Origin of the sequence: Anoxybacillus sp. MB8, from assembly GCF_011006755.1 — a bacterium.
GTDB classification, from domain to species: domain Bacteria; phylum Bacillota; class Bacilli; order Bacillales; family Anoxybacillaceae; genus Anoxybacillus; species Anoxybacillus gonensis.
This window is the reverse complement of sequence record NZ_RXXX01000022.1, coordinates 1-42,935: the sequence shown is the minus strand read 5'-3', so window position 1 is coordinate 42,935 and position 42,935 is coordinate 1. Positions and strand designations below refer to the sequence as shown.

Below are 42,935 nucleotides of genomic sequence, written 5' to 3'. Positions count from 1 at the left end.
TTCATCTATTTTACTTACATATCGGAAAGGTTCCTGATTATACCAAATCAGGAACCTGTCTTTTTTTCTCCCACAAACATTTTACTCATACTTTTATGAAAAAGGAAAAGCACATATCACACGTTGTGACTGTGCTTTGACTGCTTATTTTTCCCTTTTACGCATAATATTCATAATGACGTTCGCTGTTTCTTCGACTGCTTTATTTGTCACATCAATGACTTCGCAGCCCATTTTTTTTACGATCCCCTCAAAATATTGCAGCTCTTCTTTAATGCGATCAATGTTTGCATAAATGGCACGGTCATCTAATCCGAGCGATTTTAACCGCTCACGACGAATTTCATTTAGCTTCTCTGGACTAATTTTTAAGCCAAAACATTTTTCAGGCGGTACTTGAAACAATTCTTCAGGTGGATCTACTTCTGGAACGATCGGTACGTTCGCCACTTTAAATCGTTTATGGGCTAAATATTGTGATAACGGTGTTTTTGACGTGCGCGATACACCAACTAAAACGATATCCGCTCTTAAAATACCGCGTGGATCTCGCCCGTCATCGTACTTGACCGCAAACTCGATCGCTTCGATTTTTCGGAAATAGTCTTCATCTAATACGCGAATAGGTCCAGGTTCGCAACGTGGCTCCATTTGTAATAACTTTCCCATTTGCTCAATAAGCGGTCCGATAATGTCGTATACAGGCACTCCTTCACGTGCCGCTTCAGCTAATAAAAATTGACGCATTTCTGGTACAACTAACGTAAATACAATGATGCCGCGATTCATTTTTGCTAAAGCGACGACTTCCGATAACGTCTCCACATCTTCGACATAAGGAACACGTCGAAATTGAACGAGCGCCCCTTGAAACTGGCTCGCTGCTGCTTTTACAACGAGTTCGGCCGTCTCCCCTGCTGAGTCGGATACGACGTATACGATTTGACTCATGATTTTCCCCCTTTAAAGCACGTCTTCATTCGCTAACGCGACAAGCACCTTCGTCATATTCGTTTTCGTGATGCGCCCGACGACTTCGTACCCTTTGTCCACCTTTTTAACGACGGGCATCGCATCAATTTGTTTTTCAATTAATTTTTGGGCGACATCAATAAGTAAATCATCTTTTTCGCAAAATGTAATATTCGGCATGCGTGTCATAATAATATTGACAGGAATAGATGTCAACTCTTGTTTTCCGATGCTCGCGCGCAACAAATCTTTGCGTGACAATGCCCCAACAAGCAACGATTCATCATCTACAACAAACAACGTGCCAACATCTTCTAAAAACATCGTGACAATCGCATCATAGACGCTTACGTTTTCGTTAATGACAACAGGAATGGACTGATAATCGCTCACTTTCATTTTTTTAATTTTATCAGCAAGCAACTGTGTCCCCGTTTTTCCTGTATAAAAATAACCAACACGAGGTCTTGCCTCTAAGTATCCAGCCATCGTTAAGATAGCTAAATCAGGCCGTAACGTCGCCCGTGTTAAATTGAGCTTTTCAGCAATATGCTCACCTGTAATCGGCCCGTGGTCTTTGACGATTTGCAAAATTTGTTCTTGACGTTTATTGAGTTCGATTGTCGCTCACCACCTTACAATAGGCTACACTATACAATAGGCTACACTATAAGACCATATTATAATTCATCTTTATATTTTTGCAAACAAAAGTGGGAAGCGGACAACATTATATTTGTCCGCTTTCACCTTTTAGCGTATGGAGCTGCTGTAAAAAACGTTTCGTCTTCAGCGAAAGGCCCGAATATTCATCGTAATAAGCTGAAATAATCGTTTGTAATTGTTTTTTCGTTTCCTGCTTGACAGCGATTTGACCGATGCGAGACAAATCAACGTAGTAAAATAGGCGAAGTAATTTTAACACCGATGGAGTCATCGGGATGCGGTGTGGATCGTGCTCAAAACAACGGTGGCAAAGAAATCCTCCGTGTGCAATTGAAAAGGCAAACGTTCCTTCTTTTTCTCCACAAATAGCACAGCCATCTAACTTCGGATATAATCCGAATGCCGGAAGCAATTTCATTTCATATATGTACGTTAATACTTCGGCATCGAGCCCTTCATTCATATACGTCAATGTTTGTAAAAGAAGTTCAAATAAATACGGATTTGGTCGTCTTTCTTCGGTTGCTTTATCTGTCAATTCAACAATGTACGAGGCATATGCTGTTAAAAAAATGTCTTCGCGTATATGACGCATCGTCGAAAGCAATTCCCCTTGATGCAAACTACCAACACCGCGACTTTTTTGAACGAGGTATATGCCGTATGTAAATATTTGCGTAACAGAAGAAAGGCGGCTGCTTGGCTTTTTCGCTCCCCTTGCCATTGCAGCAACCTTCCCCCATTCGCGTGTAAATATCGTCACAATTTTATTCGTCTCTCCATAGTCAATCGTTCGAATAACAATGCCTTCACATTTTTCAAACATATAACATAACCTTCCAAAGTTAAAGGACGTGATAATCTCTTTCCGTTATATGATACGTGGAATCGCCGGCTTGCTCTTGCGTTTCGCGTTCTAGCTCCTTAAACAAAAGATACGTGTCAATATTCCCTGTTTGGCTGAACAATTTCCAGGTAAAATCGAGCATCGAACCACACCTTTCTCTCGTTAGTTGACGGTGATTGAGCAGCTCACTTGTAGTTTGCCCTTTTTGCGCTGTCGCAATGTCTTTTAAAATTTTACAGCATTAATACTCATCTTCACGATAGCCAAGGTCTCGCAACTGTGCCATTTTATTGCGCCAATCTTTTTGTACTTTTACCCATAATTCTAAAAACACTTTTGAACCGAGTAGCGCCTCAATATCCGCGCGCGCACGTTGACCAATTTCCTTCAACATTTGACCGCGCTTGCCGATAATAATTCCCTTTTGCGAATCACGCTCAACGATAATGGTCGCTGCAACATATACCGTATCGCCATTTTCGCGACGTTCAATCGAATCAATCACAACAGCAATGGAATGTGGCACTTCTTCTCGCGTCAAATGGAGCGCTTTTTCACGAATAAACTCAGCAATGATAAATCGTTCAGGATGATCGGTTATTTGATGCGCTGGATAATATTGCGGTCCTTCAGGCAAGTAATGTTTAATTTGTTGCAACAACGTTTCTACATTGTTGCCTTGCAACGCTGAAATAGGGATGACTTCGGCAAACGAATGGAGTGAGCGATATTGCTCAATGAGCGGCAATAAATCGTCCGGGTGCACTTCGTCAATTTTATTAATGACTAAAAACACCGGTGTTTGTACTTGTTTTAAACGTTCAATAATAAACTCATCACCGCGACCGAGCCCTTCTACAGCATTTACCATAAATAAAATTAAATCAACTTCTTGCAACGCGCTTTGCGCTACTTTTACCATAAAATCGCCAAGCTTATGTTTCGGTTTATGAATGCCCGGCGTATCAATAAAAACGATTTGCGCGTCATCTGTTGTGTACACACCTTGAATTTTATTGCGCGTCGTTTGCGGCTTATCGCTCATAATTGCAATTTTTTGCCCGATGACGCGATTTAAAAATGTAGATTTTCCTACATTCGGTCTTCCGATAATTGCTACGAATCCTGATTTATATCCTTCTCGAATCATACAAACCTCCATCGCATAAAGTATGCTTGCTTTTTATTTTACCAAAATATGAACGCGATTTCACTACTATTTATGAAAATGTAAAGAATTTTTAAAAAATACATACATATAAGGAAAGAAAATGGAAATCCCTATGATCACGGATATAAAAGCAAACACAAGTACAGCGCCAGCTGCTAAATCTTTTGCTTCTTTCGCTAAGGGTCGATACTCATCCGTCACTAAATCAACCGTCCGCTCTATTGCGCTATTGACGATTTCTAAACTCATCACTGCTCCAATCGTCAAAAGCAACACAAGCCATTCCATTTTCGAGATACGAAATATCGCTGCAGCAACGATGACTGCTATCGTTGCTGCGAAATGAATGCGCATATTTCGCTCATGACAAATAGCAATGCGAATGCCATTTAAAGCATATAATACGCTAGCGACAAATCGCTTCCAACGCATCATCGATCATCTCGTTAAGCCAAATTGTTGTAATATGAGCTCTTGTTTCGTAAACATCTCTTTTTCTTCTTCTTCTGTTTCATGATCATAGCCAAGCAAATGTAAAAAGCCGTGCACCGCTAAAAAACCGAGTTCACGCATAAAAGAATGACCGTATTGCTCCGCCTGCTCGCGCGCTTTCGGCACAGAAATGATAATATCCCCAAGCACAGGTGGTACATCTACACCGACAATTTCAATCTCTTCTTCGCCCATTTCTTCAAGGGCGAACGAAATGACATCTGTCGGCTGGTCTTTTCCACGATAATCGCGATTTATTTCGCGAATTTTTTCATTGTCAACAAACGTAACGCTCACCTCTGCACCATCTGGCACACGTTCTTCCTTTGCCGCATGTTGCAATAGTCTTTCAATCAGTTCCACTTGCTCTTCTGTTATCTCATTTGTTTCATCCATAAAGTCAATCACTAACATAAATTCTCCCTCTTTCTTTTGTTAAAGTGCAAAAAGGACCCACATCAACATGGGTCGCATTTACATTCCAGCATCTTCGTATGCAGCGATAATTTTACCGACGAGAGGATGGCGTACAACATCAGCTTGCTCCAAAAAGACGAATGAAATTCCGCTTACATTCGTCAAAATGTCTTTTGCAATCGCAAGCCCAGAACGAACTCCTTTCGGTAAATCGACTTGTGAAATATCGCCGGTAATCACCATTTTCGAGCCGAAACCGAGACGTGTTAAAAACATTTTCATTTGCGAAGGCGTCGTATTTTGCGCCTCATCTAAAATGACAAACGCATCATCTAACGTTCGCCCGCGCATATATGCAAGCGGAGCAATTTCAATCGCACCGCGCTCAATTAATCGTTGGGTATGTTCATGACCAAGTACGTCATGAAGCGCATCATAAAGTGGGCGTAAATACGGATCGACTTTTTCCTTTAAATCCCCCGGCAAAAAGCCTAAATTTTCCCCTGCTTCCACAGCTGGACGCGTCAAAATAATTCGCTTGACTTGTCCGTTTTTTAACGCTTGTACAGCCATCACAACCGCTAAATATGTTTTTCCCGTTCCTGCTGGACCAATGCCGAAAATTAAATCATGGCGCTGGATGGCAGAAACGTATTGACGCTGACCGAGCGTTTTGACGCGAATCGCTTTCCCTTTTGCATTTTTTCCGATTTCTTCATTGTACAATTCAATAAAATAAGAAATCGTTCCATTTTTAGCCATTTTTAGCGCATAAAGCACATCACGCTCGCTAATGACAATGCCTTTGCGAATAACAAGCAACAAATGACGCAACAACTCATCAACAAGCTCAATATGTTGTTTGTTTCCTGACACGCTTAACGATTCTCCACGCGTCACAATCGACACACCAAGTTCTTGCTCAATGCGCTTTAAATGAACATCATGCGTACCGAACAAAGCGAGCGCTTCATCTGCATTTTGTACGTTAAGGTGAATCGTGACAAACTGTTCCGACATTCCTCAGTCTCCTTGAATAATTGGTTGTGGTATCGCAATGTTTTCAATGACTTGGTAATGCATTTCTACTTTTACTTTACCATTCTCCTTCGCCTCATGCAAAACTTTTTCACCTTGAATGTTCGCATCCGCAGGTAGTTGTCGCTTTAACTGCTCACGCGCAATTCGTTTCGCTACCGCTTTTGCTTGTTCGTACGAATATTCACGAACAGCGATTTCTTTTTCACGCCACACGACTTTTTCATAAACAATCGGTAACGTCCATGTGAAAAAGCGGAACGTTTTTTCATCTACTTGTTTTTCAAATTGTGAAAACTGCTCTTCATGATCCCAGAAAATCGGGATTTTCCACGACCAAAAACGAACGTAATGTGTTTCACGCTTTTTTCCCGTCAACATATAAAACGTCGTTTTGATCGGAACAGCAACAGTAGACTTGTACCACGTTTCGCCTAAAATTTGACCGCGCGCTGGCACGATCTCTGTTTGCCCTTCTTTCCCAATAAAGCCGGAAACGAGTAATTGTCCCGGAACGACATGATCATTCACTTCTACCACCGCTTGACCTTGTTCAACAAACATGTACGTAATGACGGCTTTTTTCTTCGCAACAAGATGCTGGGGTGTATTCGATTTCGTTTCTGTCGGCTGCTTTTTTTCAACGACTTGACAATATAACGTCGTCCCGCGCCACTCCACACCAATCCACGTAATCGCATCTATCTTGTTGGTTAGCGTTCGTTGAATCGCTTCAGGAGGTGGAGTAACAAATTGCAACGCACCGCGCTCAACCCCTATTTTTTTCAATTCCTGCCTAACGGTATGTTCGACTTCTGGATTCGCCCCTGTGACTTCAATGCGCCAAATCATGTTAGATAATATAAACACGATACATATAAATGTAACGACTCCGATAACGATGCCGCTATTTTTCCACGATGCTTTTAGCCAAAACGGCGCCCCCCGACGATCGAGAACATATAATTTACAACCGCTTTTTCGCATCGCCGCTCGCACATGATGAATGTCGCGAAGGAGCATATGGCATGTTAGCGAATCGTCCCGCTCTCGCCTGACGTTCCATACATATATCCCACGGCGTGTAAATTCATTTAATAACCGCTCTAATCCTTTTCCAACAATACGTACTCGCAAATTCCCAGTCAGCTGATGCACCCATTCGTTTTTCACACCCGCCCCCCCTATTCTTCCAAATATAAAACTTGACTAATTTTCCCCTCGAGCAAAATTTCTTCCGGCAAAATCGTTTTAATGCTAAACGATTCCCCTTTGACAAGCAGCTGCCCGTTTTTTAATAACAAACGTAGTTCGCGATCTGTAAACAGAAGCAAACCGCGATGATTTTCTATGTAGATATGAATATGTCCAATCATCGTAATACGGGGGAGGTCAGCGACAACATCCGCAGGTAGTTCCATTTGATTCGTTAACCATTGTCGCATTTTGCTTTTCCACTTTCCGATCATAAACAAAACCCCCTTTCATCTCATATGTATGAGTGAAACGGGGGTTGTAGCACTTATTTTCTACCAAACGGACGCTTTGCCCGCGGTGGACCGAGCACTTCTGAAAAAATCACGCCTTGCACAAGCGGGTGTTTAGGTAATTTTCTCCTCTCCACTCGTTGCTCTTCCGTTCGTTGTGACACAATCATTTGCTCTTGTTCTTTCTTTATCGATCGTCTCGTTCGTGGTTCCACTTCGGCCATCACAACTGGTGATTTCTGTTCTTGTTGTTGTTCTTGTTGTTGTTTTCGTTCAATCGTTTCTTCTCCCACTTTCATTCGTTTTCCAATCCATGAAATAAATGATACTAAAATGAAAACGACAAATATGTTGTTTAGGAGCCATTCAATTAGCGCCATCATGTATTCCTCACTTTTTCTCGTCATCCGGATGTTGTGTCAATTTTCCGATGGAATCGCGCATGTTTGTATCTGCCATAATGTTTTTTAAGTTCATGTAATCCATCACGCCAAGTTTGCCGGAACGGAGTGCTTCCGCCATTGCAAGCGGCACTTGCGCTTCGGCTTCCACGACTTTCGCCTGCATTTCTTGCACGCGCGCTTTCATTTCTTGTTCAAGCGCAACGGCCATCGCCCGACGTTCTTCCGCTTTGGCTTGTGCAATCTTTTTATCCGCTTCCGCTTGGTCTGTTTGCAATTCAGCACCAATGTTTTTCCCGATATCAATATCAGCAATGTCAATGGATAAAATCTCAAACGCTGTCCCTGAGTCTAACCCTTTTGCTAATACGGTTTGTGAAATCATATCTGGATTTTCAAGCACTTTTTTATGATCGTCCTGGGACCCGATCGTAGAAACAATCCCTTCCCCTACACGTGCAATAATCGTTTCTTCTCCCGCACCACCAACTAATCGATCAATATTCGCACGTACAGTGATGCGTGCTTTCGCTTTCACTTCAATACCGTCCATCGCTACACCAGCAATAAACGGGGTTTCAATGACTTTTGGATTGACGCTCATTTGCACCGCTTCTAATACGTTTCGACCGGCTAAATCAATTGCCGCACAACGTTCAAACGTTAAATTAATATTCGCTCGCTGCGCAGCAATTAATGCGTTAACGACGCGGTCGACATTTCCTCCCGCTAAATAGTGGCTTTCTAACTGGTTCGTCGTCACATCAAGCCCTGCTTTTTTTGCCTTAATTAATGGATTAATGACACGCGACGGAATGACGCGGCGCAAACGCATCCCAATAAGTGTAAAAATGCTAATTGGCACACCAGAAGCAAGTGCGGAAATCCAAAGCATAACAGGAACGAACGAAAAGAATACAGCTAACAACACAAACCCTAACGCAACCGCAATAATAAGTAAAAGTTGATCCGGTGTCATACGATTTCCTCCTCTTTTTTGCATTCCCGAACGACGACTTTTAACCCATCGACGTGAATAACTTCAATCGGTCGATGTCGTTCAATATATTCTCCTTCTGTGACAACATCTACACGTTCGCCGTCAATGAGCGCCGTTCCTGCTGGCCGCAATACAGTGATGGCCACTCCGCGTTTCCCGATGAAATCCATGCGCGCTTCATGAGACACATATCCTTCTTCATTCCGCTGTTCGTCGGTAAGCACGATTTTTTCAAAAAGCGCCATCTTCTTTTTGCTCACCCGGCTAAGCCATAAGCCCATCATTAGCGCACTCACGATCGCTACTGCTAACGACATCGTAACAAACGGGGAATGTTTTGCGGCTAAAAATAAGCTCCAGACGAGCGTACCGAGCCCAAGAAAGCCAATGACGCCACCTGGCACAAACAACTCAATGACTAACAAAATAAGACCAATCGCAAACAACATCATCGCCCCAACGGTTGTTAAACCAGCTGCTAAATGCGATGAGAAAAAAAGCAAAAAACAAATGATGCTTACAGTTCCTTTCCATCCCCAACGCGCATCGTACAGTTGCCAAACAAACGTGACGCTTCCGGCAATTAACAAAAGCGCGGCGAGAAATGGATGGGTGAAAACAACAATTGGACCGGCCATGCTTTTTCCTCCCTTCACACTTATTATGTACGTATGAAAGAAGAAAAAGTTTCAAAAATTGAAAAACACCTTACGATATCGTAAGGTGTTTAACTTAAATGTTGTTGAACAAGTTTGTTTACGAGCGAGCCGTCCGCTTTTCCTTTCACTTTCGGCATGATCGCTCCCATCACTTTACCCATATCCGCTTTTGAGGAAGCGCCGACTTCGGCAATCGTTTCTTTCACGATTTGCACTAGCTCTTCTTCGCTCAACTGCTTCGGCATGTAAAGTTCAAGAACCGTAATCTCTTCCTTGACTTTATCAACAAGGTCTGTGCGACCAGCTTTTTCAAATTCTTGGAGGGAGTCTTTACGCTGTTTTAATTCGCGAGAAAGTACGGTTAATTCTTCATCTTCGGTCAACGTTTTGCCAAGTTTAATCGCTTCGTTTTGCAAAGCGGATTTCACCATGCGAATGACCGACAATTTGTCCTTCTCTTTGTTTTTCATCGCTTGCTTCATATCATTGTTCAAACGTTCGAGAAGACTCATAAATACACCCTCTTTTAATATTTGCGCTTTCTAGCCGCTTCAGACTTTTTCTTACGTCTTACGCTTGGCTTTTCATAGAATTCGCGCTTTCTTGCTTCTTGCAACGTACCTGTTTTTGAAACCGCACGTTTGAAGCGACGAAGAGCATCTTCAAGCGACTCGTTTTTACGAACGATCGTTTTCGACATCCTACTTCCCTCCCTCCGAACAAAACCGCTAATCCTTGGTACATGTGGAACATGTACTTTCAAAGTATAATATAACCAAGTTCATAAGTCAACTTCTTTTTATGAGCTTAATCGAACAGCTTCGTGATGATCATTCATGACACGTACAAATTCCCCTTCGTTATACGGATATCCAGCTTTTGTGATTTTCACTTTAACAAGTTGACCGACCATCTCTTCTGTTGCCGGGAATTTTACTTTTAAATAATTGTCCGTATAGCCAACATATAAGCCGCTCGCTGGATCTTCTTTGTACGGCTCTTCTGGAATGACTTCAAGCACTTGCCCTTCAAACTTCGATGCATATTCTTTTGCCAGTTGATCAGAAAGTGTAATTAAGCGATGAACGCGCTCATTTTTCACTTCCTCATCTACTTGATCTGGCATTCTTGCTGCTGGGGTGCCTGTCCGCTTCGAATATGGGAAAACATGCAGTTCAGAAAAACGCTGTTCACGAATAAACGCATATGTTTCCATAAACTCTTCTTCCGTTTCACCTGGGAAACCGACAATGACGTCGGACGTAACAGCTAAATCTGGGAATACTTCACGCAAACGCGCTAACCGTTCCGCAAAAAATTCCGTTGTATATTTGCGACGCATCCGCTTCAACACCGTATTTGAGCCCGATTGCAACGGAATGTGTAAATGGCGGACGATTTTATCCGACTGTTTTAATACATCAATGACTTCATCTGTAATTTGACTCGCTTCAATCGACGAAATACGCAATCGTTTTAATCCTTTCACTTGCTCATCGATGTCGCGCAACAACATGGCAAAATTGTAGTCTTTCATATCTTCTCCGTATCCACCAGTATGGATGCCTGTTAATACAATTTCCTTATAGCCTGCATCAACAAGCTGTTGCGCTTGACGAATGACTTCTTTCGGATCGCGTGAACGCATTAAGCCGCGCGCCCATGGAATAATACAAAACGTACAAAAGTTGTTGCATCCTTCTTGAATTTTCAGCGATGCGCGCGTCCGATCTGTAAACGCCGGTACATCCAATTCTTCATATACACGCGTTTTCATAATGTTGCGCACACCGTTAATCGGTTCACGCTGTTGTTTAAACTGCTCGATGTACTCTAAAATTTTTCCGCGATCTTGTGTACCGATGACGATATCGACACCTGGAATAGCCATCACTTCCGCTGGGGACGTTTGCGCATAACAGCCCGTTACACAAACGACCGCATCCGGATTGCGACGCACCGCACGTCGAATGACTTGACGGCTTTTTTTATCCCCTGTATTCGTGACTGTACATGTATTAATAACATATACATCGGCATGGCTTTCAAAATCTTTTCGCTCATATCCTGCTTGTTTAAACAATTGCCAAATGGCCTCTGTTTCGTAATGATTCACTTTGCATCCTAACGTATGAAATGCAACCGTTGGCACGTATATCACCTCACTTAAGTTCCCATTCATAAGACACCGCTGATAACGCATATAACGGTGCCGTTTCTGCTCGTAAAATGCGCGGTCCAAGACTACATGCGATGAAACCATGCTGTTTCAATAACGTCACTTCTTGCTCGGATAAACCGCCTTCTGGTCCAAAAACAATTAAGAGGGAGTTTCCTTCATCCATCTTTTGAAGAAGATCGGCAAAGGCACGATGTTTTCCTTCTTTCGCTTCTTCTTCATAAGCAATACATGTATAATCCATGTCACTCGCCCATGCAATGAGTTCACGAATCGTCATCGGAGCATAAACAGACGGCATATATGCCCGGTGGGATTGTTCAGCCGCTTCTTTCACAATTTTTTGCCAACGTTCCACTTTTTTATCACCTTTTTTCTCGTCCCATTTGACGATCGAACGGGATGTGATGAGCGGAAGAAAACCTCTTGCTCCAAGCTCTGTTCCTTTTTGTAAAACGAGTTCGTATTTATCTCCTTTTAACAGTCCGCTTGCGACATAAATGTGCACAGGCAGTTCAACATTTGCCTCTATCCATTGTATAATACGGCATCGGACAAAATCATTGGAAATTTGTTCGATCTCACAAAGCATCGTTTCACTACGCTCATTACAACAAAGAAGGCGATCACCTTCATTCATGCGCATGACCCGCCCAATATGATGGACGTCATCGCCAGAAATCATGACGTGATCGCCAACGATTTGCTCGTTACGTACGAAATATCGTTGCAACGCGAACACCCTTTTTATTGTTTTTTCGCAATAAATGCGATCCAATCTTCCATCGTTAACGTTTCTTCAATTGTGAAACCAGCGCGAAGAAGACCTTCTTTCACTTCTTGCTTTTTTGTTTGAATGATGCCTGACGTAATAAATACGCCTCCCGGACGCAACAAACGATACGCATCATCGACAAAACGAAGAATAATTTCAGCTAAAATGTTTGCAACGATGACATCTGCTTGTTCATCGATCCGATCAAGTAAATTGTTTTGCGAAACGGTGACGACATCGTGCACTTTATTTAATTTCACGTTCAATTTTGCACTTTCTACTGCGACAGGATCTAAATCGAGCGCATGAACACGTTTCGCTCCTAACATCGCAGCAGCAATACTTAAAATGCCTGACCCCGTACCGACATCGACGACCATATCACCTTGTTTGACCGTCTTCTCAAGCGCTTGAATACACATCACTGTCGTCGGATGCGTCCCCGTGCCGAACGCCATGCCCGGATCTAATTCAATAATTAATTCGTCGCTTGAAACACGTTCATACGTTTCCCATGTCGGAACGATCGTAAACCGCTCAGAAATTTTGACCGGATTGTAATACTTTTTCCACGCTGTCGCCCATTCCTCCTCGTTCACTTCGCTAATCGTAATTTTGTTTCGTCCAATATCGATGTTATATAACATTAAATTGTTAATCGCCTGTTTAATTTCTTCGACCGTTTCACCTAAAAAGCTATTTACCGGCAAATATGCCTTAATAATAACTCCTTCCTCGGGGTAATCGTCAGGATTGAGTTGGTAGATTTCCCCGTAAGTCGTTTCTCGTTCTTTCGTTAATTCAAACGGATCTTCAATGACGACACCACCCGCACCTGCTTCGTGTAAAATATTTGAAATCGCCTCGACCGCTTCGTGTGTTGTATGAATGCTTATTTCAGACCATTTCATGATCTACCAACTCCTCCTTCACGTTACTCCCCTTTAAATGCTCGCTTCACTTTCGCAAAAAAGCTATCTTCTTGTCCATTCCCTTGACTGAGTTGTTCAAACTCACGCAACAATTGTTTTTGACGTTCGGTTAACTTCGTTGGTGTGACAACGCGAACGCGAATATGTTGATCTCCTTTTCCATAGCCATGCACATTCGGTACTCCTTTTCCTTTTAAGCGGAATTTCGTACCTGTTTGCGTACCTGCTGGAATTTTCAATTTCACTTTTCCATACAACGTCGGCACTTCAATATCCGCACCAAGCGCGGCTTGCGTAAACGTAATTGGCATTTCACAATAAATATCATCGCCATCACGTTCAAAAAACTCGTGCGGTTCGACATAGAAAACGATGTACAAATCTCCAGGCGGTCCCCCGTTTATTCCAGGCTCACCTTGACCTGCTAAGCGCAATTGTTGACCGTCATCGACACCGGCAGGAATTTTGACATGAATTTTTTTCCGTTTTTTCACACGACCTGTTCCATGACATGTCGAACATTTTTCTTTAATAAAGTGTCCTGTGCCGCCGCAATGATGACACGGGCGACGATTTACGATGCGGCCAAACGGCGTCGCTTGTTCAATCGTTAATTGCCCTGTACCGTGGCAATGTGCGCACGTTTCTTTTTTCGTTCCTGGCTTCGCTCCAGAGCCATGGCACGTATCGCACGTTTCTTCACGTGGAATTTCAATATTTGTTTCCTTTCCAAAAACCGCTTCTTCAAATGTTAAACGCATCGTATATTGCAAATCTGCCCCTGCACGCGGTGCGTTCGGATCACGTCGACGCCCACCGCCAAAAAAACTACTAAAAATATCTTCAAAGCCACCAAACCCACCGAAGTCAAAATCAGCCCCGCCAAATCCACCAAACTGTTGGTTCGGATCCGTATGGCCGAATTGATCGTAATGGGCACGCTTTTGGTCATCGCTTAACACTTCGTATGCTTCTTTAATTTCTTTAAACTTTTCAGCTGCATCGGGCGCTTTATTAATATCTGGATGATACTGCTTTGATAATTTTCGATACGCTTTTTTAATTTCTTCTTTTGTTGCGTTTTTACTCACGCCGAGCACTTCATAATAGTCTCGTTTACTCATGATCACCCACTCCCGACTCGTTCACATGAACGTAATTTTATCATTGTCTCAACTTGTTGCGCAATACATTTGATGTTTCCATAGCAAAAAAGTCAAAGCCAAGGCAGGCCTGACTTTGACTTTTTGTTTGTTTACTTATCTTCTTTCACTTCTTCAAATTCCGCATCGACGACGTTGTCGTCTTTTTTTCCTTCGCTTTGTTGTGCTTGCGCTTGTTTAGCCGCTTGTTCATATAGCTTAACAGAAAGCTGTTGCACAACTTCTTGCAACGCGTTTTTCTTCGCGCGAATGTCTTCGATATCTTTGCCATCAAGCGCTGCTTTTAATGCATCTTTTGCTTCTTGCGCTTTTTTCACATCCGCTTCGTCTACTTTTCCTTCTAATTCTTTTAACGTTTTTTCTGTTGTGAAAATGAGATGGTCTGCTTCGTTGCGAAGTTCCACTTCTTCTTTTCGCTTCCGGTCTGCTTCTGCATTTTCTTCTGCTTCTTTAATCATGCGTTGAATTTCTTCTTCAGACAAACCAGAAGAAGATTTAATTGTAATCGACTGCTCTTTATTTGTACCTAAGTCTTTCGCGCGCACGTGCACAATACCGTTTGCGTCAATGTCAAATGTGACTTCAATTTGTGGTACACCGCGCGGAGCTGGCGGAATGTCTGTTAATTGGAAGCGACCGAGCGTTTTGTTATCGGCAGCCATCGGACGTTCACCTTGTAAAACGTGAATGTCTACAGCCGTTTGGTTATCTGCTGCCGTTGTGAAAATTTGCGACTTGCTTGTCGGAATAGTTGTGTTGCGTTCAATTAATTTTGTAAAGACGCCACCCATCGTTTCAATACCGAGCGAAAGCGGTGTTACGTCTAATAATACGACGTCTTTTACGTCCCCTGCGATTACTCCACCTTGAATCGCTGCACCGATCGCAACAACTTCGTCTGGGTTTACTCCTTTATGTGGCTCTTTGCCAATTTCTTTTTTAATCGCTTCTTGAACAGCTGGAATGCGCGTTGAACCACCAACAAGAATGACTTTGTCGATATCTGCAGGCGTCAATCCAGCATCTTTTAACGCTTGACGAACAGGTCCCATCGTACGCTCAACTAAGTGCGCTGATAATTCTTCAAATTTTGCGCGCGTTAACGTCATTTCTAAGTGAAGCGGACCGTTTTCGTTTGCGCTAATAAACGGCAATGAAATTTGCGTTTGCATCACGCCAGAAAGCTCTTTTTTCGCTTTTTCTGCCGCGTCTTTTAAACGTTGCAACGCCATTTTATCTTTTGATAAATCGATGCCGTGTTCTTTTTTGAACTCTTCAACTAAATAATCGATGATGACTTGGTCAAAGTCGTCACCACCAAGATGGTTGTCACCAGCTGTCGCTTTTACTTCGAATACACCATCACCTAATTCAAGAATCGATACGTCAAACGTACCTCCGCCAAGGTCATATACGAGAATTGTTTGATCTTCATCCATTTTATCTAATCCGTATGCTAACGCAGCTGCTGTTGGCTCGTTAATAATGCGCTCGACTTCTAAACCAGCAATGCGGCCAGCATCTTTTGTCGCTTGACGTTGTGCATCGTTAAAGTAAGCCGGAACAGTAATCACAGCACGTGTAACAGGTTCACCTAAATACGCTTCCGCATATGATTTTAAGTATTGCAAAATCATTGCAGAAATTTGTTGCGGTGTGTATTCTTTTCCTTCTACTTGTACTTTATAGTCTGTGCCCATATGGCGCTTAATCGAAATAATTGTATTTGGGTTTGTAATCGCTTGGCGTTTTGCCACTTCACCGACTAAACGCTCACCGTTTTTAAACGCAACGACAGACGGTGTCGTGCGACCTCCTTCTGGGTTTGGAATAACTTTTGGCTCCCCGCCTTCTAACACAGCGACGCAAGAGTTTGTTGTACCTAAGTCAATACCGATAATTTTGCTCATACATAATCCCTCCTCATTGATTTACTTTGACCATTGCTGGACGAATGACACGATCTTTTAATTTGTAGCCTTTTTGGAATTCTTCTATAACTGTATTTGGCTCGTAGTTTTGATCATCTACTTGCATCACCGCTTGATGCACATGCGGGTCGAACGGTTTTCCAACCGATTCAATGACTTCGACCCCTTCTTTTTTGAGCGCTTCAATGAATGCGCGATAAACCATTTCCATTCCTTGCAATAACGACTTTGCTTTTTCATCTTCTACTTGCACTTGTAACGCGCGTTCAAAGTTATCTAAAATCGGCAATAAATCAGAAACTAAACTTTGCGCGCGGTATTTTTCTGCAGCTTCCATATCTAAACGCACACGGCGACGATAATTGTCAAAGTCGGCATGGAGGCGAAGAAAACGATTTTCTGTTTCTGCTAACTTCGCTTCCAATTGAGCAATTTTTTCGTATGCAAGCGCTAATTCGTCTTGCTCTTCTTGTTGTGTTTCTTCACTTTGCGCTTGCTCCTCTTGCACTTGCTCGTCTTGTACGTCTTCAGATTGTTCAACAGTTGCATCATATGTACGCTGTTCTTTCTCCATCTTCTCACCTCCCTAAAAAACTTGAAAAGCGGATGGGGAAATTCCCCATCCATAATATTGACATCGCTAATCTTTTTGATACCACATCGATAACACCTTCGACAAATCCGTCGCAACAAGGTTTAATAGTGAAATGACGCGCGAATATTCCATGCGAGTTGGTCCAAGAACAGCGATCGTACCGAGCTTTTCACCATCGACAGAATACGTCGCTGTAATTAAACTGCAGTTTTCCATTCCTTCTACATCGTTTTCTGTGCCAATTTTCACTTGAATGCCTTGTTGCTTATGCTTCCTTAACAAACGATAAAACTCTTTTTCTTGTTCAATGACATTCAGCAATGCGCGAAGCTTATCGATGTCGCTAAACTCCGGTTGACGAAGCATGTTCATTTTTCCGCTTAAAAACATTTGCGCAGGCGCGTTTAAATCTAAAGAAGACGAAATCATTCGCAACATGTGGTCGTAGCTTTGGATGTGTTCGCGAAGCACGTGCGCAACTTCTGTTTGAATTTTATCTGTTAAATCTTCTAAAGGAACACCTGTCAACCGCTCATTTAAAATGTTGACCATCTTTTCGACGTCTGATGGTGGAATAGACGGTGGGAGCGTCACGACGTGCTTTTCTACATACCCCGTATCCGTCACAATAATGGCAACGGCTGTTTCTGCATTTAGCGGAACGATTTGAATCGTTTTTAGCTTATGTTCCTTTACTGAAGGACCGAGCACAACGGTTGTATAGTTCGTTAAGTCCGATAAAATTTGCGCCGATTTTTGAATAAGCTTTTCTAATTCGTATATTTGCTCATGAAAAATCGATTGAATCGTTTGTACATCTTTTTGTGTTAACCGAACAGGCGGCAATAAATGGTCAACGTAATAACGATATCCTTTTTGAGACGGAACGCGACCAGAAGAAATATGTGTTTTTTCGATAAAACCAAGCTCTTCTAAATCGGCCATTTCGTTACGAATTGTCGCTGAACTAAACGTGATTTGCTCTTTTTTCGATAACGTTCGTGAACCAACAGGTTGCCCAGAACGAATAAAATCATCGACAATAATTTTTAAAATTAACAATTGGCGATCTGTTAGCAACGCTCATCACCTCTGTTAGCACTCTAACAAAGTGAGTGCTAAATCTACTATTAAGGTATCAAATTGCACTTGTCGTGTCAAGATGAAACGCCAAGAAACGATTGAAATACTTCGTTTCCGAGCAATTTGCCGCGATGGGTAAGAAAAATCGCTTCCTCTGTCTCTTCAAGCAATCCGTTTCGTTTTTGCAAGGCAATGGCTTCACCGAACACGTCATGCACCGTTTTTCCATATCGCATGAAAAATTCATTTTTATTTACCCCTTCGATTTTTCGTAAACCAAGAAACATATGCTCTTCCATTTGCTCTTCTTTTGACACAACATGCTCGTCTACATGTGGCCACTGCCCTTGCTCAATGAGCTGTATATATTTTTTAATCGGACCAGCATTTACATGTCTTATGCCGTTCATATAGCCATGAGCTCCTGCACCAAATCCGTAGTAATCATCGTTATTCCAATATGTCATATTATGACGGCTATCAAACCCTTTTTGAGCATAGTTGCTTAATTCATATTGTCTATATCCATGTTGTTCCATTTGTTCCATAATCATTTCATACATATATGCTTCTTCTTCTTGACTCGGCAACGGCAACGTCTGTTTTTTCATCAAGTTGTAAAATACGGTTTTAGGCTCAATAATGAGCGAGTAGGCAGACACATGTTGAATCGGAAGCGAAAACGTTATACGTAACGTTTCTTTTAGATGGTCGATCGTCTGTGTCGGCAATCCGTACATTAAATCGATATTTATATTATGAAAGCCGAGCTTGTGCGCGCGCTCAATCGTCTCGATTGCTGTTTCTTTCGTATGGGTACGTCCGATGCGTTGGAGCAATTCACGATCGAACGTTTGCACGCCAAAACTGAGGCGGTTCACTCCCCATTCCTTGAGCACGTATAACTGCTCATCGCTCACTTCATCCGGATTCGCTTCAACGGTGAACTCGACATCGGAAGCGAGCGAAACGATGCGGTGAATGGCACGCAATAATCGATCAAGCTGTTTGGCAGTCAACGACGTCGGTGTTCCTCCTCCGATAAATACCGTTTGCAATTGCGATGTCGGAACACGTTCAAACGTCCGTTCCATTTCGATGATTAACGCATCGATATAAGCGTCAACCGGTTGCTGATGTAAAAATACTTTATTGAAATCACAATAATGACAAATGTGCGTACAAAACGGAATATGAATATATGCTGCTTGAATCATTTACTTCACCCTTTTCTATGCAAAAAACCGCAGAAACATTCTGCGGTTTATTTTTGATCGTCCATCTTTAACACAGCCATGAACGCTTCTTGCGGCACTTCAACGGAGCCGACTTGTTTCATGCGCTTTTTCCCTTCTTTTTGCTTCTCAAGCAACTTCCGCTTACGCGAAATGTCCCCACCGTAACATTTCGCTAATACGTTTTTGCGCAACGCTTTAATTGTTGAGCGCGCAATAATTTTATTGCCGATGGCAGCTTGCACAGGTACTTCGAATTGTTGGCGCGGAATTAAATCTTTTAACTTTTCAACGATGACTTTTCCGCGATCGTATGCTGAATCGCGATGAACAATAAACGATAAAGCGTCGACTTTTTCACCGTTTAATAAAATGTCCATTTTTACAAGTTTAGACGGCTTATAGCCAATCAACTCGTAGTCAAACGATGCGTATCCTTTCGTGCTCGATTTTAAAATGTCAAAGAAATCGTACACAATTTCAGCAAGCGGCAATTCATATGTGAGCGTTACACGTCGCTCGTCTAAATATTGCATATCGCCAAAAATGCCTCGTTTCTTTTGGCATAGTTCCATGACAGGACCGACGTAGTCGTTCGGTACCATAATCGTTGCTCTCACGTACGGCTCTTCGACGCGATCAATTTTTTGTGGATCTGGCATGTTTGACGGGTTATCGACCGCTAACTCCGTTCCGTCCGTTAAATATACTTTGTATATAACGCTTGGCGCTGTCGCAATAATATCAATGTTAAACTCGCGCTCTAATCGCTCTTGAATAATTTCCATATGCAAAAGCCCTAAAAAGCCGCATCGGAAACCGAAACCGAGCGCTTGGGACGTCTCTGGTTCAAACTGCAATGCCGCATCGTTTAACTGGAGCTTTTCTAACGCCTCGCGCAAATCGTTGTAGCGCGCTGTATCGATTGGATACAAACCGCAAAACACCATCGGATTTAAACGACGATACCCTGGAAGCGGTTCGCTTGCTGGGTTGTCCGCATGCGTAATCGTATCCCCGACACGCGTATCGCTCACGTTTTTAATCGATGCCGTTAAGTAGCCGACATCGCCAACGGTCAATTCATCAACGATTTTCGCTTTCGGCGTGAATACCCCGACTTCAACGACTTCAAATTCTTTTCCTGTCGCCATCATTTTAATTTTTTGACCTGCTTTCACCGTTCCTTCTACGACGCGAATGTATGCGACAACGCCGCGATACGGGTCATAAAGCGAGTCAAAAATAAGCGCTTTAAGCGGTGCATCTGGATCTCCAGATGGGGCAGGAATTTTTTGAACAATTTGCTCTAAAATTTCATCAATTCCAATGCCAACTTTCGCTGATGCTAAGACAGCTTCTGATGCGTTAAGACCGATTACATCTTCAATTTCTTGACGAACACGCTCAGGGTCCGCACTTGGTAAATCAATTTTATTAATGACCGGCAAAATTTCTAAATTGTTATCAATCGCTAAATATACGTTAGCAAGCGTTTGAGCCTCAATGCCTTGCGCTGCGTCAACGACTAAAATCGCCCCTTCACACGCCGCTAAACTACGCGACACTTCGTACGTAAAGTCGACGTGACCAGGCGTATCAATTAAATGTAAAATGTAATCTTCTCCATCTTTCGCTTTGTAATGAAGCTGGACTGCATTTAATTTAATCGTAATGCCACGCTCGCGCTCTAACTCCATTGAATCGAGCGCTTGTTCTTTCATCTCGCGCTCAGACAGCGCACCCGTCTTTTCAAGAATGCGGTCAGCAAGCGTAGATTTGCCGTGGTCGATATGTGCAATAATGGAAAAGTTGCGAATGCGATCCCTTCTTTTTAGTCTCTCTTCACGATTCATCTATGTTCCACTCCTATAATTTCCGAAATACGCTAGCTTTGATTATAGCAACAACGTTCGCAATATTCAACGCAAAATAAAGAAAAGGCGGATCGTTATCCTGCCTTTTGCATAAATGAGAGCATATGTTCAACGAGCGAATGAACGAACGTCGCAAGTTTTTGTCCCGCTTTCGAAAACATGTTAAACGTCTCCATTTGTTGCAATTTTTCTTTTTTTTCTTCAATCGATTGCCCAAGCACGATCGTTTCATCTTTTGATACGTGTATCACTCGCTCAAGCGATGGATCGTTATACCCTTTCATTTTGCGCATCCCTTCGTTCGCTTGCTGCATGCCGAGCAATACACCTACTAAAAAAATGACGGCGATGAGTAAACTTTGAATCGTAAATCTTACCATCTTACTCCCCTACTTTTTTTCTGCCGGTTGTGTCGCATTTACTTTTTCTGCTTGCCAATAATATTCGCTAAATACATCTGCTACAGCTGATGCTGTTCGATACAATTCTTGAAACGTATTATCCACACCGCCAAACTCGATTAAAATCGCATTTTCCGATAAATCTTGATTAAATTTCCCGTTTGTTCCGACCCCTTTTTTCTCGAATGTTCCGCGGCTTAGCCCAGGATATTTTTTTTCAAGCAGTTCGTGCAATTTCGTCACAAGCTGTAAGTTTTTTTCATACTTTGCATTTTCGCCGCCGATAATAAACGACACTCTCGCATAGTCAACGCCGTTAATCGTCACCGTCGTATCATTGCGGCGTCGAGAATCACGATGAATGTCAATTAAATATTGAACGTCACGATTGTTTGCCATCGCTTCCACAACCGTTTTACGCGACATATCATACGCTTGATAATATTCCATATTGTTTTTTAACAATTTCCCGATAAAATCGGTCGTATCAACAACAACACCGATGCCGCGCTTCTCTAGTTCTTCGCCTAATTTTTTTCCGACTTTCGTTACATTCACCGTCGGATGATGGGCAAAGTTAGGGTTCGTCACCCCTTTTAATGCAGGCAAATACGATTCTTGCGTATGTGTATGATAAATATAAACAACTTTCTTTCCTCCTGTCGTTTGGGAAGGGGCGGGAGCAGGAGGCGTTTCTTCCTCCTGAAGCTGCTCTTGTGCTGCTTCTCGCTCAGCTAACAACACTTCTAACGGAGGGGGTGACTCGTACGGAATGTTTGTAAAGTTCGTTCCTTCACCAGCTAAAATAATTTCGCTATCATACAGTGAAAAACCGGGTAACTCCCGTCCTAACAAACTGCGCGGATCATGAAAATTCACGCTCGTTGTCATTTGAAAAAAATATGTAGAATACGGCAGTTGCTGTTTTTCTTTCGGGAGCATCTCACGAAAATACACATTTTCAAATGAAAGTACATATACAAGCGATTCTGCAGCAAAGCGATTCGTCATTTCATGAACAGAAGAAGAAGAAAGGCGATATGTCGACGTCGCTGTCATTGTCGCGACAACTGTTATCGTACTAATAAACGTAAACAAAATGAATATAATCCACTTTTTTATACTTGTTCCGTGAACGGTCACCATCATTTTCTTCACTTCACCCTTTCAAAGCTTGTCTACTCTATCAATATGACAGCGCTTTGAAAGATAGAACGAAAAACTAATGCGTATATGCCCCAACGTTTTCCTGATCAATGCGATGATGTAACGCAGCGTTCAAACCGCTCGCTAATATGTTTGCCATTTCCTCAATAAATACATCGACCTCTTTTGGTGTAACCATTAAATTATGGCCGATCGGGGCAAGCACTTCGTAAATCAACTTCCTTTTTTCTTCTTCATTAAGCATGCCGACCATCCCTAAAAAAGCAGAACGATCCGATTCGCTCGGTAAATCTTCTTCCGTCAACTTTTTTTTCTTCCCGAATACGAGACTCGCTGGCGCAAGAGCACGAGCTGCTCGATTGCCTTCTTTCATCTCACGGCCGAGATGTTTTAACAATAAATCAATCGTGTCGCTTGCAATCGACACAGCATCAACGACCGTTGGGACGCCAATTGCAATAACAGGAATGCCTAACGTTTGTTTACTGAGCTCTTTTCGCTTATTCCCTACCCCCGATCCCGGATGAATGCCTGTATCAGAAATTTGAATGGTAGCATTTACTCGTTCAATCGAACGCGCAGCTAACGCATCAATGGCAATAATAAAATCCGGTTGAATTTTTTCAACAATGCCTGCAATGACGTCGCTCGTTTCAATTCCAGTCATTCCCATTACCCCTGGAGCGAGCGCACTGACCGAGCGAAATCCGTCTTGAACACTTTCAGGTTGCAGTTGAAATAAATGGCGCGTCACGACTAAATTCGATACAGCTAACGGACCGAGCGCATCAGGGGTGACTTCCGCATTCCCTAACCCGACGACAAGACAACTTGCTTCTTTCGAAATGCCAAGCTGCTGTAAAAACGTATAAAAATGTTTGGCGAATAGCTTCTCCACTTTTTGTTGCAAATCCGTGTCTTGTGTTCGAATCCCTTGCGCCTCAATCGTTAAATATTTTCCAGCTTTTTTTCCTAACGTTTTTGCACCTTCCTCTGTCACTTCGACAAACGAAAAATGAACGCCATCTTCTTCCCAATCGCGAATAAATACCCCTTCAAGTGACGTTTGTTGTTCATTTTGCAATCGTTCTTCAATCGCTATTTCGTGCGCTTCAATGGCTAAATCCGTTCGGACATTATATGGACGTAAATCGATCATACAGTCTCCTCCATCATTTTTTATCATTTGTTTTATCCATTTTCCTCCTTTTTCATACAATCGCACTTTTCCGCCTTTGCCCTATTGCATAATTAAGAGCAGTTTGGTAGAATATCACTTGTTCTTATTGTTCATCGAACTGTCGCGTATTGAACGTATATATTTGCGATCGGTTAACGGAGGTGAAAAAAAATGGCAAACATTAAATCTGCAATTAAACGTGCAAAAACAAGCGAAAAGCGTCGCGCTCATAACGCATCTATGAAATCAGCAATGCGCACAGCAATTAAAAAGTTTGAAGCGCTTGTTGAGTTAAAAGACGTGGAAAAAGCAAAAGAAGCTTTCGCATTTGCAACGAAAAAAATTGACAAAGCAGCTAGCAAAGGCTTAATCCACAAAAATGCTGCAAATCGCTATAAATCACGTTTAGCGAAAAAATTAAACAGCATTACAGCATAATGAAAAAACAGCTTGTCATACGCGGCAAGCTGTTTTTCCATTTTGGGAGGGGATGCATATGTTTCATTGGGTCAAGCAACAATTAAAAATGATTTCGTTATTTTCCCAACTGTCCGATGAAGAATTGGAGGCGCTTGTACATATCGCAACCGTCCGGACGTATAAGCCGAAAATGCTTGCGTTTATGCAAGGAGAGCCGCTTGATCGCGTCTTTTTTATCGCTCGTGGGACGGTGAAAATTTACAAAACAGATGTAAGTGGAAAAGAACAAATTGTATCTATTTTACAAGAGGGAGATATGTTTCCACACACCGGCTTTTTTCGACGCGGCTCGTATCCGGCACATGCAGAAATGATGGATGAAACGACACTGATTGTCATTCCGATTGAACAATTCGAACAAACGCTCATTTGCTATCCACAACTATGCATCAAACTGTTTCGCATCATGGGCGAAAAAATTATCGAATTGCAAACACGATTAGAAGAACTAGCCTTTCACAATACAGCTGAACAATTGGCGCGGCTTTTCATTCGATTAGCAACAACAAACGGCGTGTATATGAACGGTCGTTATCGTCTGAAAACATTGCTCACAACGCGAGAATTAGCCAATATGATTGGCGCTGCGCGCGAAACGGTCAGCCGCGTACTAAGCCAACTCAAACAGCAAGGAATCATTACGACAGACGATGATGGCTACTATATGATCGATGTCGATGCGTTACAACAAAAGCGGTAGATAAAATCTCTACCGCTGCAACTTTAAGAAAAACAACTGCAATAACAACTGCTTATCCATTGCGCTACTTTTTAACGCATAATCTGTTTCTGCTAAATCGTATAAAATGCTCATAAGCTGTTGCTCGGAAAATCCGTTCGCATAACTTGCCGCCACTTTCACGCGAAACGGATGAACACCTAACATCGAGGCGATTTGTTGTTGACCGTATCCTGTTTTCATCAGTTCCTTCACTTCATAAATAAGCCGAAATTGGCTTGCTAATAGAGCAACAAGCTTAATTGGTTCTTCATTTTGGCGCAACAAATCTTGAAGCGTTTGCAACGCAGCTGGGACGTTTCGCTTAGCAATTTGTTCGACAAGAGTAAATACGTTCTGTTCAAGCGTGCGCGACACAAGCAATCGAACATCGTCTACTGTGATGGAACGATGTTCAGCGAAAAGCATGAGCTTTTCGATTTCGCTAGCCAACGTAGCTAAATCCGTACCAGCTAATGTCAACAACATATCTAGCGCATCATCGTCGATTTGGCATTGTCCTTTTACCCATTGTTTTAATTCTTTTTCGTTGAGCGGTTTAGCAACGATCACATGCGCTTTTTTTAATAACGCTTTCGTCACTTTTTTCCGCTCATCTAACTTTTCATACGTTCCAACGAAGATGACGCTAGAAAACGGCGCGGGCTTTTCTATGTAAGCTTCCAATCGTTTCATATCGTGCTCGACTTTTTCTTTTCCTTTTTCCGCCGTTAAAAAATACGGTTGCTTCACAATGACGATTTTTCGCTCACCGAAAAACGGAAGCGTCTCCGCATCTTCAAGCGCCACTTCAATCGGCGTTTCTTCACAATCGTATGTACTAACATTCCATTCACGTTCTTCATCTGACAACGCTCGGCGAACAATTTGTTCATATGCTTGCTTCATTAAAAAATGCTCCGTGCCGTATATGACATATAGTTGTTCCATGTTCTCTTCCCCATTCTTCATCCATTTTCTTTAAAGAACATACAACGTTTCGGAGCATTTTACAAGGGAGTTAGCAGATGAAAATCGCCAACTCCCATTTATTTAAACGTTGGAAAACAAGCCCTAGGAACTTATTTATCCAACGGGTATCTTTATCTTTTCCGATCTTGCACGAACTATTTGTGACAACTGTTGTCAACGATGTAGATTTTCTTTCTCTTTTCCCTTATACTAATGGTGAGAAAATAGGAGGGATGGTCATGAACGAATTTGAAAAAAACGTTCAATGTACGCGCAACGATGCCGTTGACTCGGCTGTTGGCTTCATCGTATCATTCGGCTTTTTCGCCACTATGTTCATTATTGCTACACTTGTAAAATTTTTTGGTGCATAATGAACACCCGAAAGAGATTGCATGTTGCAGTCTCTTTTTTCTTGCATTTTATGGCGAAAAGGTTTGAATGGTGCTTATCCGTTTCGAAAAACGAATGACGATAGCCCCATGTTCATCGGTACGAAATGTACGAACGTGATAGTCGCGCAAACGATCAATCACTTCACGATGCGGATGACCATATCGATTGCGACGTCCGACGGAAATAAGCGCCACTTTCGGACGAATATGTCGTAAAAACGGCTCAGATGTCGATGTGTTACTTCCGTGATGCCCGACTTTTAATATGTCAACAGGCAATGAGCGATACATCGTGATGAGTTGTTGTTCCCCTTTTTCTTCTAAATCACCTGTAAATAGCCAGTATGCTCCTCCCATAAACGCATACAGCACAATCGAACCGTCATTTGTCGTCTCCTCATTCCCAAATGGAGAAAGAATGTGAAATCGCGCTTGACCAACCGTCCAACGATCGCCGCTTTTCACCATTTGTACATGCGCCCCTTTATTAATCGCCTGTGCCATGACCGTTTGCAGCAAATCATTTTTGTGCATACCGACAAACAGTTTTCGCACACGGACAGCATTCAATACATCGCTCGCATCCCCGATATGATCAAAATCACCATGTGTCACAATGAGCGCATCAAGAGTACGAACCCCTTTTGCTTTCAAAAACGGAACGATGACATCTTCACCGACGCGAAACGATTGCTTCCTTTTTCTCCACGGCTCATCGCCAAATGACATCGTTCCGCCCGTATCAATCATATAAATCGCCTTTCGATACGGCAGTTCGATATATATACTATCTCCTTGCCCAACGTCTAACATAACGACTTCACCGCTCGGACGAAAAAACGGCCAAAGGAAATGAACGATGATGACAAAAAGAAACGAAAAGCGAAAGAAGATCTGTTTATACTCAAACGAAAGAAAAAAGAGAGCAATCGAGATCATATAAGCGATCAATAGCCATGTTGGCGGGCGACCGAGGGTGAGCAAAAACGGATCTGCTAATGAAGTGACAAGCTTGTTTGTATGTTCAATCACAAACGTCAATGCATATGTGATGATCGGGCTAACAAACGGCACAAAAACGTGGATGAACCATGCGAGAAATGAGAGCGGCAAAATGACAAAAGAATAAAGCGGAACAAACATGACGTTTAATGGAATCGATAAAATGGAAACTTCGTAAAAATGATAAAGCAAAAGCGGCAGCGCGCCCATTTGTGCAATCAGCGACGTCATAAACAACTGACGAATGACGGAACGTTCCTTTTGAATAAACGAAGAACAAATGATTAACGCAAAACAAACGAGAAAAGATAATTGAAAACCGAGATGAAATATGATATACGGGTCTTTTAGTAGTAAAAGAAGACAAGCGACGCTTAATGCATCAAGCGTACGAAGGCGAGAGGAAAAGAGAAGGAAACAACTTGTCATCACTGCTGCGCGCATCACTGACGGAGCGGCCCCTGATAAAATGACGTATAAAGGAATACAACATAATAAAATCACGGTTGCTCGTTCCCGTGTGATTCCGAAGCGAATGAATAAATAAAAACAACCACCAGCAAGCAATGTCATATGCAAACCTGAAATCGCTAGCAAATGAATAAGCCCTAACTTTTGATAGCTCGAAAGAACGGTTGGCTCTATATCGCTTCGCTCACCGTAAATTAGCGCCTGCATAAATGCGCTAACGTCGCGCGGGAAATGATCTTGAATGTAGCGAATGCCTTTTTGACGAATAATTTGCAATCGTTCCACCCATGTCACATGTGTGCGCATGCACCGTTCGAGCGAAGTAGGACGAACGATCCAATGGATGCGATGATAAAACAAATACTGGCGATAATTGAACGCATACGGATTCGTCGGTAAAGATGGCCGTTCAAGCGCTCCTTTCACCAAACAGGCCGTACCAATTTGAAGGGCATCCCATTCATGTTTTTCTTCTTCTGTACGAAGGCGATAAATAAGCTGTAGCCGTTCATCCTTCCATTGTACGACCGTTTTTATTTGATCCCCATCGATATGAATCGGAGCAACAAATCGCACAACCAGCGCCGTTTCATGTCCTGAAAGTGTCGTCACGTTATGTCGATCGATCCAATTGCTCCATAACAGAAAAAACAAATATGCGCTAGCACAACCGATCAACAACGCCCGCTTCCGCCAAAGTAAAAACAAATGGTACACGACCGAAAGCAAAAAGCAAACAACCGATTTTGTCAATATAGACAGGACGGCCAAAACGGCCGCCATTGCTACATAAACGATACATCATCTCCCCTTCGCGTGTAAAAATGTCGGAATAGATTCCACATCAAAAGGAACGTGCTTGACCGTTACCCCTGCTTGTTCAAACAATTGCAAAGCAAACGGATGGTTTTTATAGTCGTTCGCATAATAAACAGCTTTTATCCCGCTTTGAATAATTGCTTTACAACATTGTAAACAAGGAAAATGAGTGACGTATATTTCCGCCCCTTCTGTTGGCACACCAAACTTCGCGCATTGTAAAATGGCGTTCATTTCGGCATGAATGGTGCGCACACAATGGTTGTCAATGACATAACATCCTTCGTCTATACAATGCGCTCCACCTGCGATTGAGCCGTTATATCCCCCTGCAATGATACGTTTATCGCGCACGATCGTCGCGCCGACCGCTAGCCTTGTGCATGTGCTGCGCAACGCTAATAAATGGCTTTGTGCCATGAAATATTGATCCCATGTAATTCGTTTCATGTTGTTTCTCCCCCTTGTCCATTATGCCTTTAGTTTATCGTCAATTTTAACGGACGACAATTTGTTCTTTTATTTTCTCAAACGATTTTTCCCCGATTCCGCTCACATTCAACAAATCTTCCGCTTTTTGAAACGGTCCGTGCTCTTCGCGATATGCAATAATGGCAGATGCTTTTGCCGGACCGATGCCTTGCAACGTTTGTAATTGCTCTGCTGTGGCTGTATTAATGTTTACTTTTCCGTTTGATTGATCTATCGTATGCGTATCCGCTAGTTCGCTTATTTCTTCGCCTTTTTTTGGCACGTAAATGACCATTTCATCATGCACTTTCATCGCCAAATTGATTTTCGTTTCATCCGCTTCTTCTGTTAATCCTCCTGCCATTTCAATCACATCTCGAATGCGGCTTGTCGCTGCGACTTCATATACTCCGGCTCGTTTAACCGCTCCTTTCACATCGACAAAAACAGACGTTTGTTCTTCTTGTTTTTCTGCTTGTTGTTCTACTTGTTGTTCATTTTGTTCGAAAGGCAACGGTTGTATCGTCGCTTCTTCCCGTTGCGTCACCCAAATGATCACTCCAATGACAAGTGCCCCAATATATATCCAACGCTCATACGTTTTTATCCACTTCATACGTTCACCCTTTCATAAAACGTGTCATCGTCGCATACATATGACATATAGTGGTGACGGATAAGGGGGGAGTACCGTTGAATATAGGGTTTATCGGAACAGGAAACATGGGAACGATTTTAATTGAATCGTTTATTAACGGCAATGCTGTGAAGCAAGAACAACTATTTATTACGAATCGAACGCTTGAAAAAGCGTACAGTATACAACAACGTTATCCAAACGTCCATGTCATACAAACGAACGAAGAAATAGCAAAACATGCAACGATTATTTTCATTTGCACAAAGCCGCTACATATGCCAGCCGTTTTAAAACAGTTACGGCCACATTTGACCGACCATCATTGCATCGTGTCGATTACGAGCCCCATTTCCGTTCAACAGCTCGAATCGCTCGTACCGTGTAGCGTTGCTCGCGTCATTCCAAGCATTACGAATCGGGCACTTGCGGGAAGCTCTCTCATTACCGTAAGCGAACGTTGTACAAAAGAAGAGAGAGCGACAATTGAACGGCTATTCCGTTGCATTTCTCGTCCAATATACATAGACGAGCCTATTACGCGCATCGCTTCTGATTTAACGAGCTGCGGACCAGCCTTTTTCAGCTACTTAATTCAAAAATTTATTGATGCAGCCGTTCAACAAACAGCCATTACAAACGAACAAGCAACGATGTTAGCAACAGAAATGATGATCGGACTAGGTGCTTTGCTTGAGAAACAATTGTATACGTTACCGACATTACAGGAGAAAGTATGTGTCAAAGGTGGCATTACAGGAGCTGGCATTGACGTGTTAGAAAAAGAAGTCGGGGACTTGTTCGTGCATATTTTTCAAAAAACGCATGAAAAATTTGACGAAGAAAAAGAAAAGGTGCGCCAACAAATTGATCATATTCGCGATGAATAAAAAAAATCCTTCTAAAATAAAACGTCCCAAAAGAAAACACTTTTGGGACGTTTATTTTTGCGCAATGAAAAAAATGCGCTCGCTTTCATTTGTCGGCTGTTGTTCTGTAAAATCCGCCCATACGTGCAACAAGCGAAAACCAGCTTGTTTTAACCACGCAACATATCGTTCAACATCGTACGTTCGCTGCACATGCATTTCGTCAACTCGCTCATATACCCCTTCTTCTAATCGAACAAAAAACGTCAATTCATGTTCGACGCTATGCGGCCAAGAGCCCGGATAACAGTTCCATATATAGCTTACTTGGTCATCATTGCTCGCAAACGTCCCATGGTGTAAAAAGACGTTTTCCATTTTAAATAAAGAATGAACGTCAAATAAAAACAACCCATCTGGCTTCAATTGATCGTATACGCGCGAAAACGTAGCGATCACATCTTCTTCTTGCAACAAATAATTGAGTGAATCGCAAAAAATGACGATCGTATCAAACGGCTCAAACGGACCAAAGTCGCGCATATCTTGCTGAAAAAATGAAAGATTAACTCCACGTTCTTGCGCTTTCATTTGCGCAATCGCCAACATTTGTTCCGATACATCAACACCTGTCACATCAAATCCTCTTTCAGCTAAGCGAAGGGCAAGTTCCCCTGTCCCGCATCCGAGATCAAGAATTCGCTTTCCTGTTCGGTAAGATGACACCGCCCGTTCGACGAGCGCACACCATGCATCGTATGGGGCATCGCTCATTAATTGATCATACCAACTCGCAAACCGTTCGTACGTCATACCCCAAGATCACTCTCAATTTGTTCAAGCGGCGCATCGCCCCATAACCGTTCGAGATTATAATATTCGCGGTCTTCTTTATGAAACACATGGACGACGACATCTCCTAAATCCACTAAAATCCAACGCGCTTCGTCAAATCCTTCAACACGTTTGACGACAACATCGTGTTCTTCCGCTTTTTCTTTAATTTCACGCGCAATCGCCTGTACTTGTTTATCCGAATTGCCGTGACAAATCATAAAATAATCCGCAACGAGCGAAATGCCTTTCATATTTAGTGCTACGATATTTTCTGCCTTTTTTTCATCTGCTGCTTTGACTGCGATGCGTAAAATGTCTCGTTCTGTCACGATGAAACCCCCTTTAATTTTTTTGCTATATCATTATACGTATGAAACGTATCTGGGTAAATGGGCTCGCGTTTGTCCATTAAAAATTGAATCGTATTTTGAAGCGCACGGAAAAGCGCTTGATCTAAATGTTCCCGCGCTAGCGCCCGCACTTCATCAACGCCTGGAAATGAACGATTCGGTTCAATATAATCGGCGATATACACAATTTTTTCAAGCAATGTCATATTTGGTCGCCCTGATGTATGATAACGAATCGCCTGCAAAATCTCTTCATCTTGAATGCCAACTTCCGTTCGTACTAAATATGCCCCAACAGGCGCATGCCATAATTCCGGACTATATGCCAACAAGTCTTGCGGCATTTGTTGTTCTACAATGATGCGCTTCATTTCTTCTTTCGTGCGAAATTTTGCGTAGTCGTGAAAAATGGCAGCTAATTCCGCCTTTTGCACATCAGCTCCGTACAATTTTGCTAGCTCGATAGCTGTTTCCATCACACCTACCGTATGAACGTACCGCTGTTCTTTTAATTGCTTGCGCACGATAGCTAACGCCTCTTCACGTTTCATACAATCGATTCTCCTTTATATATAGTTGAACCGCTTCTGGCAACAAATATGTCACGCTTTTTCCGTTTTGGATACGTTCGCGAATGAGCGAAGAAGAAACCGCAAACGTCGGCACGTCCACTTCGATGATCGGATACGGCGTACAAAGCGAATAGCCCGGACGTTTCACGCCGACAAATTGAATGAGTTGAACGAGCTCATCAATGCGATACCAATGCGGCAAATATTCGACCATATCTCCGCCAATAATGAAGTAAAATGTCGTATGCGGATGTCTTTTTTTTAACAAAACGATCGTGTCGTACGTATACGATCGCTCTTTCCGTTCTAATTCAATCGTTTCAACGCGAAAATGTGGGTCATTGGCAATCGCCATACGCAACATATTGACGCGATGCACATGATCAGTCACCTTTTTCTCTTTATGCGGCGGAATGTAGTTTGGCATAAACCATATTTCATCGAGCTTTAATTCCGTTCGTACATCATCGGCAATTAATAAATGCCCATAATGAGGCGGATCAAACGTCCCACCTAAAATGCCTACTTTTTTCACTGCATCGCTCCTATTTTGGTAACACAATTTGCTTTCGTTCACGAGACTCTTTGTATAATACAATCGTATGACCGATCAGTTGGACGACTTCCGCCCCTGCTCCGCTCGCTAGCTGCTCGGCAATCACTTCTTTTTCTTCTTCGCAGTTTTTTAATACGCTCACTTTAATCAGCTCTCTCGCTTCAAGCGCATCGGCAATTTGTTTAATCATATTGTCGTTCACGCCGCCTTTTCCGACTTGAAAAATCGGCGTTAAATGATGAGCTAAAGAACGTAAAAATCGCTTTTGTTTTCCTGTTAACATGTTTTTCCTCCTAACTGTTGCATGACAACTTGTTCCATTCGTTTTGTATCTGGAAAAATTCCTGTCCATTTTTCAAACGCTAGTGCACCTTGGTAGACGAACATGCCGACGCCGTTTTGCACGCGCGCACCCTTCTCTTTTGCTTCTTGCAGCCATTTTGTCATCAGCGGATTATAAATAATATCGCTGACGATCGTCCCTTTTTTTAACGTTTGAAGAGAAATAGGCATCGCATCGACATGTGGATACATGCCGACAGACGTTGTATTAATAATGATATCATACTCTCCTAAACGTTCCTCTGCTTCCTCAAGCGAGTAAACAGAAGATATTTGTTTTTCAATAAACGTCTCTGCCTTTCCTGCTGTGCGATTACATACATCAACGGCAGACACACGATGTTTCAAAAGAGTAAAATAAATGCCGCGCGCCGCCCCGCCTGCGCCGACAAGCAAAATGCGCGCACCGGACAATTCAATGTTCATTTGCTCACATAACGCTCGGACAAACCCTTCACCATCTGTATTATAACCAATCCACTTCCCATTTTCATTGACAACTGTATTGACGGCTCCCATTTGTTTTGCCGTTTCATCAAGTTCATCCATATACGCCATCACTGCTGTTTTATGCGGAATCGTCACATTAAACCCTGCACATTGTAACGCTTTTAACCCTTGCACCGCCTCTTTTAACAGGTGAGGCTCAACATGAAACGCATGATAGTGCGCATCGATACATAACGATTGAAACGCATCGTTATGCATAAGCGGTGATAAGGAATGATGAACAGGACAGCCGATTAGCGCAAATAATTTCAAGTTCCTCTCCCCCTCTTTGTTAAATGAGCGATCTGCGTAACATCACACCGACGCCTTTTGGCGCATATGCAACGACATGAGCGCCAGGTTCATGACATGTCACCCAACCGAGCCCTGAAAAAACAATATCTGTTTTCGGCTCTTTTAATGTGAAATGGTGGGCAACGAGCGGTGGCAATTGCTCGCAATAGCTTTTGCGCGGCGGCTGCAACAACTCCCCAAGATGTTTCTCATACAACTCATCCGCATGTTCGCGCTTCGTTCGATGAATAAACAATTCATTTGACATATAACATACAAATGGACGTCTTCCACCGCTTACGTAATCTAACCGAGCTAGCCCTCCGAAAAATAACGTTTGTTGTTCATTTAATTGATACACTTTCGGTTTAATTTCTTTCTTTGGCGTAATGACTTTTAAATCTTTTTTATCGACGAAATGCGCCATTTGATGATGATTAATAATTCCCGGCGTATCATAAAGAGCCGAGCCGTCATCAAGCGGTATTTCAATCATATCGAGCGTCGTTCCCGGGAAATACGATGTCGTAATGACATTGCCTTTTCCTGTCGCTTCTTTAATGATGCGATTAATAAACGTTGATTTTCCGACGTTCGTGCAACCGACGACATACACGTCTTTTCCGTTGCGGTATTCATCAATCGCTGCCATCACTTCTTTCATTCCGTAGCCTTTATTGGCGCTCACTAAAAAGACGTCGCGTGGCTGTAAACCGAGTTCGCGAGCCGATTGTTTCATCCAGCGCGTCACTTTTTCATGTTTAACGGATTTCGGCAATAAATCGACTTTGTTGCCGACAAGTAGCACATCTTTTTTTCCAACAAAGCGATGCAATCCCGGCAGCCAGCTGCCGTTAAAATCAAAAATATCAACAATTTTCACGACTAATCCGTCTGCTTGTCCGATGCCGTGCAAAATGTTTAAAAAGTCATCATCCGTTAACGAGACGTCCTGCACTTCGTTGTAATGTTTTAATCGAAAACAGCGCTGACAAATAATTGGATCTTTCTCTAGCGCTGAAGGAGGCGCATACCCGATTTTCGTTTCATCTTCCGTTTGAATTGTGACTCCACATCCAATACAAATCATTTGTTCACTCATTTTCATCACTCCCAATGAATCATACCTTTTTTTCGCATCATATTTAAAATTTTTCGTTCAATATTTCGGTTAATTCGAGTAAAAAAACCGTCTGTTTGTGCAACAGGAACGACTAAAATCGTATGTAGCCCGAGCCGATTGCCCCCAAATACATCGGTGAGAAGTTGATCGCCAATGACGACAACTTCTTCTTTTTTCAACTTCATGTCGCGCAACGCTTGTTGAAACGCTCGTGTTAACGGCTTGCGCGCTTCAAAAATAAACGGAATGCCGAGCGGCTTAGCGAACGCTTCCACCCGCTTTTTATTGTTATTGGATACGACGGTGACTTGAATGCCGCTTTGTTTCATTTGTTCGAACCAACGAACAACATCAGGCGTCGCGAGCGGACGATCCCATTCAATTAACGTGTTATCTAAATCTGTAATAATCCCTTTTATTCCTTTTTGTTTTAAATGTTCTGGAGTAATTTCAAAAATACTTTTCGCATGTTCGTTCGGCAAAAAATATTTTAACATACGTCCTCATTCCTTCTCTCTTTTTTACATAAATAAACAAATTGTAAAATCTTTCGACAAAATCCGACGTTTTTCACATCATGTGGATAACTTTATACACACGATCCACATTCATTTTTCAACATTTCCTTATCGTTATAAACAACAAATCCACAACTTATCCACCAACACATGTGGATAATTAGAACAATTGTTCTTATTTTTGATTTATGGTAAAGTGAAGATAAACCTACCATTATATGTATACATTCTTCTATGTATACCGAGGAGGCGAAAAAAATGAAATGTTTGCCTGACGACTTGTTAATTGAGTCATACTACAAAGCAAAAGAATTACAATTAAGCAAAGAATTTATTCAACTCATTGAACGAGAAATTTTCCGTCGCCGTCTAGACCATAAAATTAAACAGTCTTCATAACGAGCCTTCAGTTACTGGCTCTTTTTCTTTTGCGCAAAAAAGCCGAGACGTTGCCCCATTTTTACTTCAAGTGGCGGAATAACTTGTTCATCTAGCGTAAAAGCGCCCTTTTCAAACAATAGCACAACGGTTGAACCGAACGAAAAATATCCAATTTCTTCCCCTTTGTTCACATAGTCGTGCTCATGTGTTAATTCAATGCTGTTGACAAACATCGCCCCGACTTTCACAATGGCTATATGCATTCCATTTGTACACAGCTCAGTAATTCTTCTGTAATTTTTAGAAAGTGGATCTTTGCCATATTTCAATCCGAGACGGTTGACAGGGTATGACTTGCCACCGAGCTCCCACTGCTTCACAACTTCCCCACATATTGGGCTATGAATGCGATGATAATGGCTCGGACTTAAATACAAAATAATAAACGTTCCATGCAAATACTTTTCAGCGATCCGATCATCGCCAAGCATCTCGCGAATGGAGTACGTTTTTCCTTTGACGATGATTTCTTTTTTATCTGTAATGATGCCGACATCTTCAATAACGGCATCGACAGGGCTTACGACACTATCTGGGTGTTCATCGATCGGACGAAGTCCTTTTTTTAGCGATCGGACGAACAATTGTTGAAGCGTTTCATATTCGTGCAACTTTTTTTCCATTTCTTCTTCATTTACTTTATATACTTTCGCATAAGATGGAATAACCCACCGACTCCATTTTGAGCGCGTAAACGAAGCAAGCCACTTCGATGTCAAAGGATGATTTGTTAATTCAATAAAGAGGCGATATAGCCATTTGACCAACGATTTTCCCTCCTAAAGTAAAGAATATCCTTTACTAGTTTGCTTATTATCAATAAAATATTAGTAACCGAGTGATATTTTTGGCAAGTGGGTTGTCACGATTTTAATAAAGGAGTGAACGTGTATGTTTTTATCCGATTATATTGATCATACCATTAAAAAACTTAAAGCGCATACGGCAAACGTATTGACGTTGACAAATTTAAGCCTCGGAGGCTTTGCGATTTTATTTGCAGTGAAAGGCCAGCTAAACGTCTCTGTATTGTTTATTTTTTTGGCAGCACTTGCCGATCGTTTTGATGGAACGGTCGCTCGGAAAATGAATATTGAATCTGACTTAGGGAAACAATTGGACTCAATGAGTGATATTATATCATTTGGAGTAGCACCTGCACTATTACTTTATCAAGGATTATTGCACGAATTTGGCGCACCCGGCTCATTTTTTACAATTTTTTATATCGGTTGCGGCGCTTTTCGCCTAGCACGATTTAACATTACGGAAAGCAACGGATATTTTACCGGTTTGCCGATCACAGCGGCAGGTTGTTTATTGACGCTTAGTTATTTAACGATTCATTACTTCCCACCTTACGTCTTTATTTTCATTATTTTTACGCTTTCTCTTTTAATGGTCGGTTCATTCCGATTAAAGAAAATGTAACCCTTGAAGTTTTCCACTTCAAGGGTTTTTTTCGTACAAATTTCCCTTTTCAAACATTCGGATAAATTATATGATAAACTTGGATTTATTTTTCATTCTACAACTAGAGGTGATATCATGGACCGTACGTCCTTAATCGGGCTCATTCTTGGCATTATCGCTGTCGGTGTCGGAATGGTGTTTAAAGGGGTAAGCCCGTCTGTGCTCATTAACCCTGCTGCGATTTTAATCATTTTATTAGGGACAGCGGCCGCCGTCACGATCGCCTTTCCAACGAAAGAAATTTCGAAAGTTCCAAAGTTATTCGGGGTCATTTTTAAAGAGTCAAAAACGCCAAAAATTGAAGAACTCATCCCGCTGTTCGTGGAGTGGGCAAACATCGCTCGCCGCGAGGGGTTGTTAGCGTTGGAAGCAAAAGTAGCCGAAATCGATGACCCGTTTTTACGCAACGGATTAAGTTTAGCCATTGACGGACAATCACAAGAATTTATTCGCGACGTGATGACTGAAGAAATTGAGGCGATGGAAGAACGTCATTTAGCGAATGCAACGATTTTTACGCAGGCGGGAACGTACGCTCCAACGCTTGGAGTACTTGGTGCCGTCGTCGGATTGATCGCTGCCCTTCAAGATATGTCCGATATTGAACGTCTTGGTCACGCGATTAGTGCGGCGTTCGTTGCGACGCTTATGGGAATTTTTACAGGATACGTTCTTTGGCATCCATTTGCAAACAAGCTAAAACGCAAATCGAAGGAAGAAATTAAAGTGCGACAAGTAATGATTGAAGGCGTGCTTTCAATTATTGAAGGACAAGCACCTAGAGCGATTGAACAAAAATTAGCTTCTTATTTACCGATGAGCGAACGTCAAAAACTTTTAGGACAAGGAGCTCAAAATAATGGCGAAAAAGCATAAAAAACATCATCATGAGGAACATGTCGATGAAAGCTGGTTAATTCCGTACGCCGACTTATTAACGTTGTTGCTTGCGCTATTTATCGTTTTATTCGCAAGTAGTCAAATCGACTCAAAAAAATTTATGGAAATTGCACGTGCGTTTAATAGCGTATTCACAGGCGGGACAGGAGCGCTACAATATTTAAGTCCTGTCGAACGGGAAGAAATGGACTCGATTATTAAAGATTCGCCAAATCAAAAACCGTATGTCAAAATTTCAAAAGAAGAATACGAGGAATTAAAAAAGATTCAAAGTAAATTTAATGAATATGTCAAAACGAATCAATTAAGCGGAGAATTGTCTGTCGCGATGACAGAAGAAGGATTGCTTGTAACGATTGCGAACGATGTGTTGTTCGACTCAGGCAGCGCTGATATTAAACCGCAATATCGCGATGTCGCGAAAAAAATATCGAACTTGCTCGTCATGAATCCGCCGCGCAACATCGTCATTAGCGGACATACCGACAACGTGCCGATCAACAATGCGAAATTTGCTTCCAACTGGGAATTAAGCGTTATGCGCGCCGTCAACTTTATGAAACTATTGCTTGAAAATACAAGATTAAACCCGCAGTTATTTAGCGCAAAAGGGTATGGAGAGTTTAAACCGATCGCCTCAAATGCGACACCTGAAGGACGCGCGAAAAACCGACGAGTAGAAATTTTAATTATGCCGCAAGAACCTGCACAATAAAAGCGAGGGAGCCTCCCTCGCTTTTATTCATCCTGTCAATATATCTCCATTCGGATAACGAATATTTGTTTTTTTCGGCTTCGCAATCGAATATACGAGCGTTAACGGACCTAATTTCCCAAACAACATGACGCCAATAATGAGCACTTTTCCGATCGTTGATAAATGCGATGTCATATTCATCGAAAGTCCAACTGTACCAAATGCGGATACAACTTCAAATAAAAGCGCAAGAAGCGAAGCATCTTCCGTAAGTGTCAATATCATCGTCACAACAAAAATAAACAACATGCTCATGGATGCAATGGCCAATGCTCGTAAAATAATCGTATGGCGAATCGTTCGCATCCAAACGACCGTCTCTTCTTTTCCTTTTAAAAAACTCATCACCGCAAAAATAATGACCGCAAACGTCGTCAGCTTGATTCCTCCGCCTGTCGACGTGCTTCCTGCTCCGATAAACATAAGGAAAATCATAAGCATCGCCGTCGGTTGTTCAAGTGAACCGATATCAATCGTATTAAATCCCGCTGTTCTCGGCGTAATCCCTTGAAAATACGATGCCCATAGTTGCTCACGAAACGAAAGAGCACCGAGCGTTTTCGGGTTGTTATGTTCGAATATATAGAAGGCAATGATCGCCACAATGTTCACCACAAGCGTCATAACTAACATCAGCTTCGTATGGAGAGATAACTTTCTCCAACGTCGTTGATACAATACATCAAATACGACCGTAAAACCGAGTCCGCCGATGATAATCAATAAGGAGACCGTTATGTTTACGATCGGATCTCCGACGAAACGCGATAAATTATCTGGCCATAACGCAAACCCAGCATTATTGAACGATGCAATGGTATGAAAGAGGCTATAATATAGCCCTTTCGCCCAGCCCATTTTCGGAACCCAATCAATTGCCAACAACGCTGCCCCAACAAGTTCCATAAATAAAGAAAACAACAGTAAATTGCGCGCCAAACGAATGACACCACCGAGCGACGGTTGGTTTAACGCCTCTTGCATCAACATGCGTTGCTTCATCCCGATTTTTTTCCAAGCACAATAACAACGAGCACCGCAAATGTCATAATTCCAAGTCCACCCACTTGAATAAGTACCATTAAAACCACTTCTCCGAATACAGTAAACGTAGAGCCAGGATCAATCGGTGCTAAGCCGGTTACGGTTGCTGCGGATGTCGATAAAAAGAACGCATCAAGCCAGCTAATTTCCTTCTCTGTTGCAATCGGCAACTTCAACAACACACCACCGACAACGACAAGAAAAAGAAACATGCTAGCTAACAATTGAGGGGGAGTGAGCTTTAACGTTTTAATCATGCTCCATCCTTCTTTCGTATGTATGTTACATGTTCCGATTATACAAGATTTTCTTTTCACAAACAAAGGGGGAAAAAAGAAAAATAATGTGTCCAAACACGAACAAGTTTTCTAATGCATATACATACATAAGCAACAAAAGACCGCCTGCGAGGTGAACGATGATGGGTGCCATTTTTTCTGCGCTTGCTTTGTTTATAAAGGAGCTCGTCTTTTTCGTATCTTATGTAAAAAACAATGCCTTTCCACAACCGCTTGATGCAAAAGAAGAAGCGATGTATTTAAAACGAATGGCAAAAGGAGATGAAGACGCTCGCAACAAGCTCATCGAGCACAATTTGCGCCTCGTTGCGCACATTGTAAAAAAGTTTGAAAACACTGGAGAAGACCCAGAAGATTTAATTTCCATCGGCACAATTGGCTTAATTAAAGCGATCGAAAGCTATTCAACAGGAAAAGGGACAAAACTCGCGACATATGCCGCTCGTTGCATTGAGAATGAAATTTTAATGCACCTTCGTTCGCTGAAAAAAACGAGGAAAGACGTTTCTTTGCACGATCCGATCGGGCAAGATCGCGACGGAAATGAAATTAGCCTACTCGATGTATTAAAATCAGAAGATGAAGACATTATCGACATGATTGAAAAAAATAATGAGCTTGAAAATATCGCTCAACATTTACACGTCCTTGACGATCGTGAACGACAAGTCATCGTCAGCCGCTTCGGCTTAAACATGCAACCTGAACGCACCCAGCGCGAAATCGCGAAAGAACTCGGCATTTCTCGCAGCTACGTTTCACGCATCGAAAAACGGGCATTAATGAAGCTATATCACGAATGTTATAAGCACGATAAAGGAAAAAAAGGATCATGACAAAAAGGTGTCCCAACATCACGGGACACTTTTCATACGATAAGTTTTTGTTTCTTGCGCATTCGTTTTTCGATGTAATAAACAGGAACAATAACAAACGTCCAAATGGTAAAGTAGTGAAGCAAGACAAGCAGCGGGTTGTTTGTGCCGTGTTCTTTAAGGAATTTTTCATGGCGAAACGCTCCGTCCGGTGGGGTTGGCAGTGTGCCAACCGTCTTTCCAGCAAAGGATGGTGCGTTTTGTTCGGCAAATTTCGGTTTGAACTCTCCTTCGCTTGGCTTGACATATTGCGAACTCCAATACATTCCGCCAGCTAAAAGCGCAAATGTCAACACGCTAGAAATGAACGCTCCTTTCCGCCACGTTCCGTCCTTTGCTTTGAACACTTTTTTACTAACACCCATGATCCATTGCCAATGCAAGCCGAGATGAAGGCCGACTAAAGCAAGCGTTGTGTTGGCGAAAAGGTCGTGAATTTCCCGTACAAAATGGTTCCCCTCTAGTGCGACGTTCGAAAACAAAACACGCGAAATCAAAATCCCCGATACAATGACCGCTGCCATCGAAACAAGCAACAAGATGTTTAAGGCAAAGCTGATCCTCGTTTTCTTCGGAAGTTCGGAAGAAAATATTTTTTTCGTCGTGTTGATTACCCAACGATAGTTCAATCCGATATGAACAAGAATCGCCACTCCGATTACAGTTCCAGCAATTTCATGAAACGGCAATCCATTAAACACTCTCGGATTCATTAACAACACAAACGCAATCGCCATTGAGACGTCCAATATGATTTTTACGATGTTTTTCTTCAACACATATCCCCCCTGATTTACCATATCATGTACTGTATACCGTAAGTGTACGAGTCAATGGTGAAAAGTAGATGAAAAAAGGGGGATATTTCACTACGTTTAGATAAAACATCGCCTACCGTTTTAAAAAACGTTATGACCACTACTAGCTTTACATCCCACTACGTTCAGATAAAACTTCGCATTCGTGAATAGCTTTATAGTGTAGTTCATCTTTACATCCCACTACGTTCAGATAAAACACCCATGATCTTGCAATTCTCTAATGATGTTTTTTGCTTTACATCCCACTACGTTCAGATAAAACTGATAAAATAATATCGTGAAGCGTCTGTCTAAATGACCTTTACATCCCACTACGTTCAGATAAAACTCATGAAACTAAAAAACGCCTATTTGACAATCAATCCTTTACATCCCACTACGTTCAGATAAAACTTATAATGTGGATAAGTTTGTGGATAAGTTGTACTATATCTTTACATCCCACTACGTTCAGATAAAACCGTAAAAGTTGTATACACACTAAATGAAGAACTCAACTTTACATCCCACTACGTTCAGATAAAACGCAACAAGAAGCAGCAAAACAAGAATCGGAAAGTATCTTTACATCCCACTACGTTCAGATAAAACTCTGAAAACACATGTTTCGTTGGTATTCCTTCATCTATCTTTACATCCCACTACGTTCAGATAAAACGAAAGAAGCGTTGTATAAACGACTCAAGGAACAGTCTTTACATCCCACTACGTTCAGATAAAACTTTTTTATTCCCCCCCTACG

General features: G+C 42.1%; 51 protein-coding genes, 1 pseudogene and 1 CRISPR repeat array. Of the genes and pseudogenes, 9 read left to right on the top strand and 43 right to left on the bottom strand.

Translation table 11 applies throughout. The annotated features are described in order from the left end of the window. Nucleotides 1-144: 144 nt before the first annotated feature. The 27 genes from EKC99_RS09300 to gpr form a co-directional block, all read right to left on the bottom strand. The gene (locus EKC99_RS09300; protein WP_021095102.1) at nt 145-951 is read right to left on the bottom strand and encodes a pyruvate, water dikinase regulatory protein; all 807 of its coding nucleotides are present in this window, start codon (nt 949-951) and stop codon (nt 145-147) included. A gap of 12 nt (nt 952-963) precedes the next feature. Beyond that, nucleotides 964-1,593 carry a transcriptional regulator CcpN gene (ccpN, locus tag EKC99_RS09295; RefSeq protein WP_042894011.1) on the bottom strand — a complete coding sequence of 210 codons (630 nt, stop codon included), beginning with the start codon at nt 1,591-1,593 and terminating at the stop codon, nt 964-966. Nucleotides 1,594-1,702: 109 nt separating this feature from the next. Further along, nucleotides 1,703-2,464, bottom strand: coding sequence for a DNA repair protein RecO (gene recO, locus EKC99_RS09290; RefSeq protein WP_163151569.1), 762 nt, complete (start codon nt 2,462-2,464; stop codon nt 1,703-1,705). Nucleotides 2,465-2,483: 19 nt separating this feature from the next. After that, a complete protein-coding gene (locus tag EKC99_RS09285; RefSeq protein WP_163151567.1) occupies nt 2,484-2,627 on the bottom strand; it encodes a YqzL family protein in 144 nt (47 codons plus the stop codon). Nucleotides 2,628-2,726: 99 nt separating this feature from the next. Beyond that, nucleotides 2,727-3,635 (bottom strand): GTPase Era, encoded by a 909-nt coding sequence (era, locus tag EKC99_RS09280; protein ID WP_009374020.1) that lies wholly within the window; start codon nt 3,633-3,635, stop codon nt 2,727-2,729. A 66-nt stretch (nt 3,636-3,701) separates the two neighbouring features. Then, nucleotides 3,702-4,088, bottom strand: coding sequence for a diacylglycerol kinase family protein (locus EKC99_RS09275; RefSeq protein WP_163151572.1), 387 nt, complete (start codon nt 4,086-4,088; stop codon nt 3,702-3,704). A 6-nt stretch (nt 4,089-4,094) separates the two neighbouring features. Beyond that, a complete protein-coding gene (gene ybeY / locus EKC99_RS09270; RefSeq protein WP_163151565.1) occupies nt 4,095-4,562 on the bottom strand; it encodes an rRNA maturation RNase YbeY in 468 nt (155 codons plus the stop codon). Between the two features lie 60 nt (nt 4,563-4,622). Then, nucleotides 4,623-5,585 carry a PhoH family protein gene (locus EKC99_RS09265; protein WP_009374023.1) on the bottom strand — a complete coding sequence of 321 codons (963 nt, stop codon included), beginning with the start codon at nt 5,583-5,585 and terminating at the stop codon, nt 4,623-4,625. 3 nt (nt 5,586-5,588) lie between these two features. Further along, the gene (gene yqfD / locus EKC99_RS09260) at nt 5,589-6,776 is read right to left on the bottom strand and encodes a sporulation protein YqfD (protein WP_163151564.1); all 1,188 of its coding nucleotides are present in this window, start codon (nt 6,774-6,776) and stop codon (nt 5,589-5,591) included. Between the two features lie 11 nt (nt 6,777-6,787). Then, nucleotides 6,788-7,072, bottom strand: a complete 285-nt coding sequence (gene yqfC, locus EKC99_RS09255) for a sporulation protein YqfC (protein ID WP_009374025.1) — start codon at nt 7,070-7,072, stop codon at nt 6,788-6,790. Between the two features lie 53 nt (nt 7,073-7,125). Then, complete coding sequence (locus tag EKC99_RS09250; RefSeq protein ID WP_163151562.1) at nt 7,126-7,473, bottom strand: hypothetical protein; 348 nt, start codon at nt 7,471-7,473, stop codon at nt 7,126-7,128. Nucleotides 7,474-7,480: 7 nt separating this feature from the next. Then, nucleotides 7,481-8,470, bottom strand: coding sequence for a flotillin-like protein FloA (gene floA / locus EKC99_RS09245; protein WP_163151560.1), 990 nt, complete (start codon nt 8,468-8,470; stop codon nt 7,481-7,483). After that, nucleotides 8,467-9,129: an NfeD family protein gene (locus EKC99_RS09240; RefSeq protein ID WP_163151558.1), complete on the bottom strand. Its 663-nt coding sequence runs from the start codon at nt 9,127-9,129 to the stop codon at nt 8,467-8,469. The genes floA and EKC99_RS09240 overlap by 4 nt, the downstream gene beginning before the upstream one ends. An 89-nt stretch (nt 9,130-9,218) precedes the next feature. After that, nucleotides 9,219-9,662, bottom strand: a complete 444-nt coding sequence (locus EKC99_RS09235; protein ID WP_003393899.1) for a GatB/YqeY domain-containing protein — start codon at nt 9,660-9,662, stop codon at nt 9,219-9,221. A gap of 14 nt (nt 9,663-9,676) precedes the next feature. Next, the gene (gene rpsU, locus EKC99_RS09230; protein ID WP_003393897.1) at nt 9,677-9,850 is read right to left on the bottom strand and encodes a 30S ribosomal protein S21; all 174 of its coding nucleotides are present in this window, start codon (nt 9,848-9,850) and stop codon (nt 9,677-9,679) included. A 99-nt stretch (nt 9,851-9,949) separates the two neighbouring features. Next, complete coding sequence (gene mtaB, locus EKC99_RS09225; protein ID WP_009374029.1) at nt 9,950-11,302, bottom strand: tRNA (N(6)-L-threonylcarbamoyladenosine(37)-C(2))-methylthiotransferase MtaB; 1,353 nt, start codon at nt 11,300-11,302, stop codon at nt 9,950-9,952. 10 nt (nt 11,303-11,312) lie between these two features. Next, on the bottom strand, nt 11,313-12,062 hold the full coding sequence (locus EKC99_RS09220) for a 16S rRNA (uracil(1498)-N(3))-methyltransferase (protein WP_163151556.1): 750 nt from the start codon (nt 12,060-12,062) through the stop codon (nt 11,313-11,315). A gap of 14 nt (nt 12,063-12,076) precedes the next feature. Next, complete coding sequence (prmA, locus tag EKC99_RS09215) at nt 12,077-13,015, bottom strand: 50S ribosomal protein L11 methyltransferase (protein WP_009374032.1); 939 nt, start codon at nt 13,013-13,015, stop codon at nt 12,077-12,079. A 23-nt stretch (nt 13,016-13,038) separates the two neighbouring features. Next, entirely contained in the window at nt 13,039-14,160 is a 1,122-nt protein-coding gene (dnaJ, locus tag EKC99_RS09210) for a molecular chaperone DnaJ (protein ID WP_009374033.1), read from the bottom strand. A gap of 131 nt (nt 14,161-14,291) precedes the next feature. Continuing rightward, nucleotides 14,292-16,109 (bottom strand): molecular chaperone DnaK, encoded by a 1,818-nt coding sequence (gene dnaK / locus EKC99_RS09205; RefSeq protein WP_009374037.1) that lies wholly within the window; start codon nt 16,107-16,109, stop codon nt 14,292-14,294. A gap of 13 nt (nt 16,110-16,122) precedes the next feature. Continuing rightward, entirely contained in the window at nt 16,123-16,704 is a 582-nt protein-coding gene (gene grpE / locus EKC99_RS09200; protein WP_009374039.1) for a nucleotide exchange factor GrpE, read from the bottom strand. 66 nt (nt 16,705-16,770) lie between these two features. Then, nucleotides 16,771-17,805 (bottom strand): heat-inducible transcriptional repressor HrcA, encoded by a 1,035-nt coding sequence (hrcA, locus tag EKC99_RS09195; protein WP_009374043.1) that lies wholly within the window; start codon nt 17,803-17,805, stop codon nt 16,771-16,773. 77 nt (nt 17,806-17,882) lie between these two features. After that, nucleotides 17,883-19,025, bottom strand: a complete 1,143-nt coding sequence (gene hemW, locus EKC99_RS09190; RefSeq protein WP_035066669.1) for a radical SAM family heme chaperone HemW — start codon at nt 19,023-19,025, stop codon at nt 17,883-17,885. 47 nt (nt 19,026-19,072) lie between these two features. Beyond that, nucleotides 19,073-20,899 carry a translation elongation factor 4 gene (gene lepA / locus EKC99_RS09185; protein WP_163151554.1) on the bottom strand — a complete coding sequence of 609 codons (1,827 nt, stop codon included), beginning with the start codon at nt 20,897-20,899 and terminating at the stop codon, nt 19,073-19,075. 95 nt (nt 20,900-20,994) lie between these two features. After that, entirely contained in the window at nt 20,995-21,300 is a 306-nt protein-coding gene (locus tag EKC99_RS09180) for a YqxA family protein (protein WP_163151552.1), read from the bottom strand. 9 nt (nt 21,301-21,309) lie between these two features. After that, a complete protein-coding gene (spoIIP, locus tag EKC99_RS09175) occupies nt 21,310-22,479 on the bottom strand; it encodes a stage II sporulation protein P (protein ID WP_009374051.1) in 1,170 nt (389 codons plus the stop codon). 64 nt (nt 22,480-22,543) lie between these two features. Continuing rightward, a complete protein-coding gene (gene gpr, locus EKC99_RS09170; RefSeq protein WP_163151550.1) occupies nt 22,544-23,647 on the bottom strand; it encodes a GPR endopeptidase in 1,104 nt (367 codons plus the stop codon). Nucleotides 23,648-23,839: 192 nt separating this feature from the next. Between gpr and rpsT the strand changes: the two genes are divergently transcribed. Together rpsT and EKC99_RS09160 are read left to right on the top strand one after the other, a co-directional pair. Then, nucleotides 23,840-24,106 (top strand): 30S ribosomal protein S20, encoded by a 267-nt coding sequence (gene rpsT, locus EKC99_RS09165; RefSeq protein WP_004889444.1) that lies wholly within the window; start codon nt 23,840-23,842, stop codon nt 24,104-24,106. Nucleotides 24,107-24,164: 58 nt separating this feature from the next. Then, nucleotides 24,165-24,848 carry a Crp/Fnr family transcriptional regulator gene (locus EKC99_RS09160; protein ID WP_009374054.1) on the top strand — a complete coding sequence of 228 codons (684 nt, stop codon included), beginning with the start codon at nt 24,165-24,167 and terminating at the stop codon, nt 24,846-24,848. A gap of 9 nt (nt 24,849-24,857) precedes the next feature. On the opposite strand, the gene holA is transcribed toward EKC99_RS09160, so the two are convergent. Beyond that, nucleotides 24,858-25,838, bottom strand: coding sequence for a DNA polymerase III subunit delta (gene holA, locus EKC99_RS09155; protein ID WP_163151548.1), 981 nt, complete (start codon nt 25,836-25,838; stop codon nt 24,858-24,860). A gap of 239 nt (nt 25,839-26,077) precedes the next feature. On the opposite strand from holA, the gene EKC99_RS09150 reads away from it, so the two are divergent. Beyond that, complete coding sequence (locus EKC99_RS09150) at nt 26,078-26,212, top strand: YqzM family protein (protein ID WP_003393868.1); 135 nt, start codon at nt 26,078-26,080, stop codon at nt 26,210-26,212. A gap of 48 nt (nt 26,213-26,260) precedes the next feature. Here EKC99_RS09150 and EKC99_RS09145 read toward each other — a convergent pair whose 3' ends face one another. The 4 genes from EKC99_RS09145 to EKC99_RS09135 are packed head-to-tail and all read right to left on the bottom strand — an operon-like array spanning nt 26,261 to nt 29,612. After that, on the bottom strand, nt 26,261-28,387 hold the full coding sequence (locus tag EKC99_RS09145) for a DNA internalization-related competence protein ComEC/Rec2 (protein WP_305793591.1): 2,127 nt from the start codon (nt 28,385-28,387) through the stop codon (nt 26,261-26,263). Continuing rightward, on the bottom strand, nt 28,368-28,511 hold the full coding sequence (locus EKC99_RS15900) for a hypothetical protein (protein WP_240468835.1): 144 nt from the start codon (nt 28,509-28,511) through the stop codon (nt 28,368-28,370). Before EKC99_RS15900 ends, EKC99_RS09145 begins: the two co-directional genes overlap by 20 nt. After that, nucleotides 28,508-28,975: a ComE operon protein 2 gene (locus EKC99_RS09140; RefSeq protein WP_009374060.1), complete on the bottom strand. Its 468-nt coding sequence runs from the start codon at nt 28,973-28,975 to the stop codon at nt 28,508-28,510. The genes EKC99_RS15900 and EKC99_RS09140 overlap by 4 nt, the downstream gene beginning before the upstream one ends. Before the next feature lie 46 nt (nt 28,976-29,021). Further along, entirely contained in the window at nt 29,022-29,612 is a 591-nt protein-coding gene (locus tag EKC99_RS09135) for a helix-hairpin-helix domain-containing protein (RefSeq protein ID WP_163151544.1), read from the bottom strand. 77 nt (nt 29,613-29,689) lie between these two features. Between EKC99_RS09135 and comER the strand changes: the two genes are divergently transcribed. Next, entirely contained in the window at nt 29,690-30,523 is an 834-nt protein-coding gene (gene comER / locus EKC99_RS09130) for a late competence protein ComER (RefSeq protein WP_019416879.1), read from the top strand. Between the two features lie 51 nt (nt 30,524-30,574). Here comER and EKC99_RS09125 read toward each other — a convergent pair whose 3' ends face one another. Genes EKC99_RS09125 through EKC99_RS09090 form a run of 8 tightly spaced genes read right to left on the bottom strand, consistent with a single transcriptional unit; the run spans nt 30,575 to nt 35,562 of the window. Beyond that, entirely contained in the window at nt 30,575-31,315 is a 741-nt protein-coding gene (locus EKC99_RS09125; RefSeq protein ID WP_163151543.1) for a class I SAM-dependent DNA methyltransferase, read from the bottom strand. Then, entirely contained in the window at nt 31,312-31,668 is a 357-nt protein-coding gene (rsfS, locus tag EKC99_RS09120) for a ribosome silencing factor (RefSeq protein ID WP_163151541.1), read from the bottom strand. The genes EKC99_RS09125 and rsfS overlap by 4 nt, the downstream gene beginning before the upstream one ends. Then, nucleotides 31,665-32,240, bottom strand: coding sequence for a bis(5'-nucleosyl)-tetraphosphatase (symmetrical) YqeK (gene yqeK, locus EKC99_RS09115; protein WP_163151539.1), 576 nt, complete (start codon nt 32,238-32,240; stop codon nt 31,665-31,667). Before yqeK ends, rsfS begins: the two co-directional genes overlap by 4 nt. Further along, on the bottom strand, nt 32,230-32,796 hold the full coding sequence (locus tag EKC99_RS09110) for a nicotinate-nucleotide adenylyltransferase (RefSeq protein WP_163151537.1): 567 nt from the start codon (nt 32,794-32,796) through the stop codon (nt 32,230-32,232). The genes yqeK and EKC99_RS09110 overlap by 11 nt, the downstream gene beginning before the upstream one ends. A gap of 10 nt (nt 32,797-32,806) precedes the next feature. Next, nucleotides 32,807-33,100: a ribosome assembly RNA-binding protein YhbY gene (gene yhbY / locus EKC99_RS09105; RefSeq protein ID WP_009374068.1), complete on the bottom strand. Its 294-nt coding sequence runs from the start codon at nt 33,098-33,100 to the stop codon at nt 32,807-32,809. Further along, nucleotides 33,094-33,921, bottom strand: a complete 828-nt coding sequence (gene aroE / locus EKC99_RS09100; RefSeq protein ID WP_163151535.1) for a shikimate dehydrogenase — start codon at nt 33,919-33,921, stop codon at nt 33,094-33,096. The genes yhbY and aroE overlap by 7 nt, the downstream gene beginning before the upstream one ends. 19 nt (nt 33,922-33,940) lie before the next feature. After that, nucleotides 33,941-35,044 carry a ribosome biogenesis GTPase YqeH gene (gene yqeH, locus EKC99_RS09095; protein WP_163151533.1) on the bottom strand — a complete coding sequence of 368 codons (1,104 nt, stop codon included), beginning with the start codon at nt 35,042-35,044 and terminating at the stop codon, nt 33,941-33,943. Between the two features lie 5 nt (nt 35,045-35,049). Beyond that, complete coding sequence (locus EKC99_RS09090) at nt 35,050-35,562, bottom strand: YqeG family HAD IIIA-type phosphatase (protein ID WP_009374074.1); 513 nt, start codon at nt 35,560-35,562, stop codon at nt 35,050-35,052. A gap of 279 nt (nt 35,563-35,841) precedes the next feature. Here EKC99_RS09090 and sda point away from each other — a divergent pair, with 279 nt between their 5' ends. Beyond that, entirely contained in the window at nt 35,842-35,982 is a 141-nt protein-coding gene (gene sda / locus EKC99_RS09085) for a sporulation histidine kinase inhibitor Sda (protein WP_009374076.1), read from the top strand. A gap of 11 nt (nt 35,983-35,993) precedes the next feature. Here sda and EKC99_RS09080 read toward each other — a convergent pair whose 3' ends face one another. Further along, complete coding sequence (locus EKC99_RS09080) at nt 35,994-36,791, bottom strand: phosphatidylserine decarboxylase (RefSeq protein WP_163151531.1); 798 nt, start codon at nt 36,789-36,791, stop codon at nt 35,994-35,996. A 124-nt stretch (nt 36,792-36,915) separates the two neighbouring features. Here EKC99_RS09080 and pssA point away from each other — a divergent pair, with 124 nt between their 5' ends. The 3 genes from pssA (at nt 36,916) to motB (ending at nt 39,112) form a co-directional block, all read left to right on the top strand. Then, complete coding sequence (pssA, locus tag EKC99_RS09075) at nt 36,916-37,455, top strand: CDP-diacylglycerol--serine O-phosphatidyltransferase (RefSeq protein WP_009374081.1); 540 nt, start codon at nt 36,916-36,918, stop codon at nt 37,453-37,455. Between the two features lie 117 nt (nt 37,456-37,572). Beyond that, nucleotides 37,573-38,373 (top strand): flagellar motor stator protein MotA, encoded by an 801-nt coding sequence (motA, locus tag EKC99_RS09070; protein WP_006317787.1) that lies wholly within the window; start codon nt 37,573-37,575, stop codon nt 38,371-38,373. Then, nucleotides 38,357-39,112 carry a flagellar motor protein MotB gene (motB, locus tag EKC99_RS09065; protein WP_009374083.1) on the top strand — a complete coding sequence of 252 codons (756 nt, stop codon included), beginning with the start codon at nt 38,357-38,359 and terminating at the stop codon, nt 39,110-39,112. Before motA ends, motB begins: the two co-directional genes overlap by 17 nt. Before the next feature lie 27 nt (nt 39,113-39,139). Here motB and EKC99_RS09060 read toward each other — a convergent pair. Then, a pseudogene (locus EKC99_RS09060) lies at nt 39,140-40,455 on the bottom strand (TrkH family potassium uptake protein). 164 nt (nt 40,456-40,619) lie between these two features. Here EKC99_RS09060 and sigK point away from each other — a divergent pair. After that, a complete protein-coding gene (sigK, locus tag EKC99_RS09055; RefSeq protein WP_163151570.1) occupies nt 40,620-41,333 on the top strand; it encodes an RNA polymerase sporulation sigma factor SigK in 714 nt (237 codons plus the stop codon). A gap of 32 nt (nt 41,334-41,365) precedes the next feature. On the opposite strand, the gene EKC99_RS09050 is transcribed toward sigK, so the two are convergent. Next, entirely contained in the window at nt 41,366-42,151 is a 786-nt protein-coding gene (locus EKC99_RS09050) for a DUF4405 domain-containing protein (protein ID WP_163151529.1), read from the bottom strand. A gap of 146 nt (nt 42,152-42,297) precedes the next feature. Then, nucleotides 42,298-42,915: direct repeats of the CRISPR family, unit length 29 nt; unit sequence CTTTACATCCCACTACGTTCAGATAAAAC. Nucleotides 42,916-42,935: the final 20 nt, after the last annotated feature.

Coding starts and splice junctions, on each gene's coding strand:
- hemW (WP_035066669.1), bottom strand. CDS start 19,025: ATGATTCAAGCAGCATATATTCATATTCCGTTTTGTACGCACATTTGT.
- sigK (WP_163151570.1), top strand. CDS start 40,620: ATGGGTGCCATTTTTTCTGCGCTTGCTTTGTTTATAAAGGAGCTCGTC.
- yqeK (WP_163151539.1), bottom strand. CDS start 32,240: ATGAAACGTGAAGAGGCGTTAGCTATCGTGCGCAAGCAATTAAAAGAA.
- yhbY (WP_009374068.1), bottom strand. CDS start 33,100: ATGTTAACAGGAAAACAAAAGCGATTTTTACGTTCTTTAGCTCATCAT.
- ybeY (WP_163151565.1), bottom strand. CDS start 4,562: ATGTTAGTGATTGACTTTATGGATGAAACAAATGAGATAACAGAAGAG.
- floA (WP_163151560.1), bottom strand. CDS start 8,470: ATGACACCGGATCAACTTTTACTTATTATTGCGGTTGCGTTAGGGTTT.
- era (WP_009374020.1), bottom strand. CDS start 3,635: ATGATTCGAGAAGGATATAAATCAGGATTCGTAGCAATTATCGGAAGA.
- dnaJ (WP_009374033.1), bottom strand. CDS start 14,160: ATGAGTAAACGAGACTATTATGAAGTGCTCGGCGTGAGTAAAAACGCA.
- EKC99_RS09160 (WP_009374054.1), top strand. CDS start 24,165: ATGTTTCATTGGGTCAAGCAACAATTAAAAATGATTTCGTTATTTTCC.
- EKC99_RS09285 (WP_163151567.1), bottom strand. CDS start 2,627: ATGCTCGATTTTACCTGGAAATTGTTCAGCCAAACAGGGAATATTGAC.
- rpsT (WP_004889444.1), top strand. CDS start 23,840: ATGGCAAACATTAAATCTGCAATTAAACGTGCAAAAACAAGCGAAAAG.
- EKC99_RS09125 (WP_163151543.1), bottom strand. CDS start 31,315: ATGACGTACGAACGGTTTGCGAGTTGGTATGATCAATTAATGAGCGAT.
- sda (WP_009374076.1), top strand. CDS start 35,842: ATGAAATGTTTGCCTGACGACTTGTTAATTGAGTCATACTACAAAGCA.
- EKC99_RS09140 (WP_009374060.1), bottom strand. CDS start 28,975: ATGAAACGAATTACATGGGATCAATATTTCATGGCACAAAGCCATTTA.
- EKC99_RS09240 (WP_163151558.1), bottom strand. CDS start 9,129: ATGGCCGGTCCAATTGTTGTTTTCACCCATCCATTTCTCGCCGCGCTT.
- gpr (WP_163151550.1), bottom strand. CDS start 23,647: ATGATCGATTTACGTCCATATAATGTCCGAACGGATTTAGCCATTGAA.
- rpsU (WP_003393897.1), bottom strand. CDS start 9,850: ATGTCGAAAACGATCGTTCGTAAAAACGAGTCGCTTGAAGATGCTCTT.
- motB (WP_009374083.1), top strand. CDS start 38,357: ATGGCGAAAAAGCATAAAAAACATCATCATGAGGAACATGTCGATGAA.
- recO (WP_163151569.1), bottom strand. CDS start 2,464: ATGTTTGAAAAATGTGAAGGCATTGTTATTCGAACGATTGACTATGGA.
- holA (WP_163151548.1), bottom strand. CDS start 25,838: ATGAAGAATGGGGAAGAGAACATGGAACAACTATATGTCATATACGGC.
- EKC99_RS09180 (WP_163151552.1), bottom strand. CDS start 21,300: ATGGTAAGATTTACGATTCAAAGTTTACTCATCGCCGTCATTTTTTTA.
- EKC99_RS09250 (WP_163151562.1), bottom strand. CDS start 7,473: ATGATGGCGCTAATTGAATGGCTCCTAAACAACATATTTGTCGTTTTC.
- lepA (WP_163151554.1), bottom strand. CDS start 20,899: ATGAATCGTGAAGAGAGACTAAAAAGAAGGGATCGCATTCGCAACTTT.
- EKC99_RS09150 (WP_003393868.1), top strand. CDS start 26,078: ATGAACGAATTTGAAAAAAACGTTCAATGTACGCGCAACGATGCCGTT.
- motA (WP_006317787.1), top strand. CDS start 37,573: ATGGACCGTACGTCCTTAATCGGGCTCATTCTTGGCATTATCGCTGTC.
- EKC99_RS15900 (WP_240468835.1), bottom strand. CDS start 28,511: ATGATGTATCGTTTATGTAGCAATGGCGGCCGTTTTGGCCGTCCTGTC.
- prmA (WP_009374032.1), bottom strand. CDS start 13,015: ATGAAATGGTCTGAAATAAGCATTCATACAACACACGAAGCGGTCGAG.
- yqeH (WP_163151533.1), bottom strand. CDS start 35,044: ATGAGTGAACAAATGATTTGTATTGGATGTGGAGTCACAATTCAAACG.
- dnaK (WP_009374037.1), bottom strand. CDS start 16,109: ATGAGCAAAATTATCGGTATTGACTTAGGTACAACAAACTCTTGCGTC.
- EKC99_RS09135 (WP_163151544.1), bottom strand. CDS start 29,612: ATGAAGTGGATAAAAACGTATGAGCGTTGGATATATATTGGGGCACTT.
- grpE (WP_009374039.1), bottom strand. CDS start 16,704: ATGGAGAAAGAACAGCGTACATATGATGCAACTGTTGAACAATCTGAA.
- EKC99_RS09265 (WP_009374023.1), bottom strand. CDS start 5,585: ATGTCGGAACAGTTTGTCACGATTCACCTTAACGTACAAAATGCAGAT.
- EKC99_RS09235 (WP_003393899.1), bottom strand. CDS start 9,662: ATGAGTCTTCTCGAACGTTTGAACAATGATATGAAGCAAGCGATGAAA.
- yqfC (WP_009374025.1), bottom strand. CDS start 7,072: ATGATCGGAAAGTGGAAAAGCAAAATGCGACAATGGTTAACGAATCAA.
- pssA (WP_009374081.1), top strand. CDS start 36,916: ATGTTTTTATCCGATTATATTGATCATACCATTAAAAAACTTAAAGCG.
- EKC99_RS09275 (WP_163151572.1), bottom strand. CDS start 4,088: ATGCGTTGGAAGCGATTTGTCGCTAGCGTATTATATGCTTTAAATGGC.
- EKC99_RS09300 (WP_021095102.1), bottom strand. CDS start 951: ATGAGTCAAATCGTATACGTCGTATCCGACTCAGCAGGGGAGACGGCC.
- EKC99_RS09090 (WP_009374074.1), bottom strand. CDS start 35,562: ATGTTAAAATATTTTTTGCCGAACGAACATGCGAAAAGTATTTTTGAA.